Origin of the sequence: Parasphingorhabdus sp. (genome assembly GCF_041748495.1) — a bacterium.
In the GTDB taxonomy this organism is placed as follows: Bacteria; Pseudomonadota; Alphaproteobacteria; order Sphingomonadales; family Sphingomonadaceae; genus Parasphingorhabdus.
Genome location: NZ_JBGTDD010000065.1, coordinates 1 through 52,483, shown reverse-complemented (window position 1 = coordinate 52,483; position 52,483 = coordinate 1). Strand labels below are relative to the sequence as shown.

At 58.8% G+C, this 52,483-nt stretch carries 49 protein-coding genes and 1 riboswitch; of the genes, 25 read left to right on the top strand and 24 right to left on the bottom strand.

All coding sequences use genetic code 11. The annotated features are described in order from the left end of the window. The 6 genes from odhB to ACEW8J_RS05500 all read left to right on the top strand — a co-directional run. Positions 1-1,142: 2-oxoglutarate dehydrogenase complex dihydrolipoyllysine-residue succinyltransferase (odhB, locus tag ACEW8J_RS05525; protein ID WP_373490644.1), on the top strand; the 1,142-nt coding region annotated here is incomplete at its 5' end. A gap of 8 nt (positions 1,143-1,150) precedes the next feature. Further along, positions 1,151-1,387, top strand: a complete 237-nt coding sequence (locus tag ACEW8J_RS05520; protein WP_373490643.1) for a DUF433 domain-containing protein — start codon at positions 1,151-1,153, stop codon at positions 1,385-1,387. 3 nt (positions 1,388-1,390) lie between these two features. After that, entirely contained in the window at positions 1,391-1,765 is a 375-nt protein-coding gene (locus tag ACEW8J_RS05515) for a DUF5615 family PIN-like protein (RefSeq protein WP_373490642.1), read from the top strand. Further along, complete coding sequence (lpdA, locus tag ACEW8J_RS05510; RefSeq protein ID WP_373490641.1) at positions 1,758-3,161, top strand: dihydrolipoyl dehydrogenase; 1,404 nt, start codon at positions 1,758-1,760, stop codon at positions 3,159-3,161. The genes ACEW8J_RS05515 and lpdA overlap by 8 nt, the downstream gene beginning before the upstream one ends. A 185-nt stretch (positions 3,162-3,346) precedes the next feature. Beyond that, on the top strand, positions 3,347-4,027 hold the full coding sequence (locus tag ACEW8J_RS05505; RefSeq protein ID WP_373490640.1) for a PepSY domain-containing protein: 681 nt from the start codon (positions 3,347-3,349) through the stop codon (positions 4,025-4,027). After that, the gene (locus tag ACEW8J_RS05500; protein ID WP_373490639.1) at positions 4,024-4,656 is read left to right on the top strand and encodes a trimeric intracellular cation channel family protein; all 633 of its coding nucleotides are present in this window, start codon (positions 4,024-4,026) and stop codon (positions 4,654-4,656) included. The genes ACEW8J_RS05505 and ACEW8J_RS05500 overlap by 4 nt, the downstream gene beginning before the upstream one ends. On the opposite strand, the gene sppA is transcribed toward ACEW8J_RS05500, so the two are convergent. Genes sppA through ACEW8J_RS05465 form a run of 7 tightly spaced genes read right to left on the bottom strand, consistent with a single transcriptional unit; the run spans position 4,629 to position 10,140 of the window. Then, complete coding sequence (gene sppA / locus ACEW8J_RS05495) at positions 4,629-6,518, bottom strand: signal peptide peptidase SppA (RefSeq protein WP_373490638.1); 1,890 nt, start codon at positions 6,516-6,518, stop codon at positions 4,629-4,631. The two genes, ACEW8J_RS05500 and sppA, sit on opposite strands and share 28 nt — an antisense overlap. A 57-nt stretch (positions 6,519-6,575) precedes the next feature. Next, positions 6,576-7,217 carry an NrsF family protein gene (locus ACEW8J_RS05490; RefSeq protein ID WP_373490637.1) on the bottom strand — a complete coding sequence of 214 codons (642 nt, stop codon included), beginning with the start codon at positions 7,215-7,217 and terminating at the stop codon, positions 6,576-6,578. Position 7,218: 1 nt separating this feature from the next. Continuing rightward, positions 7,219-7,743, bottom strand: coding sequence for a sigma-70 family RNA polymerase sigma factor (locus ACEW8J_RS05485; protein ID WP_373490636.1), 525 nt, complete (start codon positions 7,741-7,743; stop codon positions 7,219-7,221). A 4-nt stretch (positions 7,744-7,747) separates the two neighbouring features. Then, positions 7,748-8,197: a DoxX family membrane protein gene (locus ACEW8J_RS05480; protein WP_373490635.1), complete on the bottom strand. Its 450-nt coding sequence runs from the start codon at positions 8,195-8,197 to the stop codon at positions 7,748-7,750. 4 nt (positions 8,198-8,201) lie between these two features. Beyond that, positions 8,202-8,930: a putative DNA-binding domain-containing protein gene (locus ACEW8J_RS05475; RefSeq protein WP_373490634.1), complete on the bottom strand. Its 729-nt coding sequence runs from the start codon at positions 8,928-8,930 to the stop codon at positions 8,202-8,204. Continuing rightward, the gene (locus tag ACEW8J_RS05470) at positions 8,914-9,786 is read right to left on the bottom strand and encodes a DUF692 family multinuclear iron-containing protein (RefSeq protein ID WP_373490633.1); all 873 of its coding nucleotides are present in this window, start codon (positions 9,784-9,786) and stop codon (positions 8,914-8,916) included. The genes ACEW8J_RS05475 and ACEW8J_RS05470 overlap by 17 nt, the downstream gene beginning before the upstream one ends. 60 nt (positions 9,787-9,846) lie before the next feature. Beyond that, positions 9,847-10,140, bottom strand: coding sequence for a DUF2282 domain-containing protein (locus ACEW8J_RS05465; RefSeq protein ID WP_373490632.1), 294 nt, complete (start codon positions 10,138-10,140; stop codon positions 9,847-9,849). Between the two features lie 325 nt (positions 10,141-10,465). Between ACEW8J_RS05465 and groES the strand changes: the two genes are divergently transcribed. The 6 genes from groES to ACEW8J_RS05435 all read left to right on the top strand — a co-directional run bounded on the left by groES (position 10,466) and on the right by ACEW8J_RS05435 (position 18,192). After that, a complete protein-coding gene (gene groES, locus ACEW8J_RS05460) occupies positions 10,466-10,756 on the top strand; it encodes a co-chaperone GroES (protein WP_373490631.1) in 291 nt (96 codons plus the stop codon). Positions 10,757-10,804: 48 nt separating this feature from the next. Then, complete coding sequence (groL, locus tag ACEW8J_RS05455; RefSeq protein WP_373490630.1) at positions 10,805-12,454, top strand: chaperonin GroEL; 1,650 nt, start codon at positions 10,805-10,807, stop codon at positions 12,452-12,454. Positions 12,455-12,605: 151 nt separating this feature from the next. Further along, positions 12,606-14,453, top strand: coding sequence for a DUF885 family protein (locus tag ACEW8J_RS05450; RefSeq protein WP_373490629.1), 1,848 nt, complete (start codon positions 12,606-12,608; stop codon positions 14,451-14,453). Positions 14,454-14,613: 160 nt separating this feature from the next. After that, complete coding sequence (locus ACEW8J_RS05445) at positions 14,614-15,990, top strand: L-serine ammonia-lyase (RefSeq protein WP_373490628.1); 1,377 nt, start codon at positions 14,614-14,616, stop codon at positions 15,988-15,990. 21 nt (positions 15,991-16,011) lie between these two features. Further along, entirely contained in the window at positions 16,012-17,085 is a 1,074-nt protein-coding gene (locus ACEW8J_RS05440) for an MBL fold metallo-hydrolase (RefSeq protein ID WP_373490627.1), read from the top strand. Between the two features lie 99 nt (positions 17,086-17,184). After that, a complete protein-coding gene (locus tag ACEW8J_RS05435; RefSeq protein WP_373490626.1) occupies positions 17,185-18,192 on the top strand; it encodes an NADP-dependent oxidoreductase in 1,008 nt (335 codons plus the stop codon). Here ACEW8J_RS05435 and ACEW8J_RS05430 read toward each other — a convergent pair. Together ACEW8J_RS05430 and ACEW8J_RS05425 are read right to left on the bottom strand one after the other, a co-directional pair. Further along, positions 18,179-19,396, bottom strand: a complete 1,218-nt coding sequence (locus tag ACEW8J_RS05430) for an MFS transporter (RefSeq protein WP_373490625.1) — start codon at positions 19,394-19,396, stop codon at positions 18,179-18,181. The two genes, ACEW8J_RS05435 and ACEW8J_RS05430, sit on opposite strands and share 14 nt — an antisense overlap. A gap of 70 nt (positions 19,397-19,466) precedes the next feature. Then, positions 19,467-20,144 (bottom strand): DJ-1/PfpI family protein, encoded by a 678-nt coding sequence (locus tag ACEW8J_RS05425; RefSeq protein ID WP_373490624.1) that lies wholly within the window; start codon positions 20,142-20,144, stop codon positions 19,467-19,469. A gap of 18 nt (positions 20,145-20,162) precedes the next feature. Then, positions 20,163-20,246: riboswitch (ZMP/ZTP riboswitch) on the bottom strand. Between the two features lie 91 nt (positions 20,247-20,337). Here ACEW8J_RS05425 and ACEW8J_RS05420 point away from each other — a divergent pair. The 3 genes from ACEW8J_RS05420 (at position 20,338) to polA (ending at position 24,873) form a co-directional block, all read left to right on the top strand. After that, the gene (locus ACEW8J_RS05420) at positions 20,338-21,084 is read left to right on the top strand and encodes an energy transducer TonB (protein ID WP_373490623.1); all 747 of its coding nucleotides are present in this window, start codon (positions 20,338-20,340) and stop codon (positions 21,082-21,084) included. Positions 21,085-21,169: 85 nt separating this feature from the next. After that, the gene (locus tag ACEW8J_RS05415; protein ID WP_373490622.1) at positions 21,170-22,018 is read left to right on the top strand and encodes a GGDEF domain-containing protein; all 849 of its coding nucleotides are present in this window, start codon (positions 21,170-21,172) and stop codon (positions 22,016-22,018) included. Between the two features lie 50 nt (positions 22,019-22,068). Next, positions 22,069-24,873, top strand: coding sequence for a DNA polymerase I (gene polA / locus ACEW8J_RS05410; protein ID WP_373490621.1), 2,805 nt, complete (start codon positions 22,069-22,071; stop codon positions 24,871-24,873). A 38-nt stretch (positions 24,874-24,911) separates the two neighbouring features. Here polA and ACEW8J_RS05405 read toward each other — a convergent pair whose 3' ends face one another. The 8 genes from ACEW8J_RS05405 to ACEW8J_RS05370 are packed head-to-tail and all read right to left on the bottom strand — an operon-like array spanning position 24,912 to position 32,642. Next, positions 24,912-25,061: a DUF2474 domain-containing protein gene (locus ACEW8J_RS05405; protein ID WP_373490620.1), complete on the bottom strand. Its 150-nt coding sequence runs from the start codon at positions 25,059-25,061 to the stop codon at positions 24,912-24,914. After that, positions 25,061-26,065 carry a cytochrome d ubiquinol oxidase subunit II gene (cydB, locus tag ACEW8J_RS05400; RefSeq protein ID WP_373490619.1) on the bottom strand — a complete coding sequence of 335 codons (1,005 nt, stop codon included), beginning with the start codon at positions 26,063-26,065 and terminating at the stop codon, positions 25,061-25,063. The genes ACEW8J_RS05405 and cydB overlap by 1 nt, the downstream gene beginning before the upstream one ends. Beyond that, complete coding sequence (locus tag ACEW8J_RS05395) at positions 26,062-27,483, bottom strand: cytochrome ubiquinol oxidase subunit I (RefSeq protein WP_373490618.1); 1,422 nt, start codon at positions 27,481-27,483, stop codon at positions 26,062-26,064. The genes cydB and ACEW8J_RS05395 overlap by 4 nt, the downstream gene beginning before the upstream one ends. Then, positions 27,480-29,249 carry a SulP family inorganic anion transporter gene (locus tag ACEW8J_RS05390; RefSeq protein ID WP_373490617.1) on the bottom strand — a complete coding sequence of 590 codons (1,770 nt, stop codon included), beginning with the start codon at positions 29,247-29,249 and terminating at the stop codon, positions 27,480-27,482. The genes ACEW8J_RS05395 and ACEW8J_RS05390 overlap by 4 nt, the downstream gene beginning before the upstream one ends. Continuing rightward, positions 29,246-30,853 carry a TIGR01244 family sulfur transferase gene (locus tag ACEW8J_RS05385; RefSeq protein WP_373490616.1) on the bottom strand — a complete coding sequence of 536 codons (1,608 nt, stop codon included), beginning with the start codon at positions 30,851-30,853 and terminating at the stop codon, positions 29,246-29,248. The genes ACEW8J_RS05390 and ACEW8J_RS05385 overlap by 4 nt, the downstream gene beginning before the upstream one ends. Positions 30,854-30,880: 27 nt before the next feature. Further along, positions 30,881-31,288 carry a DUF6691 family protein gene (locus ACEW8J_RS05380; RefSeq protein WP_373490615.1) on the bottom strand — a complete coding sequence of 136 codons (408 nt, stop codon included), beginning with the start codon at positions 31,286-31,288 and terminating at the stop codon, positions 30,881-30,883. After that, complete coding sequence (locus ACEW8J_RS05375; RefSeq protein ID WP_373490614.1) at positions 31,285-31,725, bottom strand: YeeE/YedE family protein; 441 nt, start codon at positions 31,723-31,725, stop codon at positions 31,285-31,287. Before ACEW8J_RS05375 ends, ACEW8J_RS05380 begins: the two co-directional genes overlap by 4 nt. Beyond that, on the bottom strand, positions 31,725-32,642 hold the full coding sequence (locus ACEW8J_RS05370; protein ID WP_373490613.1) for an MBL fold metallo-hydrolase: 918 nt from the start codon (positions 32,640-32,642) through the stop codon (positions 31,725-31,727). Before ACEW8J_RS05370 ends, ACEW8J_RS05375 begins: the two co-directional genes overlap by 1 nt. A gap of 100 nt (positions 32,643-32,742) precedes the next feature. On the opposite strand from ACEW8J_RS05370, the gene ACEW8J_RS05365 reads away from it, so the two are divergent. From ACEW8J_RS05365 to ACEW8J_RS05335, 7 genes are all read left to right on the top strand, one after another. Next, positions 32,743-33,375 carry a peroxiredoxin gene (locus tag ACEW8J_RS05365; protein ID WP_373490612.1) on the top strand — a complete coding sequence of 211 codons (633 nt, stop codon included), beginning with the start codon at positions 32,743-32,745 and terminating at the stop codon, positions 33,373-33,375. After that, positions 33,372-33,770 (top strand): ArsR/SmtB family transcription factor, encoded by a 399-nt coding sequence (locus tag ACEW8J_RS05360; RefSeq protein ID WP_373490611.1) that lies wholly within the window; start codon positions 33,372-33,374, stop codon positions 33,768-33,770. The genes ACEW8J_RS05365 and ACEW8J_RS05360 overlap by 4 nt, the downstream gene beginning before the upstream one ends. Before the next feature lie 15 nt (positions 33,771-33,785). Beyond that, the gene (locus tag ACEW8J_RS05355; RefSeq protein WP_373490610.1) at positions 33,786-34,661 is read left to right on the top strand and encodes a class I SAM-dependent methyltransferase; all 876 of its coding nucleotides are present in this window, start codon (positions 33,786-33,788) and stop codon (positions 34,659-34,661) included. A gap of 318 nt (positions 34,662-34,979) precedes the next feature. After that, positions 34,980-37,202, top strand: coding sequence for an autotransporter assembly complex family protein (locus tag ACEW8J_RS05350; protein ID WP_373490609.1), 2,223 nt, complete (start codon positions 34,980-34,982; stop codon positions 37,200-37,202). Then, complete coding sequence (locus tag ACEW8J_RS05345) at positions 37,202-41,416, top strand: translocation/assembly module TamB domain-containing protein (protein ID WP_373490608.1); 4,215 nt, start codon at positions 37,202-37,204, stop codon at positions 41,414-41,416. The genes ACEW8J_RS05350 and ACEW8J_RS05345 overlap by 1 nt, the downstream gene beginning before the upstream one ends. Then, positions 41,416-41,646: a hypothetical protein gene (locus ACEW8J_RS05340; protein ID WP_373490607.1), complete on the top strand. Its 231-nt coding sequence runs from the start codon at positions 41,416-41,418 to the stop codon at positions 41,644-41,646. Before ACEW8J_RS05345 ends, ACEW8J_RS05340 begins: the two co-directional genes overlap by 1 nt. Beyond that, positions 41,643-42,728: a YihY/virulence factor BrkB family protein gene (locus ACEW8J_RS05335; protein ID WP_373490606.1), complete on the top strand. Its 1,086-nt coding sequence runs from the start codon at positions 41,643-41,645 to the stop codon at positions 42,726-42,728. Before ACEW8J_RS05340 ends, ACEW8J_RS05335 begins: the two co-directional genes overlap by 4 nt. A 196-nt stretch (positions 42,729-42,924) precedes the next feature. Here the strand turns inward: ACEW8J_RS05335 and ACEW8J_RS05330 are convergent, their stop codons facing one another. The 3 genes from ACEW8J_RS05330 to ACEW8J_RS05320 all read right to left on the bottom strand — a co-directional run bounded on the left by ACEW8J_RS05330 (position 42,925) and on the right by ACEW8J_RS05320 (position 45,672). Continuing rightward, positions 42,925-43,428: a hypothetical protein gene (locus ACEW8J_RS05330; protein WP_373490605.1), complete on the bottom strand. Its 504-nt coding sequence runs from the start codon at positions 43,426-43,428 to the stop codon at positions 42,925-42,927. Between the two features lie 21 nt (positions 43,429-43,449). Continuing rightward, positions 43,450-45,102, bottom strand: a complete 1,653-nt coding sequence (locus ACEW8J_RS05325; RefSeq protein WP_373490604.1) for a tetratricopeptide repeat protein — start codon at positions 45,100-45,102, stop codon at positions 43,450-43,452. A 255-nt stretch (positions 45,103-45,357) separates the two neighbouring features. Next, positions 45,358-45,672 carry a hypothetical protein gene (locus ACEW8J_RS05320; protein ID WP_373490603.1) on the bottom strand — a complete coding sequence of 105 codons (315 nt, stop codon included), beginning with the start codon at positions 45,670-45,672 and terminating at the stop codon, positions 45,358-45,360. 167 nt (positions 45,673-45,839) lie between these two features. Between ACEW8J_RS05320 and ACEW8J_RS05315 the strand changes: the two genes are divergently transcribed. Next, on the top strand, positions 45,840-46,328 hold the full coding sequence (locus tag ACEW8J_RS05315; protein WP_373490602.1) for a hypothetical protein: 489 nt from the start codon (positions 45,840-45,842) through the stop codon (positions 46,326-46,328). A gap of 125 nt (positions 46,329-46,453) precedes the next feature. On the opposite strand, the gene ACEW8J_RS05310 is transcribed toward ACEW8J_RS05315, so the two are convergent. The 3 genes from ACEW8J_RS05310 to ACEW8J_RS05300 all read right to left on the bottom strand — a co-directional run bounded on the left by ACEW8J_RS05310 (position 46,454) and on the right by ACEW8J_RS05300 (position 49,138). Further along, entirely contained in the window at positions 46,454-47,719 is a 1,266-nt protein-coding gene (locus ACEW8J_RS05310) for a tetratricopeptide repeat protein (protein WP_373490601.1), read from the bottom strand. Positions 47,720-47,810: 91 nt separating this feature from the next. Further along, entirely contained in the window at positions 47,811-48,434 is a 624-nt protein-coding gene (locus tag ACEW8J_RS05305; protein ID WP_373490600.1) for a hypothetical protein, read from the bottom strand. Positions 48,435-48,448: 14 nt separating this feature from the next. Further along, positions 48,449-49,138, bottom strand: coding sequence for a hypothetical protein (locus ACEW8J_RS05300; protein WP_373490599.1), 690 nt, complete (start codon positions 49,136-49,138; stop codon positions 48,449-48,451). Positions 49,139-49,344: 206 nt separating this feature from the next. Between ACEW8J_RS05300 and ACEW8J_RS05295 the strand changes: the two genes are divergently transcribed. Together ACEW8J_RS05295 and ACEW8J_RS05290 are read left to right on the top strand one after the other, a co-directional pair. Then, complete coding sequence (locus tag ACEW8J_RS05295) at positions 49,345-51,531, top strand: sensor histidine kinase (RefSeq protein ID WP_373490598.1); 2,187 nt, start codon at positions 49,345-49,347, stop codon at positions 51,529-51,531. Continuing rightward, entirely contained in the window at positions 51,528-52,175 is a 648-nt protein-coding gene (locus tag ACEW8J_RS05290; protein WP_373490597.1) for a response regulator, read from the top strand. Before ACEW8J_RS05295 ends, ACEW8J_RS05290 begins: the two co-directional genes overlap by 4 nt. A 187-nt stretch (positions 52,176-52,362) precedes the next feature. Here ACEW8J_RS05290 and ACEW8J_RS05285 read toward each other — a convergent pair. After that, positions 52,363-52,483, bottom strand: a 121-nt coding sequence (locus ACEW8J_RS05285; protein WP_373489845.1) for a transposase, incomplete at its 5' end; no start/stop codon positions are given.

Sequence of the window (52,483 nt, the reverse complement as noted above, 5' to 3'; positions counted from 1 at the left end):
TGAAGGGCAGCGACGAGCATCAGGCGGGGCAGGAAAGTGCTGGTGGCACCACACCGTCCGCCAATGCGCTGTCGGAGGACGATCTCGCCGGGCTCGGCATTCCGCCTTCCGTCCGGCGTATGGCGCTCGAACGCGGGCTCGACCCATCGAAGATCAAGGGCAGCGACGAGGATCAGGCGGCGCAGGCCAGCGCCGGCGGCGCCAAGCCGGATGCCGCGACCATTTCCGAGGACGATTTGAGCTCGCTCGGCATCCCGCCATCCGTCCGCCGCATGGCGCTGGAGCGCGGACTCGATCCATCGAAAATCAGGGGCAGCGGCAAGGATGGGCAACTGACCAAGGGCGACGTCCTCAACGCTGCGAGCGGTGCTTTCGTTGAAGCGCCTCAAGCCGCTCCTGCCGCTTCTACTTCTCCTTCACCCGCCCTGCAGCCTGCTGCGGGGCGTTCCGAAGAGCGCGTCAAGATGACGCGGCTGCGCCAGACGATCGCCAAGCGCCTCAAGGAAGCGCAGAACACCGCCGCGATCCTGACGACGTTCAACGATGTCGACATGACGGCCGTGATCGAGGCCCGCACGCGCTACAAGGAGCTGTTCGAGAAGAAGCACGGCATCCGGCTCGGCTTCATGGGCTTCTTCGTCAAGGCCGCGGTGCTGGCGCTCAAGGACATCCCGTCGGCCAACGCGTCGATCGAAGGCGAGGAAATCGTCTACCGCGATTACGCCGACATCTCGGTCGCGGTTTCAGCGCCGGGCGGGCTCGTCGTTCCAGTCATCCGCGACGCGGATAAGCTGAGCTTCGCCGAGATCGAGAAGGCGATCGCCGACTTCGGCAAGAAGGCCAAGGCGGGCACGCTGACGATGGACGAAATGAAGGGCGGCACGTTCACGATCACCAATGGCGGCGTGTTCGGATCGCTGATGTCCACCCCGATCATCAACCCGCCGCAGAGCGCCGTGCTGGGCATGCACCGCATCGAGGAGCGGCCCGTGGTCAGGGACGGTCAGGTCGTCGCGCGACCGATGATGTATCTGGCGCTGTCCTACGACCACCGCCTGATCGACGGCCGCGAAGCCGTCACCTTCCTCGTCCGCATGAAAGAGGCTATCGAGGATCCGACACGGCTGCTGATCGATCTTTAGGTGCTTTCATGAATTGGCGCGACCATATCGAGATCAGGCCCGATGTCATGGGTGGCAAGCCGGTCGTGCGCGACACGCGCATAACGGTGGAGATCGTTCTGGACTGGCTTGCGGCAGGGTGGTCCGAAGCGGAGCTGTTCGAGAACTACCCGCGGCTTTCTCCCGAAGCCTTGAAGGCGATCTTCTCCTTCACCCGGGAGATCGTCGCGGAGCAGCTGTACGATCTGGTGCCGAAAGCTGCCTGACCTTTGCAGTTCCTGATTGACGAGAACGTACCCTTCCTCGTGGCTCGTGCCTTGCGGCAACTCGGGCACGACTGCTTGGTCATTGCGGAAACCGACGCCCGCGCGCCCGATCCTGACATCATGGCGAGAGCGCGTCGCGAGGAGCGCATACTCGTGACGTTCGACTCCGACTTCAGCCGAATGATCTTCCACGAACTCCGCCCGCCACCGCCGGGCGTCGTCTACATGCGCAGCCGTCCCGAACACGCGGTTCTTGTCGCGGATACTTTCCTCGCGCTGTTCCGGGACGCGGCGATCGACCCTATGTCCCGTTTTACCGTCATCGAAGTAGGAGGCGTCGTTCGGTCGATGCCGCTGGAGCGAAAAGAACATGGCTGATTATAACTACGATGTCCTCGTCATAGGCGCAGGGCCCGGAGGCTACGTTGCCGCCATCCGGGCGGCGCAGCTGGGTTTGAAGACTGCGTGCGCCGAAGCCCGCGAGACGCTGGGCGGCACCTGCCTCAACGTCGGCTGCATTCCGTCCAAGGCGATGCTGCACGCGTCGGAGCTTTATCATGAAGCGCATAGTGGTGCGCTGGAGAAATTCGGCGTCAAGCTGACCGGCGCCAAGCTCGATCTCAAGCAGATGCATGCGGAGAAATCCAAGGCCGTGAAAGAGCTGACCGGCGGCATTTCCATGCTGTTCAAGAAGAACAAGGTCGACTGGATCGAGGGGCGCGGTGCGTTTGAAGATGCCAATAGGGTCAAGGTCGGCGACAAGAGTTACAGCGCGAAGAATATCCTGATCGCGACCGGCTCTTCGGTAATGCCGCTGCCCGGTGTCGAGGTCGACAATGACAAGCATGTCGTGGTCGATTCGACTGGCGCGCTGGAACTGCCGAAGGTGCCGGGGCACATGGTCGTGATCGGCGGCGGTGTGATTGGTCTGGAACTGGGCTCGGTATGGCTGCGGCTCGGTGCGAAAGTGACGGTGGTGGAATATCTCGACCAGATCCTGCCCGGCATGGACGGTGATATCCGCAAGGATGCGAACCGGATGTTCAAGAAGCAGGGTTTCGAGATTCGGACCGGCACCAAGGTCACCGGCTGCAGCGTCAAGGGCAAGAAGGCGACGCTGACCATGGAACCGGCCAAGGGGGGCGACAGCGAGACGATGGAAGCCGACGTCGTGCTGGTGGCGATTGGCCGCAAGCCCAATATCGACGGTCTAGAACTCGACAAGTCGGGCGTGGAAACCAATGATCGCGGGCAGATCGAGGTCGGCCATGACTTCCAGACCGAGGTCCCTGGAATCTACGCGATCGGCGATGTGACGCCCGGGCCGATGCTGGCGCACAAGGCCGAGGATGAAGGCATTGCCGCGGCGGAATTCATCGCCGGCCAGCAGGGGATCGTCAATCATGACCTGATCCCGGGCGTGGTCTATACCTATCCCGAGATTGCCAGCATCGGCAAGACCGAGGAAGAGGTGAAGGACAGCGGCACCGAATATAAGGTGGGCAAATTCCTGTTCGCCGCCAACAGCCGCGCCAAGACCAATCGCGACACCGAGGGCTATGTCAAGATCATCGCGGATGCGAAAACCGACCGGGTGCTCGGTGCCCATATCATCTCGTCGCTGGCCGGGACCTTGATCGCCCAGGTTACCCAGGCGATGGAATTTGGCGCGACCAGCGAGGATATTGCCTATACCTGCCATGCCCATCCGACCCATTCGGAAGCGATCAAGGAAGCGGCGATGGCGGTCCAGGGCAAGCCGATTCATATGTAGGGTCTTTGGAATCAGAAAATAACGCACCGTGCCCCCGCACAGCCGGGGATCCATCCCCCGGCCTCTTTCCGAAGGCCATTGGACATTTATTGCGGGACCTGACGTCGATAACGAACTAGAATTCTGATCGGAACGATGGGGAGATGGGCCCTGGCCTGCGCCGGGGAGCATTCGGAGCACATATTATGAAACATCATAAACTCATGCGCTGGCATGTCTGGCTGGGCTGGCTGATCGGAGTACCGATCATCATCTGGACCGCGAGCGGATTGCTGATGGTGGTGCAGCCGATCGATACCGTGCGCGGCAATCATTTGCGCAGCGAAACTCCTGCGCTGGATGCGATCAGGCCCGTCGCGCCCTTGCTGGAAGGGCGGCAGGCAAAGAGTCTGACCCTGCAGCAGAATGAAGCTGGCCCGTTTTGGGTGATTGCCTATGCCGATGGTCGCAAGCGGCGAGCCGATGCCCTGACCGGTGCTCTGCTTCCGCCGGTCTCAGCCAGCGAGGCCAGCATGCTGGCTAGTGCAGCCCGATCCGATGTGGCGGCCGTGCAAACCGTTGCGCGCTTCGCGGCGGAAGACGCGCCAATGGACCAGCGGAGCGGCCGGCCATCATGGCGGGTCACCTTCGACGATGATGTACGCTTTTATATCGATGCGGATAGCGGTGAAGTGATCGCGGTGCGTACCAAATTCTGGCGGGTCTTCGATTTGATGTGGGGCCTGCATATCATGGACCTGCAGACGCGCGAGGACACCAGCCATCCGATCTTGATTGGCTCGGCAGCCATCGCCCTGCTGGGATCGATACTCGGTTTTGTCATGCTGTTTACCCGCCGCCGCCGCAGACGGCGAAGGCCCTCATGAATTCCGCCATATTATTTGATGCGCTTGGCTGGCTCGACCTGTTCGGGATTGCAGTATTTGCCATATCGGGTGCGCTGGTGGCAGCGCGCAACCGGCAAACGCTGGTGACCTTTGCCTTTTTTGCTCTGGTTACCGGGGTGGGCGGGGGTACCGTGCGTGATCTGCTGATCGGCGCCCCGGTATTCTGGGTGCAAGACGCGCGGGTACCGATATTATGTCTGTCGATTGCGCTGCTGGTGTGGGTCACGCCCGTCAGATTCTGGCGACCGGCAGCAGTCGACTGGTTCGACGCTGTTGGCCTCGCCGCCTATTCGGTGTTCGGTGCCGCCAAGGCGCTGCAACTGGGGATCGATCCGGTACCAGCGGCGATCATGGGGGTGATCACCGCCAGCGTCGGCGGGGTGATCCGCGATCTGATATCGGGAGAACCGTCGATCATTGTTCGCCCGGAACTTTATATAACCGCTGGCGCGCTGTCTGCCTTCAGCTTCGTTCTGCTCGTACAATTCGGCATAGCGGGCTTCATTGCCGCCCTGATCGCCTTTGTCGCCGGTTTCGCGCTGCGCGCGCTGGCCATCGTCAAGGGCCTGTCGCTCCCTGCCTATCGCGGAGCGGAAGAGAAAGAATAGCTGAGTAGCCGGTTGATCCAGCCGGTCGATGTGCTGGTGTTCCGAGGTGCAACGACCCCGCATTCGAGGCATAATGCTTGCACATCTTCACGCGCCAGCAGGCCCTGGGCGGTAGCCAGTGCCTGCCCGAAAACCGCCTTTTGACGCTGTGCGACCCAGCCGACGATGCCGGTAACCGGTGCGCTTTCCTGGCGGACAAAAGGAATGCCACCGAACGGAAGCCAAGAAAAACGGGCTGCAGGATCGAGATATTTCGGGTGATAATCGCCTTCTGCCAGTTCCGCGCGTCTGGCTGCTTCCGCGAGTGCTTCCTTCATGCCGCCGAAACCATCGACCAGCCCGAGTTGCCGCGCGGTGCCGCCATCCCAGACCCGACCCTGACCGATGGTGTCGACCTCTGCAGGGGTCTTGCCGCGTGCCGTTGCAACCAGTGTCACGAAATCACCATAGCTGTCTTCGACTCCGGCCTGCAAAATGACATTCAGATCCTCGCCAAAGCCGCCAACAAAATTGGGTTCTCCGGACAGCGGCGTGGTCTGGACGCCGTCTGCAGTCACGCCCCACCTGGCCAGGGCTTTTTCAAAGCTGGGCAGAACCGCGAAGACCCCGATCGAGCCAGTGATCGTTTGTGGTTCGGCAAAGATATGATCGCCTGCCGTAGCGACCCAATAGCCGCCGCTGGCCGCAACATCGCCCATCGAAACGACAATCGGCAGTTTTCTTTTCCTGGCTTCGAGCAGGGCGAGGCGGATTTCTTCGCTGGCGAAGGCCGAGCCGCCAGGTGAATCAATGCGGACGACCAGCGCCTTGATCTTCTCATCATCCAGGGCGGTATAAATCAATTCCGCGATCCGACCACTGGCAGCCATGCCAGGGCCGGTTTTACCCCCGACAATTTCGCCTGCAACGGTTATCACACCAATAGGAGAGCCTGTGCTATCCACCGGGTTGGCGGCGACATAAGCATCAAAATCGATGCTCTTGAAACTGTCCGGCGAAGGCTTTTCATCAACACCGGCCTGCTCCGAAACAAAGCGGTCAAAGGCGGTTTTGTCGCCCAGCTTGTCGACCAGTTTCTGCTCCATGGCAACTTTCGCCAAATCACCGCCGGCGGTTCTGGCGAAACGGGCCGGGTCGTCGGCGAAGGGCTGAATCACTGCTTGTGGCCGCGCCTTTGTCACTTCGCCGAACCAGCTGTCCCACAGCACGGCATAGAGCGCCTCGGATGCTTGCTGCGCCTCGGGGGACTGGTCGGCGCGCATATAGGGTTCGACCGCACTCTTATAAGTGCCGACCCGGTAGATATTGGCCGTGACCCCGAGTTGGTCGATCAGGCCCTTGTAATAAAGCCGATTCCCGCCGGGCCCGGCAAAAATTATACCGCCCATCGGGTCCATCCAGATTTCTGTTGCATGGGCAGCGAGCTGGTAGCTGTCGTCGCTATAGAAGCTGGCGAATGCATAGACTGGTTTGCCAGCCTTTCTGGCCCGGGCCAGTGCCTCGCCGACATCGGTCAGGCTGGTCTGGCCGCCACCGGCAAAACGGCTGAGATCCAGGACGATGGCTTTGACCCGATCATCTTCCACGGTCGCGTCAATGGCAGCCACAACATCCCGCAAGCGATATTCGCGTGGAGTCTCTCCGCTATTGCTGGCCAGGAAATCTTCGAAATTAGGGGCTGCCGGTTCTTCGACGATCACGCCGTTCAGGTCGAGCAGCAAGGCACCATCACGGATCGCAGCGCCATTGGGCTGCGACGACAGCAGAGCATAGAGGGCGCCAAAGAACAACAGCATGGCGATCAGCACCATGCCGTCCTTTATTGCGACCAGAAATTTCCACGCCGCCCGCGCAAATTGCATATATCTATTCCCGTTCAGACTGGATTGACTCGTCCTATATGGGATGGGAACCGGAAATTACCAGCGGATAAGGCGGGGGACGACCAACCGCCCTGCAGCGGCGCTTACCAGGACAGGAATCGTGAACCACAGGCCGACATAATATATATCGTTGAACGGGCAGTAGATATTATAGGCCGCCGCCCCCAGCGCGCCTGAGGCGATCCCGACCAGCCAGCCAGCGCGGGCCGGCGAGGTTGGTGCCCCGCGCCGCAGCCACAGGGTCAGGCCGCTACCGATCGCCAGCGCCGCGATGCCGCTGACGGCCAGACATTTGAGACCTTCCATCGGGCGCAGGGCTTCCACCGGCGGCATGTTGATTGCGCTCATGATCGCTGCGGTCAACGGAAACAGCGCGGCGCTGACCGCCGCCCAGATCCACCCGCGGTTCAAATTGCCGACCCCGGGCCGCGCCATGTTGACCACCGTGATTGCGGTCGCAAGGCCGAGCATCAGCAGAACGCCGCTGCGCAGGAAAAACATCTCGTCTGCCATACCCGTCTTCAGATCGTTACGCACGCCGAGCAAGACCGCCACTGCGACCGCAGCCAAAAGGGTCAGGCCGCCAACCATCGCCAGCCCGACTTTCGGTTTCAGTGTCCGGACCGGCTCCAGTTGCTCGACCAGCCCTTCGATCAGACTATTTGCAGATATACTCATTTCACTCACTCTCGATTAGGGCGCTCATTTTCTTGAGTCCCCGATGGATATTCACTTTGACCAAAGATTCAGACTGCCCGGTTTTGGCGGCGGCCTCGATAATGCTGAGGCCTTCGATCTTGACGAGGCTGATCACATCCGCCTGTTTTTGCGGGATCATACCGAGCAGCCGTTCGAGACTGACTTTGGCGGTCACGTCCCCGTCCTGTGGATCGGCGACCATTTCCTCGTAGAGCTGGTCATGCTCGTGCCGGTAAATCATACGCAGATTATCGATCCAGCGGTAACGACCGATCGCGGCGAGCCAGGGAAGAAACGCCTTCGAGGGATCGTAGCTTGCGCGCTTGCGATGCAGCGAGATCAGCGTTTCCTGCACCAGATCATCGATTGCCGCCGGATTGATCTTGCGCGCATAATAGCGGCGCAGCCATTTTTCGCATTCGACCAGCAGACTGGAATAGCAGTGCTTGTCGCCAGCCTGCGCCTTGATCATCAGATGCCGAAAAGTTTCTTCATTGGCGATCATCGGGTCAGCCCAGCCTTTGGCCAACCAACCGGTCGAGCGAAAACAGGCCGCCACCGCGCACGATCAGGACCAGCGCCATCGCGACCCAGAGAATATGGGTCTGCCACCAGACCGCCATTTCCGGGAAGACAAAGATCTGGATCACTAGCGTCATGCCCAAAATGCCGAGCGCTCCGAGCCGTGTCGCCAGTCCGAGCAGCAGCAACAGGGGCAGGAAATGCTCCAGGTAGGTTGTGACATAGGCACCCAGATCTCCGTTGAGAATGGGCACCTGGTTGAACGGCGCATCCGAAAACTGGAAGAATGTTGTGTCCTTGATGGTCAGAAAGCTGCCGTCCTCGACCTTGGTTCGGGCCGAGCGCCAGAAAATCCCGGCGAGGGCGATGCGGGTGAACAGCAGCGCGATTCCCTCTGCGACGGGGCCGCTTAGCCGAGTGACCAGTTTTTCGATCATGCTTCTATCCCTGAATTCGCGTCAATGCTCCAGCCTCGATCAGCATGACGAGATGCTGCATCGCTGTTGCTTCCTCACCCAGTTCGAGAGCATGTTGCAAAAGGTTACCCATGGTCCGGCTTTCGGGGATTTTTTCCGCAATCGCATATTCCACCATGTTCAGCGGATAAAATAATATCTGTTCTTCCGGGCGCGCGATCAGCAGCGCGTGCGGTTTGCTGGCCGCCAGTTCGGGGAGTTGCGGAGACAATGGTCCGGTGAGGGCGAGGAGACGCAGGGCGGGATGGGGTGCAAGCGGGAAGGCCAGCAGCTCCGCTTCGGCGAAGGCGGCGATGTCGTTCAGGGCAACCGGCACGGCTTCGGCGCTGCGATAGCTTTCCAGCCAGGCCCACTCGATCCGGGCAAGATCCACAGCGCTGTTGTCACAATCTCGGCTCTTCAGAAATGCGGCGAAGTCGGCGGCGATGCTGTTCATGTCACAGGTCAATATATGGTCCTGCTCGATATAATCGCGCGACAGGGCATGAAACGTCTCGTGCCCCAGATGTTCGTGTAATTCGGGATAGGCCTGTTCCAGTGCCACCAGCCGGGCATGGGAAATCGTATTGGCATGGGCTTTCAGCCCGAGCAGTGCGCGATCCCGGCTTTCGGCAAACAGGTCGGCGGGAAAATGGCCAGGCCCTTTTTGCAGGCAGGCGACGAAGCGCGCCTGGCCTTCAGCGAGCGACGGCATGGTGCATTTCGATCGCTTGCCGATCGTTGAGGATAGGCTCCATCTTGGCGACTTCGGCCATCAGCACAGCATATTCCGGGATATCGCTATCCCATTCGATCAGCGTCGGCTTCGCGCCGGCACGCCGGATAAAGCGCCGATACAGGTGCCAGGTAACTTCGCTGACGATCGAACCATGGTTGTCGATCAGCAGCGGACCACTCTCGTGATCTTCGCGGGCGTGGCCGGCCAGATGGATCTCGCCGACAAGGGCCGGATCGATCGCGTCGATATAGGCGTCCATGTCGAGGCCGACATTGGTGGCGGTGACCTCGACATTGTTTATATCGAACAGCAGGCCGCAGCCCGCTCGCCGGCACAAGGCGTGGATGAAATCCGTCTCGCTCATTTCGTCGTCACGATAGCTGAGATAGCGGGACGGATTCTCGATCAGGATGGTCCGTTGCAGCCGGTCCTGAACCTTGCCGATTTCTCCGGCAAGATGGTCGAACGCTTCGTAAGTATAGGGAATGGGGAGCAGATCGGGGTAGCGATCATGGGCGTTGCCGCTCCAGCTCAGATGGTCGGAAACCATCGCCGGTTGATAGCGGTCACAGAGCGCGCCAAGCTTGTCGAGATCGCTGGCGTTCAGCCCGTCGGCGCTGCCCAGCGACAGGCCGACGCTGTGGAAACTCAAGGGATAGACCTCGGCGATGGCGGTGAGCCAGCGATGAGCCGGGCCGCCATCGCCGAAGTAATTCTGTGGATGAACCTCAACCCAGGACGGGCGTTTCGCCTGTGCGGCATCGCCCAGCACATTCTGATAATGCACCGACTTGAGACCTATGCCGCCCGATGGAGGGAGGGAGCGCGGCATAGGCAGAGCCGACGAAACATCAGGGTCAGGAATTGCGGTCATCCCCAGAAATTAGCGCGTTCAGCTCTTTTTGGGAACCGGTTTCGCATTGCCCTTGTGTGCGGTCAGCGTACCGCCGATTTTTACGCATTCGCCCTTGCCGACATATTTCCAGGCATTGCCCTGATAATCGGCGGTCGAAGTGCCCGCACAGCTGGTGCCCGGTCCGGCGGCACAATCATTCTTGCCGGCAAGCGCGACGCCATAGCATTTTTCTTTCGCACCCGCCGCCTGCGCAGCGGTCGCCGAAAGGGACAGGGTTGCAGCCGCAGCGAGGGCGGCGGCAGCGGCGGTAGTCTTGATCAAGGCTGACATTAAATTTCCTCTCTAGAAATGGGGAACGGGTCCGAACCCGCCAATCCGGGCTCGAAAGGACATTCGCAATGTTCGACGATCCGGTTACATCATCCTTCCCTGACAATAGAGATTGCCCGTGAAACGAATCGCAATCCCTTGGAAATCCGACAAAAACGGGAAGAAATATTTTCCGCCCTTTCCCTTGACGGCAGATGAATAACCATTACATGGCATCTGTTAGCACTCGAAAGGAGAGAGTGCTAATTCACACAGATTCTGCTCTTCCGACTGGCGGCAAACCGCTGGTCGGGTGAGTTTTGGATTGGACAAGAAAGGGAAATCTATGAAATTTCGTCCATTACATGACCGTGTATTGGTGCGCCGCGTAGAAGCGGACACAAAAACCGCAGGCGGTATCATCATTCCGGATAGTGCACAGGAAAAGCCTTCGGAAGGCAAGGTTGTCGCCGTTGGCAATGGCCTGAAAGACGATGATGGCAAAGCCACGCCGCTCGACGTCAAAAAAGGCGACAAGATCCTGTTCGGCAAATGGTCGGGCACGGAAGTCACCGTCGACGGCGAAGAACTGATCATCATGAAGGAAAGCGATATTCTCGGCATTATCGAGAAATAGGCGCTTTCTTCCATCAATATTTCAATCATTTAAGCAGAGGAAAATATCATGGCTGCTAAAGACGTAAAATTTGGTCGCGACGCTCGCGAACGCATCCTCAAGGGTGTGAACACGCTGGCTGACGCCGTTAAAGTCACTCTCGGTCCCAAGGGCCGGAATGTTGTGCTCGACAAGAGCTTTGGCGCACCGCGCATCACCAAGGACGGTGTTTCGGTTGCAAAGGAAATCGAACTGAAAGACAAGTTCGAGAACATGGGCGCACAGATGCTTCGTGAAGTGGCATCGAAAACCAATGATGTTGCTGGCGACGGCACCACCACGGCCACCGTATTGGCTCAGGCGATCGTCAAGGAAGGCATGAAATCCGTTTCTGCCGGCATGAACCCGATGGATCTGAAGCGCGGCATCGACCAGGCGGTTCTGGCCGTGGTTGCGGATCTCAAGAAGCGCTCGAAAGACGTCAAGGGCACCGAAGAAATTGCCCAGGTCGGCATTATTTCTGCCAATGGCGATCGCGAAGTCGGCGAGAAAATTGCTGAAGCGATGGAAAAAGTCGGCAAGGAAGGCGTGATCACGGTTGAAGAAGCCAAGGGTCTCGACTTTGAACTCGACGTTGTCGAAGGCATGCAGTTTGACCGCGGTTATCTGTCGCCTTACTTCATTACCAACCCGGACAAGATGGTTGCCGAACTTGACAACCCCTATATCCTGATCCATGAAAAGAAGCTGACCAACCTGCAGCCATTGCTCCCGATTCTGGAAGCTGTTGTTCAGGCCGGCCGTCCGCTGCTGATCATTGCCGAAGATATTGAAGGCGAAGCGCTGGCGACCCTGGTGGTCAACAAATTGCGCGGCGGACTCAAGATCGCAGCGGTCAAGGCTCCTGGTTTCGGTGATCGTCGCAAAGCGATGCTCGAAGATATCGCGATCCTGACCAAGGGCGAAATGATCTCCGAAGACCTCGGCATCAAGCTGGAAAGCGTTACGCTGAACATGCTCGGTGAAGCCAAGAATGTCACGATCGACAAGGATAACACGACGATCGTTGATGGCGCTGGCAAGAAGAGCGACATCAAGGCGCGCGTCGAAGCGATCCGTAACCAGATCGAAAACACGACGTCCGACTATGACAAGGAAAAGCTGCAGGAACGTCTGGCGAAACTCGCCGGCGGTGTTGCCGTGATCAAGGTCGGCGGCGCGTCCGAAGTTGAAGTGAAAGAGAAGAAAGACCGTGTCGACGATGCGCTGCACGCAACCCGTGCTGCGGTTGAAGAAGGCATTGTCCCAGGCGGCGGTGCTGCGCTTCTTTATGCTACGTCGGCGCTCAAGGGCCTCGAAGGCATCAACGACGACCAGACCCGCGGCATCGACATTGTTCGCAGAGCGCTGCAGGCCCCGGTTCGTCAGATTGCTGAAAATGCAGGCTTTGACGGCGCGGTTGTTGCCGGCAAGATGCTCGATCAGAAGAGCAAGGAATTCGGCTTCAACGCATCGACCGATGTGTATGAAGACCTTGTCAAAGCTGGCGTGATCGATCCGACCAAGGTTGTCCGTGCGGCATTGCAGGATGCTTCCTCGGTGGCCGGCCTGCTGATCACCACCGAAGCGGCTGTGGCGGAATCGCCATCAGACGACAAGGGCGGCGGCGGCATGCCCGACATGGGCGGCATGGGCGGTATGGGCGGAATGGGTTTCTAAACCCGTTCGTCCGGCTAACGCTGAACCAATCAAGAGGGGCTGGAAGGAAACTTCCGGCCCTTTTTTATATTGCGGCTTTCGACATGTTTCCAAACCATTATGGTTATGTCATGCTGGTTCCTGAATCTAACTGTCCCGAGGATGATATTGCATGACCAAAACCGCGCTGCTCTTTTCGACCGCCTTGCTTGCACTGGCCTTCTCCACCCCCACCGCTGCAGTGGCTTCGCAATCCGCGGACGCGGTCGAGGCCAGCGAAACTGAAACAGACCGCATCAACATGTGGTTCGATCAAAAATATGAGGAAGAACTGAAATTCAGCCCGATTGAACAGACCATGATTGGCCGCAAGACCGACTATGGCCTGATCGACGATTTCAGCGTCGAAGGGGCCGACAGGGAACTGACCTGGTTGCGCAGCGCTGTTGCGGAAATGAAAAGCCGTTTTGACTATGCCAAGCTCTCGCCCGAGGCAAAAACCTCTTATGACATCTGGTTGTACAATCTGAAACAGGCCGAAGCCGGCGTCGCGTTTCGAAACAATCGATATGCACTGCACCAGCATAATGGCTTGCAATCCTTTTTCCCGACTTTCCTGATCAACACGCACAAGGTTGAAACCGAAACGGATATGCTGGGCTTCATCCAGCGCCTGTCCGGCGTTGCCACGGCACTCGACCAGTTGCTGGCGCGCGCGCAGACCAATGCCGAAGCGGGAACCCGGGCACCCCGTTTCGCCTATGAAGGGGTGATTGACCAGTCGACCAAGATCATCAGCGGTGCGCCTTTTGATGACGGCGAGCCCTCGGCAATCTGGGCTGCGACCGAGGAGAAGCTGCAAGGGCTGGTGGACAAGGGTGCGATCGATGATGCGCGCGCCGCGGTGTTGCGGGAACAGGCGAGAGCGGCGCTGACCTCCGTTTTTGCGCCCGCCTATCAGAGGATCATTGCCTGGTATGAAACCGACATGCCCAATAGCGATGCGTCCCCGAGAGGGGTCCGCGCGCTGCCAAATGGCGAAGCATTCTATAATTATCGCCTTGCCAATCAGACGACGACCAATTTGTCGGCGGACGAGATTCACAATATCGGCCTGTCCGAAGTGGCACGTCTGCGCAGCGACATGGAGGCGATCAAGGACAAGGTGGAATTTGACGGTGATCTGAAGGCTTTCTTCAAATTCATCCGTGAAGATGACCGCTTTTACTTTTCGGACGATGATGCCGGGGCCGATCAATATATTGCTGCGGCCAAGGGGCATATCGATGCGTTGAAGGAAAAATTGCCGGATTATTTCGGTATATTGCCCAAGGCCGATCTCGAAGTGCGCCGCGTCGAGGCGTTTCGCGAACGCGATGGTGCCGCCCAACATTATCGCAGCGGGACGCCTGATGGCTCGCGTCCCGGCATCTATTATGCCCATCTCTCCGACATGCGGGCGATGCCGATCCCGACGCTGGAAGTGATCGCTTATCATGAAGGTCTGCCTGGCCACCATATGCAGATTTCCATTGCCCAGGAACTGACCGCCATTCCGACTTTCCGGACGCAAGCGGGCTATACTGCCTATAGCGAAGGCTGGGGGCTCTATTCGGAAAAGCTGGCCAAGGAAATGGGCGGTTATCGGGATCCCTATTCCGAATTCGGACGGCTCACCAGCGAGATCTGGCGGGCAATCCGTCTGGTCGTGGACACCGGATTGCACAGCAAGGGCTGGACCGAGGAGCAGGCGGTTGCTTATTTCCTCGAAAACAGCTCGATCCCGGAAGCTGCGGTGCGCTCCGAAGTCGCTCGCTATCTGGTCAATCCGGGTCAGGCGACCAGCTACAAGATCGGCATGATTAAAATACTCGAACTGCGGGCACGTGCCGAGGAGCAGCTCGGTGACCAGTTTGACATTCGCGCTTTCCATGACGTGATATTGGGCGGCGGCGCTTTGCCGCTCGGTATTCTAGAGAAGCGGGTCGATCAGTGGATCGCTGACGTGAACGCAGGATAGCAAATCTTCCCTCGCACGCGCCAAAATCGGAGTGCGTTACATGATATTTGATGGCGGCCAACCGCTAGCGCTATCCTGCGCCCGGTCGGCTTGATATAGACCGACGATCAGGAGATGGTCCCCGCACTGCGTCGGGGAATGGGGAGGAACAACGCGCGATATGGTCTGCAGCACCTTCGAACTATTCAAGATTGGCGTCGGACCCTCGAGCTCGCACACCATGGGTCCGATGCTGGCGGCGGCGCAATTTGTCGAGCGGGTCGCCGATAGCGGCGAGTTGGCTGATGTCAGCCGCCTTGAGACCAGATTATTCGGTTCGTTGGCGCTGACGGGCAAGGGCCACGCCACCGACCGTGCGATCCTGCTCGGGCTGAGCGGCGAACGACCGGAAAATATCGAACCCGATGCCGCGGATATGCTGGTCGGGGAAATAAGGGAATCGATGCAGATTCGCTTGAACGGCAGCCATCGAATCGCTTTTGACGAAGCAGTGGATGTGATCTTCGACCAGAAGAAACGGCTCGATTTCCACAGCAATGCCATGCGTTTCACCGCGTTCCGGGATGATCAGCCGATCGCGAGCCGTGTCTATTATTCGGTCGGTGGCGGTGCGGTCCTGGACGAGGACCAGATTGGCAGCAACAATCCGGAGAGCGGCCTGTGGGATGTACCCTATCGCTTTTGCTCGGGAGCAGATCTGCTCCAGATTGCCGCCGACGAGGGTCTGTCGATCGCGGAAATCATGCGGGCCAATGAGCGTACCCGGCTGCAAGACGAAGAGATTGGTGTCAATATCCGCGCGATTGCCGATGCCATGGCCGCCTGTATCGATCGCGGCATCCTGCAAGGCGGCATTCTGCCCGGCGGCCTGCGCGTCAAGCGCCGGGCACCACTGATCCATGCGCGACTGATGGAGCAGCAGGAACGGGCATTGTCCGATCCGCTGACCATATTGGACTGGGTCAATCTCTGGGCGCTGGCGGTCAATGAAGAAAATGCAGCCGGTGGCAAGGTGGTGACTGCGCCGACCAATGGCGCCGCCGGGATCGTTCCGTCGGTGCTGCGCTTCTACGAAAGATTTGCGCCCAAGGCGGATGTCGCCGGTGTCGAAACCTTTCTGCTCACAGCTGCCGCCATCGGATCGCTGTTCAAGGAAAATGCCTCTATCTCCGGTGCAGAGGTCGGCTGCCAGGGTGAAGTTGGTGTCGCCTGTTCGATGGCTGCGGCTGGCCTGACGGCGGCCTGGGGCGGCACGCCATTGCAAGTCGAAAATGCGGCGGAAATCGGGATGGAGCATAATCTCGGACTGACCTGCGATCCGGTTGGCGGATTGGTGCAGGTACCCTGTATCGAACGCAACGCGGTGGGCGCGGTCAAGGCAATCGAGGCGGCACGGCTGTCTATCCTGGGGGATGGCACGCACCGGGTCAGCCTCGACGAAGTAATCGAGACCATGCGCAAAACCGGTCTGGATATGAGCGAGCGCTACAAGGAAACGTCACAAGGAGGCTTGGCCGTCAATCTGGTAGAATGCTGAGTCAATCGGGGGGATCTATCGATGAAGAAACTGGGGATGGCGCTTTTGGTCCTGGTGTTGACCGGCGTGGGCGCGAGCCTGTTATTTCAGGAGCAGATCGGTGAGCGGCTATTCGCGCGGGCGGTGGAGACGGCTGTCACTCGCGATGTGATCGGTGATCTGCCGGACGGCATGCATGTCATATTGTGCGGAACCGGTTCGCCGCTGCCCGATCCGACCCGGGCGGGACCTTGCTCTGCCGTGATCATCGACGGCAAGATGTTCATTGTCGATATCGGCGGCGGTGCGGTCCGCAATCTGGGCCTGATGGGGCTGGCACCCGGGCAGGTCGAGGCGCTGCTGCTCACCCATTTTCATAGCGATCATATCGACGGAATGGGCGAACTGATGCTCCAGCGCTGGGCCGGTGGCGGCCGCACGGCGCCCTTGCCGGTGATCGCGCCGGTAGGCGTCGAGCCCATCGTCGAGGGTCTGAACGCCGCTTATGCCGCCGATGTGCAATATCGAATTGCGCATCATGGCAAGGCGACGATGTCGCTGGCGGGTGCCGGCGGCGTGGCCCGTCCCTATTCTTTCGCCGAAGGCCAGGACGAGATGGTTGTGTACGAGCAGGACGGGATCAAGATCACTGCATTCTCCGTGGTCCACGAACCGATCTCGCCAGCGGTCGGCTATCGGTTCGACTATGGCGGCCGCTCTGTGGTGTTCAGCGGTGACACGGTCAAACTGCCGATTGTCGAGACGATCTGCAATGGCTGCGATCTGCTGGTCCATGAAGTGCTGAATGCCGAGATGGTCGGAACGATGGAAAAGGCGTTTGACCGAGCCGGGCGCAAGCGGCTGGTCAAAATAATGGCGGATATTCCAGACTATCACACGACACCGGTCGAGGCCGCGGAAACAGCCAAGGCTGGCAAGGCGAAGATGCTGGTGCTGTCCCATATCGTGCCGGCGCTGCCGCTGGGATATCTGGACAAATATTATCTCAAGGGTGTCGATGCCGCCTATGACGGACCGGTGGTGCTGGGCAAGGACGGGATGATGTTCAGCCTTCCCGCCAATAAGGATAGTATCGAACGGAGTGATTTGCTCTAATTTGGAGTCCAGTCCTGTGCTTCTGCGCAGACAGGAGCCCATCTCCTGAACTGGCATTATCCGGATCAGCGGGAGATGGGTTCCCGCCATGACAAGGGCATGACCATGAATCGATACTGGCGTCTGAATTCTCGTCCCGAAGGCAGCGATGTTTCCGGTGCGCTTTCGCTCGAGAGCGAACCAATGCCGCAACTCGCCGATGGCGAGGTACTGGTCAAATCGGCCTATCTGTCGATGGATGCGGGCACGCGGATGTGGATGACGGAGCGGGAAGACAGCTATCAGCCACCGTTGCAACTGGGCACCAAGATGGTCGGGCTGGTGCTGGGCCATGTTGCTGCGTCCCGGCACGAGGGCTTTGTCGAGGGGGAGCTGGTGCGCGGTTTTGGGCAATGGGCCGAATATAGCGTGCTGCAACCGGACCTGGCCGGGCTGGTGACGGTCGATGACAGCGTCGACGATATCAAGCAGCATTTTGGCGTGCTCGGCTTCAACGGCTGGACCGCGCTATGGGGCATAAAGGAAACCGCAGGCGTGAAGGCTGGCGACAATGTGCTGGTCTCTGCCGCTGCCGGTGCCACGGGGGTGCTGGCTTGCCAGGTTGCGAAGATCCTGGGGGCCAATGTTTATGGCCTGGCCGGTGGGCCGGATAAATGCCGCTGGCTGGAAGAGGAGCTCGGGATCACCAAGGCCATCGATTACAAGAAGGACGATATCGCCGCAGAGCTGGCGAAAGTCGAAGGCGGTATCAACGCCTATTTCGACAATGTGGGCGGGCCGATTCTCGATGCGGTGCTGCCCAATATGGCGCTTTACGGCCGGATCGCGCTTTGCGGTCTGCTTGCCCAATATGAAGGCGACGGTCGCGGGAGGGGGCCGGACCATTTCGATCAGATATTGATGAAGCGGCTGCGCATTGAAGGATTTTTCTCGCCCGATTTCATGGATCAGGGCGAAAGATTGACAGCCCAATTGAAATCATGGCTCGACGAGGGGCTGATCGACACGCCTTTTGATGTCACGGACGGCATCGAAAATGTTCTGACCGCTTATGAAAAACTGTTCACCGGCGGTAATATCGGCAAGGTGCTGGTCAGGATTTCCTGAAGCGCATACCGAAAATCGACAGCGCCATGATCATGCTGGCGAGAAGGATCGAGAGCAGGGCCAGCCCGTCCCAGCCGCCGCTGCCATAGACGGCGGTTCCGAGCCAGCTCGAGAAACCGCCGCCGATGAACATGATGACAATATAGATGGTCATCAGCCGGGTCCGAATTTCCGGGGCGCGGCCAAACAGGATCGTGCGATTGGCGACATCCATCGACGCTCCGCCAAAATTGCTGAACAGGATCGGCAGGATCATGATCCAGATATTGTCGCCGGATATCAGCAATAGCAACGCGCCGATCAACTGGGAAATGGCGAACAGCATCCGGGCCTTTTCCGGACCGATCCGGTCGGCGAGTCGTCCGGACCAGGGTGCGATGAAGACATTGCTGACCGCCAGCAGAGCGAGATAGCCGACGACATCGACTCCATAGCCCATGGCAGGACTGGTCAAATGCAGGCCGATACCGAGCCACAAGGCCAGGAAGAAGCCGAAGGACAGGGCTTGCAACAGGCCGGCGATCAGGACATCGGGCATGACCTTGATGATCGGCCAAAGCGAAGCAATGAGGCCAGCATAGCTTTGGCTGGGACTGCTGTCATCGCGCAATTTTTCGTCTTTTTCCATGATGAACGGGATGATGCACAGGAGCAGGAATGTCAGACCTGCGCCAACCCCATAGGCCGCGCGCCAACCAAAATAATGGCCGAGCACGCCTGCTCCGGCACGGCTGCCGAGCAAGCCGACAGTGATGCCGGCGGTCAGGATCCCGGTGACATGACCAATACGATCCGGCCTCACTCGCTTGGTGACATAAGCGGGCAACAGATAGGGTGTGATGGTGGCGAAGCCGAGCAGCGAGGACGCCGCGACAAACAGCAGGAAATTCTGCGAAAGCCCCATCGCCAGCATCGCCAGAAACTGGCCGGCGACGAAGAGGATCACCAGCTTGCGGTTATTGATCCGGTCACCAAGCGGCAAGAGCAGCAGGATGCCCAGTGCCAGCGCGATCTGATTGAACGCCGGGACCAGACCCAGCAATGTGCCATGCACGCCAAATTCATCGCCAACCGGGGCGATCAGCGGATGGATATAATAGCCATTGGCAACCGCCACGGCGCAGGCCGCCGAAAACAGGAACAGCTTGATCTCGCTGATCCGGCGCGGTGCGGTGATGGGAGACGAAGCGGTGGGAGCGGTCAATGACTGGCTTTCGTTGAGCGGACGACCTAGCCATGGCGCAGCCCAAACGGCAAGTCCTCTGTCGCTTTCGCTAGCCGATGCTATCGGCGAGACGCCGAACCGCTTTTGCGTAAACCTGCTGTTGCAATTGCGCGACCAGTTCGGGATCCGCGACATCGGGGTGACCGCTGTGAAAGGGGGGATGCGGATCATATTCCAGACTGAGCTGGATAGACTCGGCCAGTTGTTGCCCGGCGATTTCCGCAGTCACCGTCAAAGCAAAATCGATACCCGCAGTTACCCCGCCAGCGGTGATCAGACGGCCATCCTGAACCACGCGCGCCTTTTCATAGGTCGCCCCGAATTTTTCAAGGAGACCGGTATAGGCCCAATGGGTGGTCGCCCGTTTGTCCTGCAGCAATCCCGCAGCACCCAGGGCCAGCGCACCGGTGCAGACCGAGGTCACATATCGTGCGGCACCGGCCTGATTCCGCAAAAATTGCAGCGTCATGTCATCCCGAATCACCTCCCTGATGCCGAATCCGCCCGGGACGCAAAGCAAATCGGCTGGCGGGCAATCCCCGAAGCGGGCCGAGGGCAGGATCGCAAAGCCGCTGTCTGTCTGAACCGGTTTTATCTCCCTGGCCGCCGTGTGGACCACGGCACCGGGAATACGGGAAAGCACCTGTGCAGGTCCGGTGAAATCCAGCTGGGTAATGCCGTCGAACAGCAGAAAGACAATGTGGAAGGGTTTTGGGTCATCGGTCATCGGGCTACTCCCAGGTTAGAGAAATGCCCAGGCGATCGGCTTGAAAATTTGTCCGCTCCCTGATGGTATCCCATCTTGATCTCGCCAGTCACGAACAGGTTGTTGTTTAACACCATATATACACGCGAACAATCGGTTTTGACTGTGCCTGTCGGCCAGCGAATATTCATAAGCCCGCTGGTATAAAGGAGGGATGGCTTACGGGACGCAAACCAGCGGGCAGGACCGCGCCCAATCGCTGGCAGCGGTAATCGCCATTCATGCCGCTCTCGGCTATGCGCTGTTGAGCGGGATGAGCCTGGAGATTGCCGAGCGCATCGATCCAAGGTTCAAGGTCATCCATATCACGCCGCCGCAGCCACCAGAAGCGGCCCCGGACAAGAAGCCGGCAGAAACTGATGAAGGCGCGGCCTCGCCTGAAAATCTGCGGGCCAGGGCAAGTCAGATTGTTGTGCCGAAACCGGAAGTAAAGCTCAACGTAGAATCGGTCGTGGTTGCTGCACCGGTTGCCGGGGTAGGAAGTGACAATCAGGCGGGTGCTTCAGACCAGCCCGGTCCGGGTTTTGGCAGCGGTGGTCAGGGCCAGGGATCGGGAAGCGGTGGGAGCGGCGATGGGACCGGCAGCGGCGGCATAGTCTCCGGTCCGCGCCATGTGTCCGGGGCGATTAGCCGCAAAGACATCCCCCGTTCCGTCTGGGAGGCGGGGAATCGCGGCAATGTCATGGTCCGCTTCACCGTTGGCACCGATGGCCGTGCGCGCGGGTGCCAGATCCGGCAATCCAGTGGTCACCCTGTTTTGGATGCGACCACCTGCCGGCTGATCGAGGCGCGGTTCCGCTTCGAACCGGCACGAGACACGAGTGGCCGACCGGTGGCCCGTCCTTATGGCTGGCTGCAACAATGGTGGCAGGATGGTCGCGGCCCGCGACAGGTGAACTGAATCGAAGCATCGCGCCATTTCACAACAAAAAGTTAACCATGCATCTGCACAGCAGTTCAATATATCGCTGCCATAAGAGCGATTGATGAACACAACCATGTCCAGCTTGTCGCCTGTTCGACAGACCGCCATCATTTCGGCGATCGCGGCGTTGCTGTCGGTGATGCTCACGGCGGCGGCCTATTTGCTGTTTTTCGGGATGGACAACCGGTTCTGGCCAGCGATCAACATGTCGCTGATGATACCCTGGGTGATCACGATACCGCTGGGCTTTTATATGTCGAAACAACGGTTCCATCTGGTTTGCCTGACCAACCGACTCAAGGAAACGCAAACCAAGTTGCGCACGGCGAACAAAGTTCTGGAACAGCGTGTCAATGTTGACGGGATGACGGGCCTGCTCAGCCGGGACAGCTTTTTGAGCCAGCTTGATCAATTGCGTGCGGCAGAAGCATCCAGCGTGCTGATGATCGTCGATGTTGACCATTTCAAGAATATCAATGACAATTTCGGACATCCGATCGGCGATCAGGCGCTGATGCTGCTCGGCAAGATATTTCGCAAGACTCTGCGCCGCAATGATCTGGTTGGCCGCATTGGCGGTGAGGAATTTGGCATATTCCTGCCCGCAACCAGCGCGCCAGAGGGTCAGATTATCGGCGAAATAATCCGGCATGAGATAGAGAATACGATTTTTGAACCTTATCAGAACATGCGCCATGTCATCACCGTCAGCATTGGCGTGACCGACATCGTCCCGTGTCAGCAACGCGCGGCGATGTTGGGGAACGCCGATACCGCTCTGTTCACGGCGAAGCGACGCGGGCGCAACCAGGTGGTATTATTTGAGCCCGGCATGCGCGCCAAGCCCCGTCCGGTTCATGATAATGTGCAGGATTACCGGCCAGCCCTGCCGCATTCAAATTTCCGCTGACGTGGAATTTGAAATGACGAAGGCCGCTGGCGCTGCTAGTGCTGGCGGTTATGACGGATACTTCAGACAGCAAACCCAGTCACCTCTATCTGGTTGACGGCTCGGCCTATATTTTCCGAGCCTATCATCGCCTGCCGCCGCTAACCAATGTACGCGGCGAGCCGGTTGGTGCAGTCTATGGCTATACAACCATGTTGTGGAAGCTGGCCGACGAACTCAACAAGGCCGATGGTCCGACGCACATGGCAGTGGTTCTGGACAAGGCGGGAACCAGTTTCCGCAACGATCTCTATGATCAGTATAAAGCGAACCGGCCGGAAGCCCCGGAGGATCTGAAGCCGCAATTTCCGATGATCCGCGACGCGACGCGTGCCTTTTCGCTGCCGCTGATCGAGGAAGAGAATGTCGAGGCCGACGACATGATCGCCTCCTATACCAAGGCGGCGCTGGATGCAGGCTGGAAAGTCACCATTGTCTCCTCCGACAAGGATCTGATGCAGCTGATCGAGCCGCATGGGGACAGCCGCGTCGACATGCTCGATACGATGAAAAATGCGCGGATGAACCGGGCAACGGTCGAGGAAAAATTCGGGGTCGGGCCGGAAAAGCTGGGGGATGTGCTCGGGTTGATGGGCGACAGTTCCGACAACATCCCCGGCGTCCCCGGTATCGGGCCCAAAACCGCATCAAAGCTGATCAACGAATATGGTGATATCGAAAGCGTGCTGATCGCTGCGCCGGACATGAAGCCGTCGAAGATGCGCGATAATCTGATCGAATTTGCCGAGCAGGCGCGACTGTCCCGGATATTGGTGACGTTGCGGGAGGATTGCCCGCTGCCCGACACGCTGGAGAGTTTTCTGATCCAGGATATTCCCGACGCGCCGCTGCGCGAATTTCTGTCGCATCACGGGTTCAACAGCCTGCTCAAGAAGCTCGGCGGTGACGGCCATGCCGAGCCGCAAAATCCCGATGTTGCCGACCGGAAGCCGGCCCAGGCCATCGCCGCCGCGCCTGACGCCCCCGCCATCGACCGCTCCCGATATGAATGCGTGCAGACGGTCGCGGCGCTCGACCAGTGGATTGCCCGGGCCACCGAACATGGCGTGTGCGCGGTCGATCTGGAGACGGACAGCCTTGAAAGTGTGACGGCCCGGATCGTCGGTGTCTGCCTCGCCACCGGACCCAGTGCGGCCTGCTATATCCCGCTTGGCCACGCCAGCGGCGACATGTTTGGCGAGACGCCGGAACAGATCGGTCTCGAGGCTGCGCTGGCGAAACTGAAGCCGCTGCTGGAGGATGATGCCGTACTCAAGGTCGGGCAGAATCTGAAATATGACATGGGTGTGCTGGCCCAGCATGATATCCGGATCGCTCCGTTTGACGATACCTTGGTGATGAGCTTCAACCTTGATGCGGGCCTCCATGGTCATGGCATGGACGAGCTCAGCAAGCTGCATCTTGGCCATGAGCCGATCAGCTTCAAAGCGCTGACCGGTACTGGCAAGAAGGCGATCGGATTCGGCGAAGTGCCGCTAGACAAGGCGACCGAATATGGGGCCGAGGATGCCGATGTGACGCTCCGGCTGTGGGAAATATTGCGCTTGCGGATGGTCCCGGAGCGGGCGACCCGGATCTATCAGATGGTCGATCGGCCGCTGGTGTCGGTAATCGCGAAAATGGAAGAAACCGGCGTGCTGGTCGATCGCGAGGAGCTGTCCCGGCTTTCCGCCAAATTTGCCGAGGAAATGGCAAAGCTGGAACTGCAGATCCACGAGCTTGCCGGCGAGAGCTTTGCCATCGGCAGCCCCAAGCAGCTGGGCGAGATCCTGTTCGGCAAGCTAGGTCTGAAGGGCGGGAAGAAAGGCAAGTCGGGGCAATATTCAACCGATATCACGGTGCTCGAGCGGCTGGCCGGCGATGCCGAACCAATCGCGCAGAAGATCGTCGACTGGCGCCAGCTGGCAAAGCTGAAATCCACCTATACTGACGCTTTGCAGGAGCAGATCAACCCGAAAACCGGCCGTGTCCACACGTCTTATTCACTGAGCGGCGCGCAGACCGGACGCTTGTCCTCGACCGAGCCCAATCTGCAGAATATCCCGATCCGGACCGAGATCGGCCGGCAGATCCGGCAAGCCTTTGTCGCCGCGCCCGGCCATGTCATCCTCGCCGCCGATTACAGCCAGATCGAGCTGCGGCTGGCGGCGCATATTGCCGATGTCGATACGCTCAAACAGGCCTTTGCCGCCGGCGAGGATATCCATAACCGGACCGCGCGGGAGCTTTTTGGTACCGAGGATCGCGACGCCCGCGCCCGCGCCAAGACGATCAATTTCGCGATCCTCTATGGCATTTCGCGATGGGGCCTGGCCAGACGGCTGGAGGTCGATCCGGATGAAGCGCAGAATATGATCGACACCTATTTCCAGCGTTTCCCCGGGATCAACCATTATATCTCGACCACGCTCCAGTCGGTCCGCGAGACCGGCTATACCGAAACCCTGTTTGGCCGCAAAACCTGGTTCGAACGGATCCGGTCGAGCAATCAGGCCGAACGCCAGGGTAGCGAGCGCGCGGCGATCAACGCGCCGATTCAGGGGACCAGTGCCGATATCATCAAGCGGGCGATGGCGCGCATGGGCCCGGCGTTGACCGAAGCAGGGCTGGGCGGTGTGAAGATGCTGATGCAGGTGCATGATGAACTGGTGTTCGAAGTACCGGAGGCGGATGTGGGTGCAGCAAGCGAGGTGATTCGCAGCGTCATGTCCGGTGCGGCGGAACCGGCTGTCACATTATCCGTGCCGCTGGATGTGGATATCGGGACAGGCAAAAGCTGGGACGAAGCGCATTGAGCTGACGGCAGAATGGACCAGGTGACCGTTCGGCCGTGTCAGGTCTTTATCCAGAAGCGGATGAACAGGCCAACCGCGCCGATTGCCAGCACGCCCATTGCCCAGTAAGCCAGCAGCCAGAGCAGCCGCCCGGCCAAGGGCGCGCGATCGGCTGCCTTGCCTTTCGATGAAAGGGGATCAAAAGCCATTAGTGATAACCGTCCGATCCGACCTTCCCGCGAAAGACCCAATAAGCCCATCCCGTATAAGCGAGAATGATCGGCACCATGATGCCTGCGCCAATCAACATGAACAGTTGGCTCTCATAGGGGGCGGCGGCTTCCCAGATCGTGACCCGGCCGGGGATCACATCCGGCCACATTGAGACGGCCAGGCCAACGAGACTCAATCCGAACAGGGCGAGCGCATAGAAAAAGGGTGCGGCCTCCTGATGTTTGGACAGGCTGCGGAAAAACAACACCGAGATGATCAGGGTCGCGAGCGGGATCTGGGCGGTCGCGAGGACGCCGGGATAGGCCAGCCAGCGTGTATAATATTCCGCTTCGAGCAACGGCGTCGCGGCGCTTACCGCAGCAATGGCGACGAGCAGCAATATCCCCAGGCGTCCGGCATAGCTGTAACATTGCCGCTGCAACGGCCCTTCGGTTTTCCAGATCAGCCAGCAGCAGCCGAGCAGGGCATAGCCGGCCAGTAGTGCAAAGCCGGTCAGCAGGCTGAATGGCGTCAGCCATTCCCACCAGCCGCCCGCATAGGCGCGGCCTTCCACCGATATCCCCTGCAGCAAGGCACCCAGCGTGATCCCCTGGGCAAAGGTCGCGATGACCGACCCGGCGGTAAAGGCAAAATCCCAGCCGGCACGGTGGCCGGGATCGCGCCAGCGGAATTCGAAGGCCACGCCGCGCAGCACCAGCCCCAGCAACATCGCAATCAATGGCGCGTAGAGCGCCGGCAGGATGATGGCATAGGCCAGCGGGAAAGCGGCGAGCAAGCCGCCGCCGCCCAGGACCAGCCAGGTTTCATTGCCGTCCCATACCGGCGCAATGCTGTTCATCGCGGTGTCGCGATTGGGACCGACCTTGAAATTGGGAAACAGGATACCGATGCCGAGATCAAAGCCGTCCATGATCACATAGACCACCACGGCAAAGGCGATGATGCCGGCCCAGATAACGGTCAGGTCGATGCCGCTCATGTCGCCACTCCTCTATCGTCTTCACCTTCCAGTATCGCGGCTGCAGGGGTAATTCCTGCCGTGCGGATGGGGGCGTCATCCGGTGTTGCTTCATGGGCTTCCGGCGGTTTGGCCACGAGCTTGAACAAATAGACAATGCCGGCACCGAAGACGATGAAATAGACAATAACGAAAGCCAGTAAGGAAGCGGCAACCGCTGGTGCATCGAGCGGGGCAGCGCTCTCGCTGGTGCGCAACAGGCCGTAGACTGTGAAGGGCTGGCGTCCGACCTCGGTCGTGACCCAGCCAGCGAGCACGGCGATAAATCCGGACGGCCCCATCAGCACGGCAGCGCGGAGCAGCCAGGGCGAGTCGAAGAATTTCCTGCGCGCGCGGGCGTACAGGCTCCACAGGCCGAGGCCCAGCATCGCGAAGCCAAGGCCAACCATGATCCGGAATGACCAGAACACGATTCCGACCGGGGGCTGGTCTGCCTCGGGAATCGTATCCAGTCCGGCCATTGGCGCGTTGAGATCATGTTTGAGAATCAGCGATGATGCCTTGGGTATCTGGATGGCATAATCGACGCGCTTTTCCTCGCTGTTGGGAATGCCGAACAGGATCAGTGGCGCACCCTCTGGATGGCTCTGATAATGGCCTTCCATCGCCATCACCTTCGCGGGCTGATATTCGAGCGTATTGAGACCGTGCAAATCACCAGCGAATATCTGCGCCGGTGCGACCAGGGCCGCCATCCACATCGCCATAGAGAACATTTTGCGCGCGCCCGGATTGGTCTTGTCTTTGAGCAGATGCCAGGCGCCAACCGCACCAACTGCAAAGGCAGTGGTCAGATAGGTCGCCAGCAATGTATGGGCCAGGCGATAGGGGAAGCTGGGATTCCAGACAATGTCCCACCAGCTCGCCGCAGGAACGAATTGTCCGACATCGTTGATCGCAAAGCCGACCGGCGTCTGCATCCAGCTGTTGACCGACAGGATCCAGAAAGCGGAGATGAAGGTGCCCACCGCCACCGCCAATGTCGCGACAAAATGCAGCTTGCGACCGACCTTGTTGATCCCGAACAGCATCACCCCGAGGAAGCCGGCTTCGAGGAAAAATGCGGTCAGCACCTCATAGGCCATGAGTGGACCGATGACCGGCCCGGCCTTGTCGGAGAACACCGACCAGTTGGTCCCGAACTGATAGGACATGACGATGCCGGACACGACACCCATCGCGAACACTATGGCAAAAATCTTGAGCCAGTAGCGATACAGGTTTGCATAGACGCCATTGTCGGTTTTCAGCCAGAGACCTTCCAGCACCGCCAGATAGCTGGCGATGCCGATGGTGAAAGCGGGAAACAGGAAATGGAAGCTGACGGTAAAGGCGAACTGGATCCGCGCGAGATTGATTGCGAGATCATTTTCCATCATATCATGCCTCTTGCCATCCAGTCGTCGGTGATATTGTCGGCCTTGTCTTCGGCGTCTGCAATTGCAATTAACGCCGAATAAGCTCCATTTTGTGAAAGAAACACCTTGCCTGACAGTTGCTCGAGAAAATGGGATCGCTGCAGGCGATCCATCACCGGACCCTTGACTTCAGACAGATGGAGCGAAATCCCGCCATCTTCGAGACGGTGGTTGATTGCCTCGATGCTTTCCAGCGCCGAAGCATCGATCGCGTTGACCGCCGAGCACATCAGCACAACGTGGCGCACGCTTTTCTGTTCGGCGACCTGTTCGAGAATGAACTCCTCGAGCCAGCGCGCATTGAGATAGGTCAGGCTTTCATCAATACGGATGGTCAGGATGCGGGGGTCGGTGAAAACCTGGTGCCGGTTGACGTTGCGAAAATGTTCGGTTTCGGGAACGCGCCCGACGATGGCGGCATGGGGACGCGAGCTGCGCCACAGGAATAGAGCAAGGCTGAGAGCGACTCCTGCAATCACGCCGGGCTCTACCCCGGCGAACAGGGTGACACCGATGGTCGCCGCCATCGCGGCAAAATCGGCCTTGGAGTAGCGCCAGATTGTCCGGGGAGTCTTGAAGTCGACCAGACTGAGCACGGCGACTATGATGGTTGCGGCCAAGGTTGCGATCGGCAAGGAAGACAGCAGTGGGGTGAGAAACAGCGCCGCCAACGCGATTCCGACTGCGGTAAAGGCACCTGCGGCCGGTGTCTCGGCGCCGGCATCAAAATTCACCACCGATCGTGCAAATCCGCCCGTAACCGGATAGCCACCGGAAAAGGCTGCCGAGATATTGGCCGCGCCAAGGCCGATCAGTTCCTGATCGGGATCAATTCGCTGACGCCGCTTCGCCGCCAATGTCTGACCGACCGATACCGATTCGACAAATCCGATGATGCTGAGCAGCAAGGCCGGAATGGCCAGCGTTCGCCAAAGCTCCAGATCGACCAGCGGTACGGAAAAGGGTGGCAGGCTGCGCGGGATATCGCCGACCACCTTGACCCCCTGGGCCTCGAGTCCGAACATGATCGTGACGATGGTCGACACGGCAACGGCAGCGATCGGTCCGGCCTTGGCCAGCAGTTCCGCCGGGCGCGCCGGGATGCCAAGGCGCATCAGCAAGGGCTTCAACCCCTTGCGGACCCAGAATAGAAAGGCGGTCGCCGAAACGCCGATAATCAGCGTGGGCAGATTGGTTGTCCCGATGGTAGCGGCAATGCTGGAAACCAGCTCCGGCATGGCAGCACCGCTCGCCTGAATCCCCAGGATCGACTTGATCTGGCTGGTGGCGATGATGATGCCGCTGGCGGTGATAAAGCCCGATACGACCGGGTGGGACAGCAGATTGGCCAAAAAGCCCAGCTTGAATATGCCCAGCAGCAGCAGGAACAGGCCGGAGAGCAGCGCCAATACCAAGGCTGCTGCGATAAATTCCGCGCTGCCGGGAGGAGCGACGGCGCTGGCTGCGGTCAGCGTCATCAGCGACACCACCGCAACCGGCCCGACCGCCAATGTCCGGCTGGTTCCAAAAATCGCATAGGCTATGAGCGGCAAGATTGAAGCGTAGAGTCCGATTTCGGGCGGCAGTCCCGCGAGCATGGCATAGGCCAAGCTTTGCGGAATCAGCATGATCGTCACGATGATCGCGGCCACGCCGTCATTGGTCAGCGTCGTGCCATTATAGCGACTGCCCCAATCCAGAATTGGCAAATAGCGCGAAATTTTCATGCGCTATCTTGTTCTGTACCGATGCGGTGGGGTTTGACCATCCATTCGCGTCCCTTGAGCATGCCATGCCAGTAAACCGGCGGCAGGATGGTGTCCTTGAGCAGCCACGACAGCCGCGAGGGCCTGGTACCGTCGATCAGCCAATGGGGGAAGCTCGGTAGCAATTTGCCGCCATAGCCGAATTCGGCCAGCACCACCTTGCCGCGCTCGACGGTCAGCGGGCAACTGCCATAGCCATCATAATCGGCGACCGGCGGCTTGCCGTCGAGTGCGGCGAGGGCGTTGACGGCAACAACCGGGGCCTGTTTGCGAACGGCGGCCATGGTCTTGGCATTCGGGGCGCTGCAAGCATCTCCCAGCGAGAATATATTGGCATATTTTGTGTGTCGCAGGGTGGCCTGATCGACATCGACGTAGCCATTCTCGGCTGCCAGCGGACTGGAACGAATGAAATCGGGGGCTGCTTGTGGCGGCACCACATGAAGCATGTCGAATGCCACTTCGACATGCTTGGTTGCCTCGCCATGTTTCTGTTCGAAGGTGGCAATCCGGGCTTCGCCATCCACGGCGACCAGCCTCGATTCGAGGTTCAGATGCGCGTTGTAACGCTCCACATATTCCATCAGGGCCGGCACATATTCCTTGACGCCGAACAGCACTGCACCCGCATTATGGAACTGCACGTCAATATTGCCCAACACACCTTCTTTTTCCCATTTGCTGCAGGACAGATACATCGCCTTCTGCGGAGCGCCGGCACATTTTATCGGCATCGGCGGCTGGGTGAACAAGGCTCTCCCGCCGGTCAAGCCCTTCACCAGACGGAACGTATAGGGAGCAAGATCAAAGCGGTAGTTGGATGTGACGCCGTTTTTGCCCAACGTCTCGGGCAGTCCGTCAATCGCTTCCCAGTCGAGCTTGATCCCCGGACAGACGATCAGAACGTCATATCCGATTGCCTGTCCGTCTGCCGTATGGATGAAATTATGATCGGGATCAAATGCCGTTACGGCCGACTTGATCCATAGCGCCCGGTCCGGGATCAGGTCCTTTTCCTTGCGGTGCGTGAACTCCGCCGAAAAAGCCCCGCCCCCCACCATTGTCCAGCCGGGCTGGTAATAATGGTCCTCCGCCGGGTCGATTATTGCGAGCGTAATATTCTTGTTGCGCTTCAGGATGCTCGCAGCAGTAGCGATGCCACCGGTGCCGCCGCCGACAATGACAATATTGAATCTTGAGGAAGAAACAGCCTTTTTGCTGCTCGCTGGCTGCGTCATTTTCGTCAAATGCGTCGAACGGGTACCGGATCGGCAATAGGCCAGTGCCGGGGTGGGCAGGGTGGCGAGTGCCGCCGCCATTTCTTCACCGTCCTGATCGGTGATCGCACCGGCTATCGCCGGTACATAGGCAAAACGCAGGCCTGCTTTGGCTGCCGCCTCTGCCATCGCGCTCGAACGGGGATGCTCACCGTCTTCGTCATCGGGCCGGTTGCAGATGATCGATTTGAAACCGGCCTTCGCCAGTGTCGCGACATCCTCAAGCTCCAGCTGCGGTGATACGCTCACGCGATCGTCCAGCCTGGTAATTTTTGGCTTGCTTGTCATCGGACGTCCTTTTCGGTTCAGTCTGTTTCAGCTTGTCACACGATGGGCGACCATGCCTGCCAGCAGGGCAATCACGAAGGCCAGTGCGGGCAGGGGGTTGATCGCGAGATCGGCCAGCCCAGGCCCTGGACAAAGGCCGCTGATGCCCCAGCCGGCACCGAATAGCACCGCGCCGATGGTCAGCTTGCGATCGATCCGCGATGTGTCCGGAAGCGAGAAATGCGCATCGGCAAATGGCTTGTCGAGCCGCCGCTGGATGATCCAGGCCAGCGCCATTGGCAGCATCGCTCCGCCCATTACAAAAGCCAGTGTCGGGTCCCAGTCACCAAAAAGGTCGAGAAACCCCTGAACCCGCGCCGGATCAGCCATGCCGGAATAGGCAAGGCCGGCACCAAATAAAGCACCCGCGAAAAGAGCGACCACAATCTGCTTCATAGGAAGCCTCCTGCACGCATCAGCGCGACCGTAATAAATCCGCTCGTCATGAAGATCGCGGTGGCTATTAGCGATCGGCGCGACAGTCTCGACATCCCGCAGACGCCATGCCCGCTGGTACAGCCTGAGCCAAGGCGGGTCCCGTAGCCGACCAGCAAGCCGCCGATCAGCAACGGAATTATCGAGGGCGGGAAGCGGGTCACGATACCGCCGGTGATCCAGGAGAGAATCAATGCTCCGAGCGGCAGACCGACAATGAAGGCTATCGCGATGCTGCGCGGCGCGCCGCTATCAGCGATCCCGGTGGCACGCGCCGCGAGTCCGCTGACCCCGGCAATCCGGCCAAGACCCAGCAGCATGATCGCGGCAGCCACGCCAATCATCAGCCCACCGATCAGGCCTGCCACCGGCATTGCATGAGGAAATGCCGAGAGCATCAGACGCCGTTCAACGGAACTTTGAGATAGCGAACGCCATTGTCTTCCGCGGGCGGCAAGTGGCCGGCGCGCATATTGACCTGCACCGACGGCAGAATCAGTCGCGGCATATCCAGCGTCTTGTCCCGCGCGGTCCGCATGGTCACAAATTCGTCCTCGCTCACCCCGTCATGGGCATGAATATTGTGCTTCCGCTCTTCGGCAACGGTGGTTTCCCAGACATAGTGCATCCGCCCTTCCGGCAAATAATCATGACACATGAACAGACGGGTGGTGCCGGGCAGCGACAATATCCGCCGCATTGACTGGTATAATTTGCGTGCGTCGCCGCCCGGAAAATCCGCCCTGGCGGTGCCATAGTCGGGCATGAACATGGTATCGCCGACAAAAACGGCATCGCCAATGACATAGGCGATGCAAGCGGGCGTATGGCCGGGCACGTGCATCACGGTTACATCAATAGCGCCAATCCTGAAGGTATCGCCGTCGGCGAACAGATGATCGAAATCCGACCCGTCCCGCTGAAATTCCGTGCCAGCATTGAACAATTTGCCAAACACATCCTGCACCGTCACGATATGCTCGCCAATGGCGATCTTGCCCCCGAGCTTTTCCTGCAGATAGGGCGCAGCCGACAAATGATCAGCATGGGCATGGGTTTCGAGCAGCCATTCAATTTTCAGTCCCTGCTCTTGCACATAGGCAATGACTTCGTCGGCAGAGTCGAACGAGGTCCGACCGGAAGCCGGATCAAAATCAAAGACGCTATCGATGATGGCGGCAGATCTGCTCTCCGCATCATGCACGACATAGGTCACCGTATTGGTTGGCTGGTCAAAAAATGACTGGATCACAGGTATATTGCGCTGTGCCTTGGAAATTTGCTCTGTCGCATGAATCAATGTCGAATCAGTCATGGAAAATTCCTCATATTCACATTTACATAAAACATGTAATACATTATATATGTTGCGTCAATATGCCAAGGCTGCCAATTCTCGGGAAAGGTTGAATTTAATGTCAGAACAATTGCCGGTAAAGTCAGGAGCATTGCGTATTGGGGACCGCGCGCCGGATTTCGAGGCACGCTCCACCCATGGACCGGTCAAGCTGTCCGACTATCGTGGCCGCTGGCTGATTTTCTTTTCGCACCCAGCGGATTTTACGCCGGTCTGCACCACCGAATTTGTCGCTCTGGCGCGCCATCGGGAGAGATTTGAAGCAATGGATTGCGCTTTGCTGGGTCTGTCCGTGGACAGCTTATACGCCCATCTCGCTTGGGTGCGCGCAATCGAGGACAGATTTGCGGTAGAAATATCCTTTCCGATCGTCGAGGATCCGAGCATGACTGTTGGTCACGCCTTTGGCATGATCGATGAACATGCCGCCGATTCCGCGGCGATGCGGACCAGCTATTTCATTGATCCCAAAGGGATCATCCGGGCAACGACTTGCTATCCGCACAATGTTGGCCGCTCGGTCGATGAAATGATCCGCCTATTGGCAGCGCTTCAGCTCACCGAGGAGAAATCTGTTCTGACACCGGAAGGCTGGCAGCCGGGTGATGATGTGCTCGAAATTCCGCCGCTATCGGCAAAGGAGATCAGCCGGGAAGACGACTGGTTCTGCCGCAGGGTGAAGGCCGGATGACAGCTATTTTTGAAAGCCGGGACCGCGCCGATGTCGCGACCGAAAAGCTGAAGGTCTATGCGCAGCCCCAAAGGCTGATGATTCTCTCCTACCTGCTGCGGGGAGAAAGCAGCGTCAGCGACATTGATGCGGCGACGGGCATCGGCCAGCCAGCGCTCAGTCAGCAACTGGCCGAGTTGCGGCGGGCCGATATTGTCAAGACGCGGCGAGAGGGCAAGCAGATTTGCTATGATCTGGCCGATGACGCCGCACGGCTTTGCGTCAGCACGATGGAGGCGCTTTTGACCGACCAACCCGATCTGCAGCGGATCATGAAGGCAGCGTCACCATTTGGCACGCCGGACGACCGACCATCAACCAGCAGCGTCAGTGCAGGCTTCGCCAGAATATTATGAGACAGGACATATTTCATGAGTATTGATAACGGCAATTCGGGTCTGCAAGGCGAAGAAATGGTACCGGAAGACTGGGCCGGCGACATGGGGTTGAAATGGCTGGCCAGCCTGTCCCTGTTCGAAGAGATGATCGCTCCGATTGGCGATGCATTGCTCGCCCGCGCCGACTATCAGTCGGGGGAGACGGTCATCGACCTGGGTTGTGGAGGCGGTGCGACCACGCTGACGATTGCAGAGACCGTGGCGCCTGCGGGCAATGTACTCGGCGTCGACATTTCACCGGATCTTGTCGCGGCTGCAAAGGAGCGTGCAGAAACGGACGGAGCGGAAAACATAGATTTCATCTGCGCCGATGCGGCGACCGTACAATTGGCAGATGCGCCTTATGACCGTCTGTTCTCGCGCTTCGGCAGCATGTTCTTCGAAGACCCGGTCAGCGCATTTTCTCATTTGCATGGCCTGCTGCGAAACGGTGGCCGCATCGATCTGGCGGTCTGGGGGCCGCCGCGCGACAATCTGTGGATGATGGAAATGATGGGCGTGGTCAGAAATCATGTCGAAGTGCCGCCCGCGGTTCCGCGCGCCCCCGGACCCTTCGCTTTTGAAGATCTGGTGTACCTGGGCGAAATAATGGACGGCAGCGGCTTCACCGATATGGAGGTTGTCGCCTATGAGGGTCTTCAGCCAGTCGGTGGCGCTGGCGCAACCCCGGAGAAAGCCGTAGAATTTGCCTTGGCCTCGCTGGCATTTGGGCGTCTGTTGAGCGACAAAGGCGAGTCGATAGTGAAAAAGGCCAGCAATGATCTGGCTGACATCTTCGCTCGACATCATGTGCCAGGACAAGGCGTGATGATGCCGGGCAAAGCCTGGCTGGTTTCCGCGGTCGCCTGAGATATTGAATTCTCGCGAGAAGGCGCCTCCAGCCAGCTGTTGATATCTTCGGCGCAAGCAGCGCAAATGATCGGAATCACGTTTCTGCTGACGCCATGGCTTTGCTATCATTCCATCGGTATTGGTGTAACTTTGCTGGACATAAGGCAACCGCCCATCAACAGAGCGACACGGGTCCGCGAACTGTTCATTCCATTGCCCATGATCGGGAACCAAATCCGTCTTCAAGCGTATATACCGAGATCCTGCATTCTCGAAAAAATTTGTATCGAGAAAGGGTCGGCGAGATGAAACAAAGTGTTCCAACACTTAAGGCGTGTGAGTAGATTCAGCATCAGAATGGGTATCGGCAAGAGTTTTTGGGCTGTCGCGGCAGTTTTTTCGGTGGGCAGCCTATTCCCGGCGGTCGCGTTTGCACAAGATTCAGATAATGAGACGACCGAGCAAGATCCTCGCCAACCCATCATTGACGATGCGGAATTTGACGCGACCATTCCTCCGATTGACGGTGATCCGGAAGCGGCAATGGGTAGCGTCGCCGACTGGGATACGGAACAGCAGCGTCTGGAACGTGAAGCGCGGCAGGAAGATGTCGACGATGGCGTCGCCGCCTTACCAGCATTGCAGGATGGCGACCCAGTCGAGTTGATAGCCGACCCGCCGGTCAATGATCCGGAAATTGATGATCCGCTTACGCCAATCGACAGTTTTGATGCCGAGCCATTTGATGAAAGCCAGTATACGGAAGCCGACGACAGCTCGCCGGCCTCGTCGTTGCGATATGACTATCGGATCGATGGTCTCGAAGTTCTGGATGAAAGCGGCAGAACGCAGGTGCGTCCGATCAGCGCCGATGATCTTCGAGGGCTGTTCGAGGATCTTTCGGCGCTCGAAGACGGCGATGGCAGAGCCGCAAATGGCGCCATGGTTTCCGCGCGGATGCGCGAAGACCAGCAATTGCTTTCCGATATCCTGTCCGGCCAGGGGTTTTTTGATGCGACGGTGAACGGGGCGATCGAGCTGCCCGCAACCGAAGGCGAGGTGCTGACTGTGGTGTTTCAGGTTTCACCAGGCAAACGCTATGATTTTGGGGCGATCATGTTCCAAGCCGAACCGGTAATCCCCGACGACCTGATCACAAGTAATTTTGTCCCGGACATAGGCGAGCCGATCGTAGCCGAGCGGGTGCTGGCGGCGGAAGCCAATATCGCGGTGGTCCTGCCGCAAGAGGGATATCCTTTTGTGGAAATCGGTCAGCGCGACATCTTGCTCGATCCCGAAACCGGCACTGGCGATTATACGCTGCCGATCGAGACCGGACCGCGCAGCAGCTATGGTGAGATTATCACCACTGGCACGACCGTTTTTGATGCGGACCATATCGCGGTTCTTAGTCGCTTCGAAAAGGGCGAGCTGTATGACAGCCGGATGGTTGATGATCTGCGCAAGGCGCTGGTTGCAACGGGGCTGTTTTCGATTGTTTCGGTCAAGTCATCGCCCAGCGGGGAACCAGGGCCGGATGGCACGGAATATGCCACCATCAATGTTGACCAAGAGGCAGGGCCAGCACGCACATTGGCAGGCAGCGCCGGCTATGGAACCGGACAGGGGTTCCGGGTCGAAGGCAGCTGGACGCATCGTAATTTATTCCCGCCGGAAGGTGCGCTGATCGCAAGCGCGGTTGCCGGAACGCAGGAACAGGGTGCATCGCTGACCTTCCGGCGCAGCAATGCTGGCCGGCGCGATCGCACGGTCGAGCTCGGGCTGTCGGCCCTGCACAGTGATTTCGAGGCGTATGAAGCCTTCACCGGCAGGCTGGCGGGCCGCATTTCCTACGACAGTACACCCATCTGGCAAAAGCGGCTGAGCTACAGCTATGGTTTCGAAATTCTGGGCACCAATGAACAGGATTTCAACTTTGCGACCGGTGCGCGTGACCGGCGGACTTTCTATGTCGCCGCGCTGCCCGGGCAAGTGACCTTTGACACCACCGACAGCCTGCTTGATCCCACTGAAGGCTTCCGCCTGTCGGCCAAGCTTTCTCCCGAGGCGTCGCTGGGCAGCGGCACCCAGATTTACGGCCGCGGCCTGTTCGAGGGGACCGCTTATTACCGGATCGACGACGGCATCATACTCGCCGGGCGTGCCCGGGTCGGTTCCATTGCCGGCGCGGAGCGCGAGCTGATCGCGCCTTCGCGTCGTTATTATGCCGGCGGCGGGGGATCAGTGCGCGGCTTCGGCTATCAGGAGCTGGGTCCCAAGGACATTGAAGACCGCCCGATCGGTGGGCGCAGCCTAGTCGAAGCAGCGGCGGAAATACGCTACCGCTTTGGCGATTACGGTGTGGTCGGTTTTGTCGATGCCGGTCAGGTCTATACCAGCTCCACTCCCGGTTTTGACAATCTGCGCTATGGCGTTGGCCTCGGAGGACGTTTTTATACCAATTTCGGCCCGCTCCGCGTCGACGTGGCCACACCGATCAATCGTCAGCCGGGTGAATCGCGCATATCAGTCTATGTTTCCATTGGTCAGGCGTTCTGATGGCGGACTCCGAAGCCATCAGCGAATCGAGCTCTCAGAGATTGTGGGTTTCAAAATTGGGTATCTGGCTGGGAGCGCCGCTGGCACTGATATTGGTTCTGCTGTTCGCGGCCTATATCTGGCTGGACAGCGGCAGCGGCCATCGCTTTGTCGAGAAGCAGATCGAGGCGTTCGAATTTGAAAACGGATTGCAGCTGGAAGTCGGTCAGATCAACGGATCGCTGTACGGCCAGATGGAAATTCTCGATCTGCAAATCCGTGATGCGAAAGGCGTGTTTGCAACAGCGGACAGCGTGAAAATGGACTGGCGACCCTTTGCCTTCATTGGCAGTCATGTGGATATTCGCTCGCTCGTCATTCCCTCGGCAAAATTCTTGCGCATGCCCGAGCTGCTGCCGACCCCTTCAGAAGGCCCTTTCCTGCCGGACCTCGATATCGATGTCGGGAAACTGGAAATCGGTGAACTGGACATTGCCAGGGCCGTAACCGGCGAGCGCCACCTGCTTCAGGTAGCAGCGGACGTGAAGATTGCGGACGCTCGGGCCATCGTGAACGGGAATATGCGCGCACTGAACGCGCCGGGGGTTGCGGGTGGAGACCGGCTCGCCTTCCGTCTCAATGCGGTTCCGGACAAAAATGATCTCGATATCGCGCTCGATCTGAATGCTCCGGCCAACGGTCTGCTTGCCGGCCTGACCGGTACCGGGCAGCCGGTCCGCCTGGCGCTGAACGGCAAAGGCGACTGGACAAAATGGGATGGCGCGTTGAAAGGCAACAGCGGCAATGCCAGGCTAGTCGACATCGCCATTACGGCGCGCGACGGCACCTTCGGCATCAGCGGCGAGGCCCGCCCCGGATTATTCGTTTCAGGGCCCGGCCGCAACATGCTGGAACCGGTCACGAATATTGACTTGACCGCGACTGGCGAAGAACGAAAATTCGATATCACAGGCGAGGTTGGCAGCGACAATTTCAGGCTGGCCGCCAACGGCCTGATCGATCTCGGCAATAACCGCATGCGCGATCTGAATATTGATTTTCGCCTGCTCAGGCCCTCGGTCATTGCCGACAATCTCAGCGGCGCGGGTATTGCCGCTACTATTGTCCTGAACGGCGATTTTGCTGCGCCCACGATAGATTATGCGCTCAATGCGGCGCGCATCGGCTTTGCCGATACGACGGTGATCGGCCTGCGCGCGAGCGGCAGCGCCAAAATGGCAGCAGAACAGTGGCGCATTCCCTTGCAAGCGCGGGCACAACGGATAGCGGGACTCAACGAAGGTATCGGGGCCCTGCTCTCCAATGTCCGGCTGGACGGGGATTTCGCCTTTGCCAGCGGCCGGCTCCTCTCCGACAATCTCAAGATCAGTTCCGACCGGATCAATGCCACCGCTGTGGTTGTCGCTGACATCAACCAGGGAATTTATACGGGTGGTCTCAAGGGGCGGATCAATGGCTATCGTGTGGAAAGCGTGGGCATCTTCAATGTCGACAGCAATATCGACCTGACGTCCGGCAGCAATGGCGCCTTTGCCTTGTCCGGCACCGTTCGTGCCCGGTCGAGCCAGATATTCAACGATGGTGCGCGCGAATTTCTCGGGGGTAACAGCCTGATCGTCGCTGATATATCCTATGGCAGCGATGGTATCGCTCGGGTTAAAAGCCTGAATGTTGCAGCACCGTCCTTCCGACTGACCGAGGGCAGCGGCAGCTACACGCCCGCCGGCGGCATAAATTTTGCAGCCAAAGGCATGTCCAATCAATATGGCCCGCTCGGTGTCAAGGTCAGCGGCACCGTGGCGCGACCGGTTGCCACTCTCGCGGCCGCCCGTCCCGGCCTCGGCGTAGGGGCCAGCAATGTCATCGCGACGATAAGAGGTAATGCCAGTGGTTATGTGGTGGTTGCGGATGGCGACAGTGATTACGGGCCCTTCGACGCCAATGTCGATATTCTCGCAGGCCGTGGCCCGCTGACCATTGACGTGAACGCAGGGACGCAGTTCGCCGGGGTCGGATTGACCGGGCGCATCCGGCAAACCGCTGCCGGTCCCTTTGCCGGGCAACTGGCGGCAAACGGCTCCGGGGTGGATGGCGAGGTGATGTTGAGCGCGTTCAGCGGCAAGCAGCGTGCGATCGTCGTGGCAACGGCCCTCAACACGCAGCTACCGGGACCGGCCGGACTCGCCCTCGAGCGGGCGATCATCGACGCCGATATCATTTTATACGATCAGCCGCAGCTGGTTGCCGATGTTCAGATCCAGGGCCTGGTAATGCAGGAATTGCAGATTGCCGCTGCGCGGGCGAAGATTGATTATCGAGGCGGACAGGGCACTGCAAAGGTCATGGCCGAAGGCCGCAATCAGGTGCCGTTCCGGTTTGCCGCCAACGCCGTGCTTGATCCGAAGCTTTGGCGTGTGGCGTTGGATGGTCGCGCCAATGGCGTGGAATTCAAAACCCGCCGCGCTGCAAGGATCATTCCCGCGGGTGATGCATATACATTGTTGCCGACGACCATTGATCTGTCCAGAGGCAGCCTTCAGCTGGCCGGCGATTATGGTCGCGGTTTCCGTATCCAGAGCCGGCTAAAGGATGTCAATCTCGCTATCATCAATCCGATGATGCCGGGACTGGGTCTGGGCGGCATCGCGACCGGCAGTCTCGATTTTGCGCAAAGCTCGCCCAGCGCCTTTCCGGAAGCGGATGCACGGTTGCAGATTGACAATTTTACCCGGACCAGCGTCGCGTCGGTTTCGCAACCTGTCGACGTGCATTTTGTTGGACTGCTATTGGCCGATGGCGGCAATGCCCGGGTGATATTCCGGCGCAGGGGCGCGCCGATCGGCCGGATGCAGGTTGATCTCACTCCGCTGCCACCAGGCGCAGGATCCTGGACGACAAGATTGTTAGCGGCACCTTTGTCCGGCGGTTTGCGCTATAATGGTCCCGCCAGCACCCTGTTCTCGCTCGCGGCCCTTCCGGATCAGGATCTTCAGGGCGTTGTCGGAGTGGCTGCCGATTTCTCGGGCCGGGTCCAGTCGCCGGTGCTGACCGGTGTCGTCCGCGCGAACAACCTGATCTATGAAAACAACACATATGGCACGCGGCTTACCAAGATGCGGGTAAGGGGCGAGTTTACCAACGACCGGCTGGAAGTGACCGAACTGACCGCCAGGGCAGGTGACGGCACGATCAGCGGCAGGGGATTTGTCTCGCTCAGTTCTGCCAAGGGCTATCCGCTCCAGCTGGCGCTTGATCTGGAAAATGCAACCCTGGCGAGGGGCAATGATCTGGCAGCCTCGGCTACCGGCGAGATCCAGCTGGTCAATAATGCAACGACGCCTCCGACCATTCGCGGCCGCATCCGGTTGCCGGAAACCCGTTACCGGATCGTCTACGAAGGATCGACCAAGGTTGCTACATTGACTGGTGTTCGCCGCAAGCCGGCACTCGGCCGCAAGAAAATTACCGGCGAAGCCAACCCGGTCAGCGGCGTGCCCAGCAACTGGCAACTGGATATCGATCTGAGCGCCGACAATCAGATCTATGTCACCGGCATGGGGCTCGATTCGGAATGGTCTGCGGATATCAAGGTGCGCGGAACCACCGGTACGCCAATACTGACCGGCGGCATCGATTTGATCCGCGGGACGCTGGGCTTTGCCGGACGGTCGTTCGACCTGCAATCCGGGCGTCTCCGGTTCGATGGCAATTCGATGACCAACCCGACCTTGCGGCTCGTGGCGAGCGGCGAAGCGGATGACGTCAATATCAACGTCAATATTGCGGGTAGCGCCGAAAACCCCGAGATCGCGTTCAGTTCGACACCCAGCCTGCCGCAGGATGAGATTATGGCGCGCATATTGTTTGGCAATTCGATTGGCGAACTGACCCCGATCCAGGCGGTGCAGCTGGCCTCCTCGCTCAACGGCTTGCGCGGCGGAGGCGGTGGGCTGAACCCGCTCGGTGTATTGCAGTCCTCCGTGGGCATCGATCGACTACGCATATTGGGCGCCGACGAGGAGACCGGCCGCAGCACCTCGATTGCGGCGGGACAATATATATCCAACGATGTCTATGTCGAAATTGTCACCGACGCGCGGGGCTATACCGCCACCCAGCTGGAAATCAGCCTGACGCCGGCTCTCTCTGTTCTGAGTTCGGTCGGTAGCTTCGGTGGTTCCAATGTCAATGTGCGCTATCGGAAGGATTATTGATGCGGGGCAGGGCGGTTCTTCTCGCTTTTCCCCTGCTGGTCCTGACCGCTTGCGAAAAGGATTTTGATGAAAAATATCAGGAGAATCTTGAACAGCTGAACGAGGATGCGCGAGAAATTGAAGCCCACGTGGATCAGCAGCTGGCCGAAGGGCGGGAAGCTGACACCGTCCTTGAGTCAGAGGAAGATGGGCAACAACGGACCGAAGCGAGAAGCGAGGCGGCGCAATGATAGCAGATGATTCCGATGGTTCACCGCAACACCCGCCTGTGGATGAGCAGCAAAGCTTGCCTGAAATCGAAGCGGGAACACCGGGAGCCGGTGCTGCGTCTCCGCTCCATTTTCCGCTCAGCGCATGGTGGGCGATATTGAAGCGGCTCTATATCATGAACGATTTTCACAATCTGCCGTTGCTGGCCGCCGGTGTTGCCTTTTTTGCTTTTCTTGCCTTTGTCCCGCTGATCGCGGTGATCGTGCTGCTATACGGACTGGTGGGCGATCCCAATATGGTGGCTGCGAGTATCGAACAGGTTTCCGCGATCCTCCCCGAGGCCGTGCTTACCATCTTGCGCGAGCAATTGCTGTCGATTGTCAACACCAACAAGGCGGCGCAGGGCTTCGGCCTGGCTTTGGCCCTGTTCGTCTCAATCTATGGCGCCATGCGGGCGGCAAAAGCGATGATGAAAGCTCTCAATATCATTTACGAAGAGCATGAATCGCGCAATTTCTTCGTGACAACCTGGGTCGGGGCACAGATCACCATCGGCATGGCAGCCGTCGCGATTGTTGGCCTGATTGCTATCTCGCTGTTCAGCTTTATCAGTAATTTTCTCCAGGGCTATCTCGGTGGCAGTATCGTGTTGGCCCTGAAAATCCTGACTTGGCTAGCGGCCGGATTTTTGGTCAGTCTGACGTTCGGCCTGTTTTTCCGCTACGCACCGGATCGCCGTCCCGCCAAATGGCGCTGGCTCTCGCTCGGGTCGGTCGTGGCGACGCTGCTTTGGCTCGCGATCACGGTCGGCTTCGGTTTTTATGCCGCCAATATCAGCGATTATAACGCAACATACGGGTCGCTGGCAGCGGTCGTGATTTTCCTGATGTGGCTATTTCTGTCCGCTTATTCCGTACTGATCGGCGCGGAATTAAACGCCGAAGCCGAACGGCAGACCTTTCAGGATTCTACGATTGGCAAGGATCGGCCCATCGGCGAGCGCGGCGCGGTGATGGCAGATACTGTCTTGCTGGATGCGGCCAGTCGCAAAATCCTGGAGAAGAAACAGCGCAGACGGGCCGAAAGGAGTGTCACAAGTTAGTTTCGGGAACATTTGTAAGAAATGGCGCCGATGGTTTGTGGACCCAGTTGATGCCGGCACCCCCTGTGCTTGCGGAAAAACATATGTCCGGCGAGCCGTTGATTGAGACCGTTGGCTTGCGCAAGCGAGGTCCGGATATGGCTGTATATGTCAAAGGAAACTGCCTCCGGCAAAGCCGGTGGGTGAACGCTCTGACTTATACCGGCATCGAACCGCCATTTCGCTCGACGCAGCCTTTCAGTAAATTGTAGCCCATCATTGGCAACTGGGTCGAAACAGGGCCAAAGCGTTCATTCTCGAATTGCACTTCCATGCTTTTGGCCGTTTTCAGCTGGGCGATAACCGGGTGACCGCCTTCTGGGTCATTCCATGCGCCCATAGCCCGATAGGTAAAGCCCGCGCGATAGGCGGCAAAGTCACTGGTTACGCTCGAGCCGTCGTCAAATATCAAGGTGATGTCAAATTCCGGATCACGCTCGAGCGCCTGGTCGACATAATTCCCGTCCAGATTATGGACCGCGATGTTCACGTTGCCATTGTCCGCCCGCATGCTGATTTCCAGCTTTTTGTCATTATCAAACGGATATTCGACGCCGCAAACACCATTGCGGTCTGATGTGCCGATGTTGACGTTGATCTGTGCTGTGAGGGTTGAGGGAATCGCGAGCATTGCGAGTGCGACAAGCGCGTTGCGGATCATGGTATGTCTCCTGTTCTTCGTTTAGCAATAAGGGTTGAATGACGGGCAAACACTGCTTCGTCCGCTCAGATAATTCATACGATTGTTAAAATTGGTCCGATCCTGCCGGGCCAGATGGTTTTGCCATGATGCGCTGGTATCGACGCCCGAACTTAAGGGTCTTGCCGATGACTGCTGGGCCCACCGGGCCGCTGCGGCGGCGAACATGGCGCTCCAGCTGTTGGCCTGACGTTGTGCTGCGGCGACCATTTCAGCATTGCGCCGCTCGTTTGCCTCGCGCGCCACGGTGCCGCGCATAACCCGGTACATGCCGATCGACTGCGCATCGCCGCGATTGGCCGCGTAAAGCGTATAGGCCTCTCCCTTGGCGCGGTCGGCAGCCACGCCATCCCCAGTCCAATAGGCATAGCCTACCCATTTTGCCGCCTCAATATGCCCCTGGCGCGCTGCATTTTCCAGCAGGATGAAGCCCTTCTTGCGGTCGGGTGTATCGAAGATGCCTGGCTGGCCGTAATACATCCATCCGCCGAGCAGCCATTCGGCATCGGCAACAGCCTCCTCCATCAGCCGGGCCACAGTGAATAATGCCGCGTTGCGATTGCCACCCTTTGCCTCTTCGCTGGCACGGGCAAGTTGCTGACTTGAGGACAGCGACGGGTCGATTAGCGGACGCTGGCGGCGGGCCGCTCCCGTTGCTGCGCCAAGCACTGTAATTCGTTCACAGGCCATCGTATCGCTTGCCGCGCATGCCCTGTCGAGCAAGGCTACGGCGATTGGCAGGTTGCGCTTCACACCGCCATAACCATCGGCATAAAGCGCCCCCAGATTGCGACAGGCAGCAGCCAGACCTAAATCGCAACCTTGACGGAACGAAACCGGTACTTCCCATTGCGCCAGCTTTGATCCAGGCAGGTTTCGCTTGCCAGTCTCGCCCGCGTCATTGCAAGCTTCGGCCACGCCGGCCAGGCAGGTTGAAGTCATCATGAGACTGCCCCTTTCAGTCTGTTTGGGATCGCCACTATAGGCCAGATAACGGGCATGGAGCGCACAGCCCTGCGTCCGATCGCCACTGCCGTCTTCGCATGCCGAGCGGGCAAAGCCGGCCGCTTTGGCAGCATCCTTCGTCGTGCCGCGTCCCAGATGGTAGGCATAGGCAAGACCGGCACAGCCCCATGATGCCTTGGCACTACACGCCGTCGTAAACAGCTGTAGTGCCGTGGCGTGTTCCGCGGTATTTGTGCTTTCGTTGAACAGCGACCCTGCCTGGAGTCTGCAACCGAGATCAGCTTTGGCGGTGCACGCCGCATCCCACAGGGTTAGCGCGCGTGCCCTGTCCTGCGCGACGCCCGCGCCGCGATAGAGAGCCAGCGCCTGCACTGCGCAGGAATTTTGATGACCCAATTCTTCGCAGCCGCGCCGTGCGGTGTCATGAGACAGCGGCAGATTGATATAGGCTGCAGTCCCTTCACGGATGATTGTTGCAGCTTCGGCGCAAGCAGCGCCCGAGCCCCTTTTGCAGCCTTCGAGATAATAGCCGACGGCGATGCGCATATTGGGCGTGATATCACCTAAGCCCGTCTCAAACGCCTCTGCCAACCTGATGCAAGATGCCGATTTACCGCCGATGCAGGCGTTCGACCAGTCGCGGGCGATACCATATAACGTCACAAGCATATTCTGTTGGCCATTGAAAACAGCGCTATTGCGATATCCATCGCGTGCCAAAGGTACTTTGGCAGCACCCATAACCATCATAGCGATTAAAGATATTGCAAGTGTTGGAAACAATCTCATCGTTCGCGCCGTCCCCCCAAATGCTCTTCCGCCTCGCTTCGGTAACCCGGCGTGCGGAAGTCACTGCATTTTCGGAACATAGACGCGGGCCCGCCGCTGTGCTCCCCCCTGAACAGGGGTATTGAAGGGGTGTTGCTACTTGATTTCCGAAACGACCATGAAGGCCGGATTGTCCACATAGCTCATGAACTCACCCATGATGCTCTCAACTATATCTCCCGGCATGTCTTCGGTTACAAAACTCTCGAAATCTTTGATTTGGAAGATTTCGACATAGTTCGCTGGAAGATCGCCGTTACCAATGAGGAGCCTTTCTATGCGGTAGGTGGAAAAAGACAACACTCGTGACAGTCCTCGCATGCCCGGATAGTCGGTTGTGCGCACCCACTCTTCAAATTGTTCCGTGTCCACGCCGGGTTTTAGATTATGGGTCAAAACCAAATTTACCATCGCGGCCTCCATTTCATTTTGATGATGAGAGTCCCCATATCAAGGGCTGCGCATTCCCCCAGTCCACGGGCAGTGGCGATCATCCAGTAAAATAGGTGAGCATCTAGCTCCGGTACACCCCCTGTTCAGGGGGTACGCATCCTTATACTGCAAAGTAGTCTTTCAGCATGAAAAGCAACAGTCGTACCGCGTTCGCAAAGCGCGAGAAATCCATCGGACGATTCTTGGGTATTTCCGCCCTGTTCACGTTACTCGGTCCGCCCATTGGCGAACTGGTCGTATCCATCTGTCTCGGCTTTCTGGCGGCAACTCCGCAGCTTGGGGCTCGCGACTGGATGGAAGCTATCAACGCTTTTCTGACTGTAACATTCTTCGGAGCAATCTTTGGCCTGCCCATCGCCTATTTTGTCGGATCCCTACCTGCGACCGGCGTCGGCCTTGCTGTAGCGCTATGGGAAAGGCACAAGGGGCTTATCTCCTGGCGAGTGACCCTATCCGCGACGCTAGTGTCATGGCTATTCTTCGCGATCAGGGCGGGCGGCCTTATCGAGACCGACGATGGCACGCGAGTATGGCAAATATCGTTGCTACTGGGGCATCTTGCGGCGGCAGGCGTGTGCTGGTGGTCGGCGCGAAGGTTTCTTGGTCGGGCCTAGCTGGGACATCATGCTGTTCCCCCCTATCGTCTCAGCGCCAGAATCCCTTGCCCTCTGTCAAGCGGCAAATTGAATCCATCGCTCATTGCATGCAATCCGGTCTCTCGCGCTAAGCCGCCCGGCATTCATACCTCCAGCATCCATCTATAGAGAAAGTGCGGGATCTTTACGCCGGATTCCTCGATGCCGCGATTGGTCGCATCATAAAACATCTTTCGCACATTCGAACCGGCCTCGCTGTTGATCGTGCCATCCTTCTCCAGCGCCTGCACGGCTGAATGCATGTCGCTGATCAGCGAGCGAAACGGCGCGAAGCCGTTTTGCACTGTCGATGCCCCGGCGTCCGCCTTCACCCTTTCGGCGATGATTCCCTCGATCAGATCATCCATTTCCGAAGACAGGAGACTGGCGGGCACGATACGCATCAGCGTGGCCTTTCGGTCGGCTTCGTCCCAGGTGAGGTCCATTGCCTTAAATTCGAGCAGCGGGCGCAAGGCCTTGCTATTCTGGCTGTTAAGGCTTGCTAATGTGGTGCCTTCGCCTTTCCAGGGATCGGTTGCACCGACCAGATGAATCCTGATCGCCCGGATATCCGGATGAGTGAGTTCGACCAGCAAGTCCCGTTCATTGGCATCGATGCGGCCATCGGCCAGCAGATGCCGCTGCAAGTAGGGAATGTCTGCAGCCTTGAGCACAGAGCTCCCGCCATTGGCTGCCTTGCGCTCCATCAACAAAGCAAGCAGCGATGGCTCGACTTGCGCAAGACCGTTGGACGCCCCGTGTTTCCGGGCGTGTTCCTGATTGGCAGCCTCGACTTGGGTACGCCCGCTGGCAGCCTGTACCGAGACACAACTTTCCGTCCGCCCGAGGTCACAGGCACGCTTGATGTAGGTCGCCCGACCGGCAGAATCCGGTTTCGGGTTATTGCTGTGCCCAAGAAGCAAGCCGAGGCTCTGGCACGATTTGGCAATCCGGTATTGATCGCAGCCCTTGCGATAGGCCGCCGCCGCGCCGTCCCAGTCCTGTACTGCCCTGGGCGGAGCGAACAGACCGATCGGTGTCTGGGCATTGCCAAGCTGGATGCAGCCTTCGCCATTGCCCAGATCGCAGGCCCGTCGATAGGCCTTGATCGCTTCCTCGGCGGCGACTGTGGAGCCGAAGAACGAACTGGCACCCCAGTTTTTCCCAAGCGCCATGCAGGCCGGCGCATGATTTTTGTCGCAAGCGAGATTCCACAAACGGCGGGCCTCGTCGGGATTTTTGGCGGCAACGGCGTAAGCTTGCTCATAAATTGCCTGGGCGCTGCCCTGCGCGCTCGCCTGTCCCGCCGCACCGAAGAGGCCCAACGTGGCGAGCCCCCCGACAATCACCTTCTTGCCAAATTCAATCATCTCACTGTCCGTTCCCTCCTCCAGCCGACGCAGCCAAGGCCATCTCAATGTGCGGGGAGAATTCGCCGCTGATGGTGTTTGCAGGCATAGTTCAATTGTCAGTTCGTATGGCGATCAAACCGTCGATACGATCCGCCATGGCAATCAAGTCATCGCGCGACATCGGCCAAGTTGACTCGTCTGCGAGCACGAACGGCTGTGTTGCAATCTTATATGCCGCGACGATGACGCGATCATCGCTAGGAATCTGGATGCCATAAAAGATTGTTCCGGCCACTGCGCCGCGCGACTGACAAAGGCGCAACGCACGCTCGTTGTCGCCCTGCACAGGGAGGTCCAATGTCTTGCATGGCCCATCAAGATCATCTGAACTGTGTTGAGACAGGAAATACCAATGATTAAAATCGACATTCTGGACTGAGAGCCAGCTGTGCCAATTGGTGCGTGGGCCACTGATTGCACCGCTGGTGAACCAGTCAGCCTTGACATTGTTGCTATCTATCTCGTCAACGAAGGACTTTGCCCGGTCGATCCATTCCGGAGCCGGGAACGATAGCGTGTATCCGCCTGCCCCGATTTCAAGCACTGGCGTATCCGCACTCGGCCAATCTTTCGCCGTTTCTGCTATGCTTTCGGCCGCCTCAGCCATTCCCGTCGGTAGCACGATGCTCGCCACGGCAAAGCCGCCCAAGACCGCTCTGGCAATATTTTTCATAGAGTTCCCACACATCATAAATTCACCGGCTCGTAGCCGTATTGCGCGTCACAGGCGTGAACCTCGGCGACAAGCGGCTCCAGCCTTTCCTGACCATTCCGGATACTGAACCCCCGCTTCAGGGCGTCGCCACTTAGCCTCTTGTGAATATCCTGGTCGGTTATCCCTCGTCCGGCATCCGCAGTTGCGACCTGCTTGATACGCGGGCGCAATACCTCTTGGACACGGGGCGCCAGCAGAGCCAGAGTGAAGTAGCTTGTAGCACATTGTCTTTGCGTCAGTCGCGGGGAAGCGGAAGCCGATTGTGCCTCCGCCTTGCTCTTCAGGCTAAATACGGGGGTAAAGCCGTAAATCCGATCGCATTTTGCCAATCGATCGATCGCCATCTGCTCAAGCTCAGGATTGCGGGAATCGATTGCTAAGGTGCCGTCAATAGCACCGGTCAATGCGATAGATTCGACAGCATTGATGTTGAGCCTAAACGTTTGAACAATCTGTTTATGCCGGGTTTGTTCTTTGATCTTACCATAGTCAGCGACAATCTCGGCTGCCCTGTCGGAGTGTGCCGCCTCTGAATAATTGATAGCGCATTTGAGTGCCGCCGCATTCTTTTCGCCTCCATCCGCTTGTGCTGCACCGGGGCTGGCCGCAAGCGTCGAAGCGCCGAAGGTAGCGGCTAACAATATCCCCGTTACGTTTTCCATTCTTCTCCCTTTGTCCTTCAAGCATCGCGGCAATCGCCAAACTAGGATTAGTGCATGACCTGTGTTGCGCACCCCCCTGAACGGGGGGGATGAATGCCGGTGCGGATGAACTAGGTCGGGCCGAGTTGCTCACCGGGGCTGTTCGGGCTAGTCCAGCTGGGGAGGGTCTGGCGTAAACCTGCCGCCTCAACTCGGGAGAAAGTCTATTGCGTGTCAGACTTACGCCAGTCGCAGTCCTGTCGGCCGCCATGGCTTTCGGCCTGGTTCTTGCGCTTCTGATGGTTTCGGCGGCGGTCAATGCCCCCTGGCTTGGCCTCAAGCTCTCCTCGCATCCCGAATATGACCTGATCTGGATCGACGCCATCGATCCCGAGGGACCGGCGCGGAATATTCCCCGGCCCGGCGCGCTGATTTCGCTCACCGGAGCCAATGGAGAAAGCATCAATCTCACCCCGACCGATCGGTTGGATGAGCCGGATGTCTTTGCCACTTATGCGGAAATGGGCAATTTCTTTGCCCGGCAAGGCCGGATCGAGGCGATATTGAGCCAGAACGAGGTCGAGATCTATGTGCTGGGGGACAACGGGGCACAGTCCCGCACGCGCGTCGATCTTTTTCGGCAACGCTCGATCAGCGCGCTCCCGGCCGCGTTCTGGGTACAGATCGCCGTTGGTCTTGCCGGTTTCTGGATCGGCGCCTGGGTTTGGAGTTTCCGGCGTTCCGACTGGGGCACCCGGTTTCTCGCGCTGGCCGGCGTCAGTCTTCTCGTCTCGGCCTTTCCCGCAGCGGTCTACAGCACCCGCGAACTCGCCATCGACGGGACCATATTCCGGTTTCTGTCGGGCGTAAACCATGCTGGCGGCTTGCTCTTCGGGGTCGGCATGATCGGGCTGTTTCTTTCCTATCCGCGCCAGCTTGTGCGCTCGCGCTATCTTGCGCTTCCCGCGCTGCTGTTTGGAGCCTGGTTGGCGGTCGATCAGCTCCAGCTCGTATCCGGCCCGCCGATCGGCATCCATCTGGGCGTGGTGACGGCGATGGTCACCATCCTTGTGCTGGTTTTCGTCCAGTATCGGGTGACCCGCGGCGATCCACTGGCCCGCGCCGCGCTGACCTGGTTCGGACTCAGCGTGGCCATCGGTGCAGGCGCGTTCGTTCTGACCATCGTCGTGCCGAACCTGATCGGCAGCACGCCGGTTCTGTTGCAGGGCTATGCCTTCATGTTCTTCCTCTTGATCTATGTCGGCATTGCCCTCGGCGTCGTCCGCTACCGCCTTTTCGAGCTGGAAGACTGGGCCTTCCGGATCCTGTTCTATGTTTGCGGTGTCCTACTGCTGGTGACACTCGATGCGCTTTTGATCTTTGCCGTGGCGGTCGAACGTATTCCCGCCTTCGGACTGTCACTGCTGATCGTGGCGTTTCTTTATCTTCCGTTTCGCGATGCGATTGGCCGTCTCCTGATTGACCGTCGTGCAGTCAGCAGGAAGGATCTGTTCCGCCAGGTCGTGGACATCGCCCTGACGCCGCCCGGTGCCGATCAACTCGCGCGCTGGCGGCAACTCCTGCAGGACGTCTTCAATCCTTTGAGCATGGACACAACGGATATAAGGGCCGACGCAGCGGCAGCAACACCCGTCGATCTGACCGACGAAGGCGTCGGCCTGTCGCTGCCATCTGTCGGCGACCTACCGGGTCTGAGGCTTGACTATGCAGATGGCGGTCGCCGGCTGTTTTCTCCCCGCGACGCGACGCTGGCATCCGAATTGCGGGCCATGCTGGCCCATGCGCTCGAAAGCCGCCAATCCTATGAACGCGGCGTGGCCGAAGAGCGCGAGCGCATCGCCCGCGATATGCACGACAATATCGGCGTACAGCTGCTGAGCGCACTGCACAGCAAGGAGGTCGGACGAAAGGATTCAATGATCCGCGAAACATTGTCCGATCTGCGCGACATCGTCAACAACGCCTCCCGGCCGGGCATTTCAATGGACGAAACGCTGGCCGACCTGCGAGTTGAAATCGCGGAACATCTCGCAACGGCTGGAATTGGTCTCGACTGGAAAGCAGTCGCGGACGAGGGGCGGGTCGGCGCGCTGGCACCGCAGGCCGCCCATGCGCTTCGCTCGGTCATTCGCGAGGCCACCAGCAACGCCATCAAACATGCTGGTGGGTCGACCATGGCCATAACGATCCGCCATCACGGCGACACCATGGCGGTCTCGATTGAGGATGATGGCAGCGGCTTCGATACAAGCGCCACGACGTCAGGCAATGGAATGGCCAATATGCGCGCCCGCATGGTCGGCCTGCGAGGAAGCTTCGAGATTTCCGGCGACGGCACGGGAACCCGGATCGAAGCGCGATTTCCACTCGCCGATGGAGGAGCTCTGCCATGAACCGTGTGCTGATTGTCGAAGATGTCACCGAGACGCGCCGCTGGCTCGTCGAAATTATCCGCGAGGCTTTCCCGGACTGCCGGATCGATGAGGCAGCGAATATGCGAGCCGGTATCGCGGCGGCGGCGGGAGCCGACTATGATCTGGCCCTGATCGATCTTGGCCTGCCGGACGGCTCGGGCCTCGAAGTCCTGCGCAGCCTGCGCCTAGTACGGCCGGAAACGATCTGTGTTGTCACCACTGTCATCGGCGATGACGCCCATATCGTCGCCGCGCTGGCGGCTGGTGCCCAAGGCTATCTGCTCAAGGAACAGCCGCCCGAAACCCTTTGCCGTCAGCTCAAGCAGGCGGCGCAAGGTATCCCGGCATTGTCACCCTCGATCGCGCGGCGGATCATGGAGCACTTCCGCTTCACTGGCCCAGCTGCTCCTGAGGATGAGTTGACTGCGCGCGAAAGGGAGGTTCTGGCTCTAATCGGTCGGGGCATGCGCAATGTTGAGGTGGCCCAAGCGCTCGATCTCGCCGAAAGTACGGTAGCAAGCTACATCAAGGCGATTTATCGCAAGCTCGGTATATCATCGCGTGCAGAAGCAGCGTGGCACGCCGCGAGGTTGGGACTTGGCGCACATAGGTCGGAAACGTAGCAGCAGTCATTATCAAATCAACTTCGTGCGGGGCCAGCCCCTGTTTTGGGGATACCCATGTGGAAACGTCAGGCGGCGAAGCCTTCGTCACCGCTTTCGGTGAGGTCTGCATTTTTTGCTCACCCCCCTGAGCAGGGGGGCGACGCGGCCGCGGTTATTTGAAAAGATTAGGGTCAGGACTCATTGATCACAACCAGAAGATGACGGTCGCAGCAATACAGATGGCTGACAGGAAAGTGTGTGCGCAGCGATCATAGCGGGTGTGGATGCGTCGCCAGTCCTTGATTTTGGCGAACAGGTTTTCGACC

What these genes read in the sequence shown, in the direction of transcription:
- ACEW8J_RS05520 (WP_373490643.1), top strand. Translation starts at nt 1,151, where the DNA reads ATGAATTGGCGCGACCATATCGAGATCAGGCCCGATGTCATGGGTGGC.
- lpdA (WP_373490641.1), top strand. Translation starts at nt 1,758, where the DNA reads ATGGCTGATTATAACTACGATGTCCTCGTCATAGGCGCAGGGCCCGGA.
- ACEW8J_RS05505 (WP_373490640.1), top strand. Translation starts at nt 3,347, where the DNA reads ATGAAACATCATAAACTCATGCGCTGGCATGTCTGGCTGGGCTGGCTG.
- ACEW8J_RS05500 (WP_373490639.1), top strand. Translation starts at nt 4,024, where the DNA reads ATGAATTCCGCCATATTATTTGATGCGCTTGGCTGGCTCGACCTGTTC.
- sppA (WP_373490638.1), bottom strand. Translation starts at nt 6,518, where the DNA reads ATGCAATTTGCGCGGGCGGCGTGGAAATTTCTGGTCGCAATAAAGGAC.
- ACEW8J_RS05490 (WP_373490637.1), bottom strand. Translation starts at nt 7,217, where the DNA reads ATGAGTATATCTGCAAATAGTCTGATCGAAGGGCTGGTCGAGCAACTG.
- ACEW8J_RS05485 (WP_373490636.1), bottom strand. Translation starts at nt 7,743, where the DNA reads ATGATCGCCAATGAAGAAACTTTTCGGCATCTGATGATCAAGGCGCAG.
- ACEW8J_RS05480 (WP_373490635.1), bottom strand. Translation starts at nt 8,197, where the DNA reads ATGATCGAAAAACTGGTCACTCGGCTAAGCGGCCCCGTCGCAGAGGGA.
- ACEW8J_RS05475 (WP_373490634.1), bottom strand. Translation starts at nt 8,930, where the DNA reads ATGCCGTCGCTCGCTGAAGGCCAGGCGCGCTTCGTCGCCTGCCTGCAA.
- ACEW8J_RS05470 (WP_373490633.1), bottom strand. Translation starts at nt 9,786, where the DNA reads ATGCCGCGCTCCCTCCCTCCATCGGGCGGCATAGGTCTCAAGTCGGTG.
- ACEW8J_RS05465 (WP_373490632.1), bottom strand. Translation starts at nt 10,140, where the DNA reads ATGTCAGCCTTGATCAAGACTACCGCCGCTGCCGCCGCCCTCGCTGCG.
- groES (WP_373490631.1), top strand. Translation starts at nt 10,466, where the DNA reads ATGAAATTTCGTCCATTACATGACCGTGTATTGGTGCGCCGCGTAGAA.
- groL (WP_373490630.1), top strand. Translation starts at nt 10,805, where the DNA reads ATGGCTGCTAAAGACGTAAAATTTGGTCGCGACGCTCGCGAACGCATC.
- ACEW8J_RS05450 (WP_373490629.1), top strand. Translation starts at nt 12,606, where the DNA reads ATGACCAAAACCGCGCTGCTCTTTTCGACCGCCTTGCTTGCACTGGCC.
- ACEW8J_RS05445 (WP_373490628.1), top strand. Translation starts at nt 14,614, where the DNA reads ATGGTCTGCAGCACCTTCGAACTATTCAAGATTGGCGTCGGACCCTCG.
- ACEW8J_RS05440 (WP_373490627.1), top strand. Translation starts at nt 16,012, where the DNA reads ATGAAGAAACTGGGGATGGCGCTTTTGGTCCTGGTGTTGACCGGCGTG.
- ACEW8J_RS05435 (WP_373490626.1), top strand. Translation starts at nt 17,185, where the DNA reads ATGACCATGAATCGATACTGGCGTCTGAATTCTCGTCCCGAAGGCAGC.
- ACEW8J_RS05425 (WP_373490624.1), bottom strand. Translation starts at nt 20,144, where the DNA reads ATGACCGATGACCCAAAACCCTTCCACATTGTCTTTCTGCTGTTCGAC.
- ACEW8J_RS05420 (WP_373490623.1), top strand. Translation starts at nt 20,338, where the DNA reads ATGGCTTACGGGACGCAAACCAGCGGGCAGGACCGCGCCCAATCGCTG.
- ACEW8J_RS05415 (WP_373490622.1), top strand. Translation starts at nt 21,170, where the DNA reads ATGAACACAACCATGTCCAGCTTGTCGCCTGTTCGACAGACCGCCATC.
- polA (WP_373490621.1), top strand. Translation starts at nt 22,069, where the DNA reads ATGACGGATACTTCAGACAGCAAACCCAGTCACCTCTATCTGGTTGAC.
- ACEW8J_RS05405 (WP_373490620.1), bottom strand. Translation starts at nt 25,061, where the DNA reads ATGGCTTTTGATCCCCTTTCATCGAAAGGCAAGGCAGCCGATCGCGCG.
- cydB (WP_373490619.1), bottom strand. Translation starts at nt 26,065, where the DNA reads ATGAGCGGCATCGACCTGACCGTTATCTGGGCCGGCATCATCGCCTTT.
- ACEW8J_RS05395 (WP_373490618.1), bottom strand. Translation starts at nt 27,483, where the DNA reads ATGATGGAAAATGATCTCGCAATCAATCTCGCGCGGATCCAGTTCGCC.
- ACEW8J_RS05390 (WP_373490617.1), bottom strand. Translation starts at nt 29,249, where the DNA reads ATGAAAATTTCGCGCTATTTGCCAATTCTGGATTGGGGCAGTCGCTAT.
- ACEW8J_RS05385 (WP_373490616.1), bottom strand. Translation starts at nt 30,853, where the DNA reads ATGACAAGCAAGCCAAAAATTACCAGGCTGGACGATCGCGTGAGCGTA.
- ACEW8J_RS05380 (WP_373490615.1), bottom strand. Translation starts at nt 31,288, where the DNA reads ATGAAGCAGATTGTGGTCGCTCTTTTCGCGGGTGCTTTATTTGGTGCC.
- ACEW8J_RS05375 (WP_373490614.1), bottom strand. Translation starts at nt 31,725, where the DNA reads ATGCTCTCGGCATTTCCTCATGCAATGCCGGTGGCAGGCCTGATCGGT.
- ACEW8J_RS05370 (WP_373490613.1), bottom strand. Translation starts at nt 32,642, where the DNA reads ATGACTGATTCGACATTGATTCATGCGACAGAGCAAATTTCCAAGGCA.
- ACEW8J_RS05365 (WP_373490612.1), top strand. Translation starts at nt 32,743, where the DNA reads ATGTCAGAACAATTGCCGGTAAAGTCAGGAGCATTGCGTATTGGGGAC.
- ACEW8J_RS05360 (WP_373490611.1), top strand. Translation starts at nt 33,372, where the DNA reads ATGACAGCTATTTTTGAAAGCCGGGACCGCGCCGATGTCGCGACCGAA.
- ACEW8J_RS05355 (WP_373490610.1), top strand. Translation starts at nt 33,786, where the DNA reads ATGAGTATTGATAACGGCAATTCGGGTCTGCAAGGCGAAGAAATGGTA.
- ACEW8J_RS05345 (WP_373490608.1), top strand. Translation starts at nt 37,202, where the DNA reads ATGGCGGACTCCGAAGCCATCAGCGAATCGAGCTCTCAGAGATTGTGG.
- ACEW8J_RS05340 (WP_373490607.1), top strand. Translation starts at nt 41,416, where the DNA reads ATGCGGGGCAGGGCGGTTCTTCTCGCTTTTCCCCTGCTGGTCCTGACC.
- ACEW8J_RS05335 (WP_373490606.1), top strand. Translation starts at nt 41,643, where the DNA reads ATGATAGCAGATGATTCCGATGGTTCACCGCAACACCCGCCTGTGGAT.
- ACEW8J_RS05330 (WP_373490605.1), bottom strand. Translation starts at nt 43,428, where the DNA reads ATGATCCGCAACGCGCTTGTCGCACTCGCAATGCTCGCGATTCCCTCA.
- ACEW8J_RS05325 (WP_373490604.1), bottom strand. Translation starts at nt 45,102, where the DNA reads ATGCTTGTGACGTTATATGGTATCGCCCGCGACTGGTCGAACGCCTGC.
- ACEW8J_RS05320 (WP_373490603.1), bottom strand. Translation starts at nt 45,672, where the DNA reads ATGGTAAATTTGGTTTTGACCCATAATCTAAAACCCGGCGTGGACACG.
- ACEW8J_RS05315 (WP_373490602.1), top strand. Translation starts at nt 45,840, where the DNA reads ATGAAAAGCAACAGTCGTACCGCGTTCGCAAAGCGCGAGAAATCCATC.
- ACEW8J_RS05310 (WP_373490601.1), bottom strand. Translation starts at nt 47,719, where the DNA reads ATGATTGAATTTGGCAAGAAGGTGATTGTCGGGGGGCTCGCCACGTTG.
- ACEW8J_RS05305 (WP_373490600.1), bottom strand. Translation starts at nt 48,434, where the DNA reads ATGAAAAATATTGCCAGAGCGGTCTTGGGCGGCTTTGCCGTGGCGAGC.
- ACEW8J_RS05300 (WP_373490599.1), bottom strand. Translation starts at nt 49,138, where the DNA reads ATGGAAAACGTAACGGGGATATTGTTAGCCGCTACCTTCGGCGCTTCG.
- ACEW8J_RS05290 (WP_373490597.1), top strand. Translation starts at nt 51,528, where the DNA reads ATGAACCGTGTGCTGATTGTCGAAGATGTCACCGAGACGCGCCGCTGG.